53 protein-coding genes, 4 tRNA genes and 2 riboswitches are annotated in these 56,521 nt (G+C 57.4%); of the genes, 35 read left to right on the forward strand and 22 right to left on the reverse strand.

What is annotated here, in order from left to right:
* Positions 1-95 precede the first annotated feature (95 nt).
* A tRNA-Asn gene (locus Q0753_RS13125) sits at positions 96-171 on the reverse strand.
* 986 nt (positions 172-1,157) lie between these two features.
* Here Q0753_RS13125 and phbB point away from each other — a divergent pair.
* The 5 genes from phbB (at position 1,158) to glnS (ending at position 7,318) form a co-directional block, all read left to right on the forward strand.
* A complete protein-coding gene (gene phbB / locus Q0753_RS13130) occupies positions 1,158-1,904 on the forward strand; it encodes an acetoacetyl-CoA reductase (protein WP_298721848.1) in 747 nt (248 codons plus the stop codon).
* A gap of 44 nt (positions 1,905-1,948) precedes the next feature.
* A complete protein-coding gene (locus tag Q0753_RS13135; RefSeq protein ID WP_298721851.1) occupies positions 1,949-3,160 on the forward strand; it encodes an acetyl-CoA C-acetyltransferase in 1,212 nt (403 codons plus the stop codon).
* Positions 3,161-3,199: 39 nt separating this feature from the next.
* A complete protein-coding gene (locus Q0753_RS13140) occupies positions 3,200-3,535 on the forward strand; it encodes a phasin family protein (protein ID WP_298721854.1) in 336 nt (111 codons plus the stop codon).
* Between the two features lie 112 nt (positions 3,536-3,647).
* Positions 3,648-5,432 (forward strand): class I poly(R)-hydroxyalkanoic acid synthase, encoded by a 1,785-nt coding sequence (gene phaC, locus Q0753_RS13145; protein WP_298721857.1) that lies wholly within the window; start codon positions 3,648-3,650, stop codon positions 5,430-5,432.
* A 224-nt stretch (positions 5,433-5,656) separates the two neighbouring features.
* Positions 5,657-7,318, forward strand: coding sequence for a glutamine--tRNA ligase (gene glnS, locus Q0753_RS13150; RefSeq protein ID WP_298721860.1), 1,662 nt, complete (start codon positions 5,657-5,659; stop codon positions 7,316-7,318).
* 68 nt (positions 7,319-7,386) lie between these two features.
* Here the strand turns inward: glnS and fur are convergent, their stop codons facing one another.
* Positions 7,387-7,824, reverse strand: coding sequence for a ferric iron uptake transcriptional regulator (gene fur / locus Q0753_RS13155; protein WP_298721863.1), 438 nt, complete (start codon positions 7,822-7,824; stop codon positions 7,387-7,389).
* A 173-nt stretch (positions 7,825-7,997) separates the two neighbouring features.
* On the opposite strand from fur, the gene Q0753_RS13160 reads away from it, so the two are divergent.
* On the forward strand, positions 7,998-8,465 hold the full coding sequence (locus Q0753_RS13160) for a DUF4442 domain-containing protein (RefSeq protein WP_298721866.1): 468 nt from the start codon (positions 7,998-8,000) through the stop codon (positions 8,463-8,465).
* A 130-nt stretch (positions 8,466-8,595) separates the two neighbouring features.
* Positions 8,596-8,838 carry an LPP leucine zipper domain-containing protein gene (locus tag Q0753_RS13165; RefSeq protein WP_104485520.1) on the forward strand — a complete coding sequence of 81 codons (243 nt, stop codon included), beginning with the start codon at positions 8,596-8,598 and terminating at the stop codon, positions 8,836-8,838.
* Between the two features lie 66 nt (positions 8,839-8,904).
* Here Q0753_RS13165 and Q0753_RS13170 read toward each other — a convergent pair whose 3' ends face one another.
* The 5 genes from Q0753_RS13170 to Q0753_RS13190 all read right to left on the reverse strand — a co-directional run bounded on the left by Q0753_RS13170 (position 8,905) and on the right by Q0753_RS13190 (position 11,824).
* Positions 8,905-9,810, reverse strand: coding sequence for a L,D-transpeptidase family protein (locus Q0753_RS13170; RefSeq protein WP_298721874.1), 906 nt, complete (start codon positions 9,808-9,810; stop codon positions 8,905-8,907).
* Positions 9,811-9,916: 106 nt separating this feature from the next.
* A complete protein-coding gene (gene fldA, locus Q0753_RS13175) occupies positions 9,917-10,444 on the reverse strand; it encodes a flavodoxin FldA (protein ID WP_298721876.1) in 528 nt (175 codons plus the stop codon).
* Between the two features lie 46 nt (positions 10,445-10,490).
* Positions 10,491-10,775, reverse strand: coding sequence for a LexA regulated protein (ybfE, locus tag Q0753_RS13180; RefSeq protein ID WP_298721880.1), 285 nt, complete (start codon positions 10,773-10,775; stop codon positions 10,491-10,493).
* A 3-nt stretch (positions 10,776-10,778) separates the two neighbouring features.
* Positions 10,779-11,000 carry a DUF2788 domain-containing protein gene (locus Q0753_RS13185; protein ID WP_298721883.1) on the reverse strand — a complete coding sequence of 74 codons (222 nt, stop codon included), beginning with the start codon at positions 10,998-11,000 and terminating at the stop codon, positions 10,779-10,781.
* Positions 11,001-11,056: 56 nt separating this feature from the next.
* On the reverse strand, positions 11,057-11,824 hold the full coding sequence (locus Q0753_RS13190) for an alpha/beta fold hydrolase (protein ID WP_298721886.1): 768 nt from the start codon (positions 11,822-11,824) through the stop codon (positions 11,057-11,059).
* Between the two features lie 133 nt (positions 11,825-11,957).
* Here Q0753_RS13190 and seqA point away from each other — a divergent pair, with 133 nt between their 5' ends.
* The 4 genes from seqA to Q0753_RS13210 all read left to right on the forward strand — a co-directional run bounded on the left by seqA (position 11,958) and on the right by Q0753_RS13210 (position 16,524).
* Positions 11,958-12,464: a replication initiation negative regulator SeqA gene (seqA, locus tag Q0753_RS13195; protein WP_298722061.1), complete on the forward strand. Its 507-nt coding sequence runs from the start codon at positions 11,958-11,960 to the stop codon at positions 12,462-12,464.
* Positions 12,465-12,486: 22 nt separating this feature from the next.
* Positions 12,487-14,130 carry a phosphoglucomutase (alpha-D-glucose-1,6-bisphosphate-dependent) gene (pgm, locus tag Q0753_RS13200; protein WP_298721889.1) on the forward strand — a complete coding sequence of 548 codons (1,644 nt, stop codon included), beginning with the start codon at positions 12,487-12,489 and terminating at the stop codon, positions 14,128-14,130.
* Between the two features lie 304 nt (positions 14,131-14,434).
* Positions 14,435-15,460 carry a succinylglutamate desuccinylase gene (gene astE, locus Q0753_RS13205; protein ID WP_298721892.1) on the forward strand — a complete coding sequence of 342 codons (1,026 nt, stop codon included), beginning with the start codon at positions 14,435-14,437 and terminating at the stop codon, positions 15,458-15,460.
* Between the two features lie 200 nt (positions 15,461-15,660).
* Positions 15,661-16,524, forward strand: a complete 864-nt coding sequence (locus tag Q0753_RS13210) for a hypothetical protein (protein ID WP_298721894.1) — start codon at positions 15,661-15,663, stop codon at positions 16,522-16,524.
* An 85-nt stretch (positions 16,525-16,609) separates the two neighbouring features.
* On the opposite strand, the gene Q0753_RS13215 is transcribed toward Q0753_RS13210, so the two are convergent.
* Positions 16,610-17,164, reverse strand: a complete 555-nt coding sequence (locus tag Q0753_RS13215) for an HPP family protein (protein ID WP_298721896.1) — start codon at positions 17,162-17,164, stop codon at positions 16,610-16,612.
* A 125-nt stretch (positions 17,165-17,289) separates the two neighbouring features.
* Between Q0753_RS13215 and Q0753_RS13220 the strand changes: the two genes are divergently transcribed.
* A complete protein-coding gene (locus tag Q0753_RS13220; protein ID WP_298721899.1) occupies positions 17,290-17,499 on the forward strand; it encodes a hypothetical protein in 210 nt (69 codons plus the stop codon).
* A gap of 51 nt (positions 17,500-17,550) precedes the next feature.
* Positions 17,551-17,641: transfer RNA gene (locus Q0753_RS13225), tRNA-Ser, on the forward strand.
* A gap of 123 nt (positions 17,642-17,764) precedes the next feature.
* Here the strand turns inward: Q0753_RS13225 and Q0753_RS13230 are convergent.
* From Q0753_RS13230 to Q0753_RS13240, 3 genes are all read right to left on the reverse strand, one after another.
* The gene (locus Q0753_RS13230; protein WP_298721904.1) at positions 17,765-18,901 is read right to left on the reverse strand and encodes a MalY/PatB family protein; all 1,137 of its coding nucleotides are present in this window, start codon (positions 18,899-18,901) and stop codon (positions 17,765-17,767) included.
* A 60-nt stretch (positions 18,902-18,961) separates the two neighbouring features.
* Positions 18,962-19,906, reverse strand: coding sequence for a LysR family transcriptional regulator (locus tag Q0753_RS13235; RefSeq protein ID WP_298721907.1), 945 nt, complete (start codon positions 19,904-19,906; stop codon positions 18,962-18,964).
* 102 nt (positions 19,907-20,008) lie between these two features.
* Entirely contained in the window at positions 20,009-20,776 is a 768-nt protein-coding gene (locus Q0753_RS13240) for a YciK family oxidoreductase (protein WP_298721910.1), read from the reverse strand.
* 188 nt (positions 20,777-20,964) lie between these two features.
* Here Q0753_RS13240 and sohB point away from each other — a divergent pair, with 188 nt between their 5' ends.
* Positions 20,965-21,987, forward strand: a complete 1,023-nt coding sequence (sohB, locus tag Q0753_RS13245) for a protease SohB (protein WP_298721913.1) — start codon at positions 20,965-20,967, stop codon at positions 21,985-21,987.
* 106 nt (positions 21,988-22,093) lie between these two features.
* Here sohB and astB read toward each other — a convergent pair whose 3' ends face one another.
* Positions 22,094-23,431 (reverse strand): N-succinylarginine dihydrolase, encoded by a 1,338-nt coding sequence (gene astB / locus Q0753_RS13250; RefSeq protein ID WP_298721916.1) that lies wholly within the window; start codon positions 23,429-23,431, stop codon positions 22,094-22,096.
* 336 nt (positions 23,432-23,767) lie between these two features.
* Here astB and topA point away from each other — a divergent pair, with 336 nt between their 5' ends.
* Positions 23,768-26,398: a type I DNA topoisomerase gene (gene topA / locus Q0753_RS13255; RefSeq protein ID WP_298721918.1), complete on the forward strand. Its 2,631-nt coding sequence runs from the start codon at positions 23,768-23,770 to the stop codon at positions 26,396-26,398.
* Between the two features lie 144 nt (positions 26,399-26,542).
* Entirely contained in the window at positions 26,543-26,707 is a 165-nt protein-coding gene (locus tag Q0753_RS13260) for a hypothetical protein (protein ID WP_204794860.1), read from the forward strand.
* Between the two features lie 21 nt (positions 26,708-26,728).
* On the opposite strand, the gene Q0753_RS13265 is transcribed toward Q0753_RS13260, so the two are convergent.
* From Q0753_RS13265 to ggt, 3 genes are all read right to left on the reverse strand, one after another.
* On the reverse strand, positions 26,729-27,082 hold the full coding sequence (locus Q0753_RS13265; protein ID WP_298721924.1) for an MGMT family protein: 354 nt from the start codon (positions 27,080-27,082) through the stop codon (positions 26,729-26,731).
* A gap of 4 nt (positions 27,083-27,086) precedes the next feature.
* On the reverse strand, positions 27,087-28,640 hold the full coding sequence (locus Q0753_RS13270) for a PAS domain-containing methyl-accepting chemotaxis protein (protein WP_298721927.1): 1,554 nt from the start codon (positions 28,638-28,640) through the stop codon (positions 27,087-27,089).
* A gap of 168 nt (positions 28,641-28,808) precedes the next feature.
* Positions 28,809-30,575, reverse strand: a complete 1,767-nt coding sequence (gene ggt, locus Q0753_RS13275) for a gamma-glutamyltransferase (RefSeq protein WP_298721929.1) — start codon at positions 30,573-30,575, stop codon at positions 28,809-28,811.
* 346 nt (positions 30,576-30,921) lie between these two features.
* Here ggt and Q0753_RS13280 point away from each other — a divergent pair.
* Both Q0753_RS13280 and Q0753_RS13285 read left to right on the forward strand, forming a co-directional pair.
* A tRNA-Gly gene (locus Q0753_RS13280) sits at positions 30,922-30,997 on the forward strand.
* Positions 30,998-31,008: 11 nt separating this feature from the next.
* Positions 31,009-31,082 (forward strand) — tRNA-Cys (locus Q0753_RS13285).
* A gap of 8 nt (positions 31,083-31,090) precedes the next feature.
* Here the strand turns inward: Q0753_RS13285 and Q0753_RS13290 are convergent.
* Complete coding sequence (locus tag Q0753_RS13290) at positions 31,091-31,918, reverse strand: DUF1853 family protein (RefSeq protein WP_298721932.1); 828 nt, start codon at positions 31,916-31,918, stop codon at positions 31,091-31,093.
* A gap of 64 nt (positions 31,919-31,982) precedes the next feature.
* Here Q0753_RS13290 and Q0753_RS13295 point away from each other — a divergent pair, with 64 nt between their 5' ends.
* From Q0753_RS13295 to Q0753_RS13340, 10 genes are all read left to right on the forward strand, one after another.
* Positions 31,983-32,741 carry a Nif3-like dinuclear metal center hexameric protein gene (locus Q0753_RS13295; RefSeq protein ID WP_298721935.1) on the forward strand — a complete coding sequence of 253 codons (759 nt, stop codon included), beginning with the start codon at positions 31,983-31,985 and terminating at the stop codon, positions 32,739-32,741.
* A 664-nt stretch (positions 32,742-33,405) separates the two neighbouring features.
* Positions 33,406-34,779: a sigma-54 dependent transcriptional regulator gene (locus Q0753_RS13300; protein ID WP_298721938.1), complete on the forward strand. Its 1,374-nt coding sequence runs from the start codon at positions 33,406-33,408 to the stop codon at positions 34,777-34,779.
* Positions 34,779-35,153 carry an Hpt domain-containing protein gene (locus Q0753_RS13305; protein WP_298721941.1) on the forward strand — a complete coding sequence of 125 codons (375 nt, stop codon included), beginning with the start codon at positions 34,779-34,781 and terminating at the stop codon, positions 35,151-35,153. Before Q0753_RS13300 ends, Q0753_RS13305 begins: the two co-directional genes overlap by 1 nt.
* Before the next feature lie 381 nt (positions 35,154-35,534).
* A riboswitch (molybdenum cofactor riboswitch) is annotated at positions 35,535-35,676 on the forward strand.
* Positions 35,665-36,645 carry a GTP 3',8-cyclase MoaA gene (moaA, locus tag Q0753_RS13310; RefSeq protein WP_298721944.1) on the forward strand — a complete coding sequence of 327 codons (981 nt, stop codon included), beginning with the start codon at positions 35,665-35,667 and terminating at the stop codon, positions 36,643-36,645. Its footprint overlaps the riboswitch before it by 12 nt.
* A 129-nt stretch (positions 36,646-36,774) precedes the next feature.
* Positions 36,775-37,290 carry a molybdenum cofactor biosynthesis protein B gene (gene moaB, locus Q0753_RS13315; RefSeq protein WP_298721947.1) on the forward strand — a complete coding sequence of 172 codons (516 nt, stop codon included), beginning with the start codon at positions 36,775-36,777 and terminating at the stop codon, positions 37,288-37,290.
* On the forward strand, positions 37,287-37,760 hold the full coding sequence (gene moaC / locus Q0753_RS13320; RefSeq protein WP_298721950.1) for a cyclic pyranopterin monophosphate synthase MoaC: 474 nt from the start codon (positions 37,287-37,289) through the stop codon (positions 37,758-37,760). Before moaB ends, moaC begins: the two co-directional genes overlap by 4 nt.
* Positions 37,757-38,005 carry a molybdopterin synthase sulfur carrier subunit gene (gene moaD / locus Q0753_RS13325; RefSeq protein WP_298721953.1) on the forward strand — a complete coding sequence of 83 codons (249 nt, stop codon included), beginning with the start codon at positions 37,757-37,759 and terminating at the stop codon, positions 38,003-38,005. The genes moaC and moaD overlap by 4 nt, the downstream gene beginning before the upstream one ends.
* 1 nt (position 38,006) lies before the next feature.
* Positions 38,007-38,453 carry a molybdopterin synthase catalytic subunit MoaE gene (gene moaE / locus Q0753_RS13330; RefSeq protein WP_298721956.1) on the forward strand — a complete coding sequence of 149 codons (447 nt, stop codon included), beginning with the start codon at positions 38,007-38,009 and terminating at the stop codon, positions 38,451-38,453.
* Positions 38,454-38,860: 407 nt separating this feature from the next.
* Positions 38,861-39,667, forward strand: a complete 807-nt coding sequence (locus tag Q0753_RS13335) for a MetQ/NlpA family ABC transporter substrate-binding protein (RefSeq protein WP_298721958.1) — start codon at positions 38,861-38,863, stop codon at positions 39,665-39,667.
* 15 nt (positions 39,668-39,682) lie between these two features.
* A complete protein-coding gene (locus Q0753_RS13340; RefSeq protein ID WP_298721961.1) occupies positions 39,683-40,525 on the forward strand; it encodes an alpha/beta fold hydrolase in 843 nt (280 codons plus the stop codon).
* Between the two features lie 137 nt (positions 40,526-40,662).
* On the opposite strand, the gene Q0753_RS13345 is transcribed toward Q0753_RS13340, so the two are convergent.
* The 4 genes from Q0753_RS13345 to Q0753_RS13360 all read right to left on the reverse strand — a co-directional run bounded on the left by Q0753_RS13345 (position 40,663) and on the right by Q0753_RS13360 (position 44,747).
* Complete coding sequence (locus tag Q0753_RS13345; protein WP_298721964.1) at positions 40,663-40,929, reverse strand: PilZ domain-containing protein; 267 nt, start codon at positions 40,927-40,929, stop codon at positions 40,663-40,665.
* A gap of 204 nt (positions 40,930-41,133) precedes the next feature.
* Positions 41,134-41,391 (reverse strand): DUF1289 domain-containing protein, encoded by a 258-nt coding sequence (locus tag Q0753_RS13350; RefSeq protein WP_298721967.1) that lies wholly within the window; start codon positions 41,389-41,391, stop codon positions 41,134-41,136.
* Between the two features lie 495 nt (positions 41,392-41,886).
* Positions 41,887-43,161 (reverse strand): FAD-binding oxidoreductase, encoded by a 1,275-nt coding sequence (locus tag Q0753_RS13355; protein ID WP_298721970.1) that lies wholly within the window; start codon positions 43,159-43,161, stop codon positions 41,887-41,889.
* 227 nt (positions 43,162-43,388) lie between these two features.
* Entirely contained in the window at positions 43,389-44,747 is a 1,359-nt protein-coding gene (locus Q0753_RS13360; RefSeq protein WP_298721973.1) for a glutamine synthetase family protein, read from the reverse strand.
* A gap of 242 nt (positions 44,748-44,989) precedes the next feature.
* Between Q0753_RS13360 and Q0753_RS13365 the strand changes: the two genes are divergently transcribed.
* From Q0753_RS13365 to Q0753_RS13390, 6 genes are all read left to right on the forward strand, one after another.
* Positions 44,990-46,318, forward strand: a complete 1,329-nt coding sequence (locus tag Q0753_RS13365; RefSeq protein ID WP_298722064.1) for a glutamine synthetase family protein — start codon at positions 44,990-44,992, stop codon at positions 46,316-46,318.
* Positions 46,319-46,447: 129 nt separating this feature from the next.
* Positions 46,448-47,809 carry an aspartate aminotransferase family protein gene (locus tag Q0753_RS13370; RefSeq protein ID WP_298721976.1) on the forward strand — a complete coding sequence of 454 codons (1,362 nt, stop codon included), beginning with the start codon at positions 46,448-46,450 and terminating at the stop codon, positions 47,807-47,809.
* 56 nt (positions 47,810-47,865) lie between these two features.
* The gene (locus tag Q0753_RS13375) at positions 47,866-48,408 is read left to right on the forward strand and encodes a cupin domain-containing protein (protein WP_298721979.1); all 543 of its coding nucleotides are present in this window, start codon (positions 47,866-47,868) and stop codon (positions 48,406-48,408) included.
* 146 nt (positions 48,409-48,554) lie between these two features.
* Positions 48,555-49,676: an alanine dehydrogenase gene (gene ald, locus Q0753_RS13380; protein ID WP_298721982.1), complete on the forward strand. Its 1,122-nt coding sequence runs from the start codon at positions 48,555-48,557 to the stop codon at positions 49,674-49,676.
* A gap of 33 nt (positions 49,677-49,709) precedes the next feature.
* The gene (locus Q0753_RS13385) at positions 49,710-50,120 is read left to right on the forward strand and encodes a YkvA family protein (protein WP_298721985.1); all 411 of its coding nucleotides are present in this window, start codon (positions 49,710-49,712) and stop codon (positions 50,118-50,120) included.
* A complete protein-coding gene (locus Q0753_RS13390; protein WP_298721988.1) occupies positions 50,113-51,396 on the forward strand; it encodes an MgtC/SapB family protein in 1,284 nt (427 codons plus the stop codon). The genes Q0753_RS13385 and Q0753_RS13390 overlap by 8 nt, the downstream gene beginning before the upstream one ends.
* A gap of 203 nt (positions 51,397-51,599) precedes the next feature.
* Here the strand turns inward: Q0753_RS13390 and lysC are convergent, their stop codons facing one another.
* Positions 51,600-52,937, reverse strand: coding sequence for a lysine-sensitive aspartokinase 3 (lysC, locus tag Q0753_RS13395; RefSeq protein ID WP_298721993.1), 1,338 nt, complete (start codon positions 52,935-52,937; stop codon positions 51,600-51,602).
* 63 nt (positions 52,938-53,000) lie between these two features.
* Positions 53,001-53,171: riboswitch (Lysine riboswitch) on the reverse strand.
* A 79-nt stretch (positions 53,172-53,250) separates the two neighbouring features.
* On the reverse strand, positions 53,251-54,579 hold the full coding sequence (argA, locus tag Q0753_RS13400; RefSeq protein ID WP_298721996.1) for an amino-acid N-acetyltransferase: 1,329 nt from the start codon (positions 54,577-54,579) through the stop codon (positions 53,251-53,253).
* 343 nt (positions 54,580-54,922) lie between these two features.
* Between argA and nhaD the strand changes: the two genes are divergently transcribed.
* Positions 54,923-56,368: a sodium:proton antiporter NhaD gene (nhaD, locus tag Q0753_RS13405; RefSeq protein ID WP_298721999.1), complete on the forward strand. Its 1,446-nt coding sequence runs from the start codon at positions 54,923-54,925 to the stop codon at positions 56,366-56,368.
* Positions 56,369-56,521: the final 153 nt, after the last annotated feature.

Here is a 56,521-nt window from a genome sequence, read left to right on the forward strand (position 1 = left end):
CTGCTGGACTCGAACCAGCGACATACGGATTAACAGTCCGGCGTTCTACCAACTGAACTAAGGGGGAACAACTTTTTAACGCTTTAACCTGAAATTGGCTCCCCCTGCTGGACTCGAACCAGCGACATACGGATTAACAGTCCGGCGTTCTACCAACTGAACTAAGGGGGAAGAGGCATTGCTTGAATGCGAGGCGCATGTTAAAGGCTGCTCTGGTAGCTGTCAACACTCAAAAACACTTTGCCAGTGAAATCAGTTTGTTTGCTGCAAGAGTGCGCAAAAATGGGCTAAATCTGCACCGTTGAACGTATAAAAGGCGGTTTTTGCGTTATTTGGCGGCTAGCTGCCTTTATCGTCACCCTCGCGAAGGCGGAGGCCAGAGCCTTTGCAGGCGATCTGCAGTCTGATGGTTCTGCGCCACACGTCATGGATTCCCGCCTTCGCGGGAATGACGAGAAAAGAGGTGCGGGAATGACGACAGAACCACACAAGTTATACGGGGTTACTTAGCAGGTCATCAAGTTGCTGTGCAGATATGGTCGTGATGAGCCGGACGTTCCAAAGCACCACGCCGGGTTATCACAACAGAACGGTTTTCACGTCCGCGTCGGTTGCTAATGAAGAATGAGATTGATTGGCGAACCCAAGTCAATAATCTGCGTGGTCGAGTCGGCAAACAGATTTTGAGTAATTGCACTATTCTAATGTCAGGCAATGTTGCTGTTACAACACCAGCGATGGATACGTCTCAGACGGTGCAGGAAAGAGAAATATTTATTTTAGTTATCCGTGAAACAGTGGCTCTCGCCATGTATATATCATGGTGATATAAAGGTATATACATACTAATGATGCAATTTGACGCCAAGTCTGAGTAGCTTTTTTGTCTTTCCTTTAGTTCTTTGTGGTTTTTTATATCGGCTTTGCATCGACTTTCAGTATCTAAGTTTTTTTGACGATTCAATAAAAAATAGTATCAAGTTAATTTATTTGTCACAGAAACAGGCTTATAGTAGATGCGTGATTAAGGTGCAGACTTGACTATAAAGTCTATTTTTAGAGTGCATTTGTTCAATTAGAATGAACGCCGCGCCTTCGATTTTTAAGTACCAGTATGATGCTGGTCTTTAATAGCAGAGAAACAAAGGAGTGCTTTGATGTCGGATAAGAAAATTGTACTGGTTACCGGCGCCGCTGGCGGAATTGGTACAGAAGTGTGTCGCCTGTTTTTGAATAATGGATTCAAAGTGGTGGCGACACACCGTCCGGGTAAAGAAGAGCAGGCCAATCAATGGCTGCAGGAAGAAAAGCTGAACGGTAACGATATTCAATTGCTGGCGCTCGATGTCAGCGACCACAAGGCAGTCAGCGAAGTGCTGGCCGAAACCCTCCGTGATCTGGGACGCCTGGATGTACTGGTTAATAACGCCGGTATTACCCGTGATTCCACCTTCAAGAAGATGTCATGGGATCAGTGGCAGCAGGTGATGGAAACCAACCTTAATAGCCTGTTCAGCGTAACACAGCCCATCTTTAATTTGATGTGCGAGCAGGGCAACGGTCGCATTATTAATATTTCTTCGGTCAACGGACTGAAAGGCCAGTATGGCCAGGTAAACTATTCTGCCGCCAAAGCGGGCATGATTGGTTTTACCAAGGCGCTGGCTGCAGAAGGTGCCCGTTTCGGCGTTTGCGTCAATGCGGTCGCTCCCGGTTATACCGCCACGCCGATGGTTACGGCTATTCGTGAAGACGTACTGGACTCCATTAAAGCCACTATTCCCATGAAACGACTGGCAACCACAGAAGAAGTGGCCGGTGCGGTATTGTATCTGGCCGGTGAACACGGTGGTTACGTAACGGGTGAAACGCTGTCGGTCAACGGCGGCCTTTACATGCAATAACAGTAAGTCCCAACAATTTGTCATTTATAGTGAGAATTTAATTTATGTCTGAATCTGTATACATTGTTGCGGCAAAACGCACACCTATTGGTAGTTTCTGTGGTGCACTGAAAACGATTCCTGCGGCCGAGCTGGCCGGTATTGCCATTAAAGGCGCGCTGGCCCAGGCCGGACTGGCGGCCGAGCATGTTAATGAAGTCATCGTCGGCAACGTGATCAGTGCCGGCCAAGGCATGGGAATTGGTCGCCAGGCCGCCCTTGCCGGCGGTATTCCGGTTGGTGTTCCTGCCTATAGCCTGAACATGGTGTGTGGCAGTGGCATGAAGACATTGATGGACGCCTGCGCCCATATCAAGGCGGGTGATGCCGAGGTAGTGGTGGCCGCCGGTTGTGAAAACATGTCGCAAATTCCTTTCGTGGCGAAAGGCGATCTGCGCAATGGTCACAAAATGGGTGACATGGCCCTGAGTGATTTGCTGATTAACGACGGTCTCACCGACGTATTCAATAAATACCACATGGGCGTCACCGCCGAAAATGTGGTTGCGCAGGAAAATATCAGCCGCGAAGAGCAGGATGCGCTGGCCGTTGCCAGCCAGGCGAAAGCGGTTGCTGCCATTGAAGCGGGTCACTTCAAGGCCGAAATCGTGCCGGTAGAAGTGAAAGGCCGCAAAGAAACCGTGACTGTCGATACCGACGAGTATCCCAAGGCCGGTACCACCACCGAGACCCTGGCGCGTTTGCGGCCCGCGTTCAAGCGTGATGGTGGCTCCGTCACTGCCGGTAATGCTTCCGGTATCAACGATGGCGGCAGCGCCATTATTGTGGCCAGCAAGGCGGCGGTAGAGAAATATGGTCTGACGCCGTTGGCGGAAGTGGTCAGCTATGGTCAGGGTGGCGTTAACCCCGAAATCATGGGCCTGGGCCCGGTGCCGGCCATTGAGCAGGCACTGACGCGTGCCGGTCTTACCTTGGCACAAATGGAACGCCTGGAGCTGAACGAGGCTTTTGCCGGTCAGGCGCTGGGTGTGGTCAGACAACTGTCTGGCCAGCATGACGTGGCCGAGCAGGCGCTGCTGGAAAAAACCAACCCCAATGGGGGAGCCATTGCCCTGGGTCATCCGCTGGGTGCCTCCGGAAACCGTATTCTGGTGACCTTGCTCTATGAACTGCAGCGCAGCAACAGCGAGCTTGGTCTGGCATCACTGTGTGTCGGTGGTGGTATGGGTACCGCCGTGGTGCTGAAGCGCGTCTAACGGACGCCGTTACTGGCCTCTTTTATTAAGGAACACACTATGTACACGAATATTTTCCAGAACTTGAACGAGCAGACCGAAAAGACCTTTGGCCCTGTGCTGAAATTCAATCAGCTGGTCGCCAATAACTTTACCGCCCTGACCAATTTGCAGCTTGACGCTGCACGTCAGTATGCCGATATTGGTCTGGCTCAGCTTCAGTCCGGTAGTCAGGTCAAAGATGTACAGACTCTGTTGAGCAGCGGCTCCAAGCAGCTGGAAACCATGACTCGCATCAGTCAGCAGATGATGGAAGACGGCAAAAAGCTGGCCGAGCTGACCCAGGAATTCAAATCGGGTCTGGAAGCACTGGCGGCAGACGCACAGAAAAAATAATGTCTGTTAAGGGTTATCCCTTCAGCTGATACATATTGCAGGGAAGGGGCTTGACGGCTCCTTCCCGTTGTCGTTGCTGTTGGGTAGGTGCAATCTCTATCAGGGAAAGGCAATGCAACAAAATACGTTTAGCGGTAATGATCCCATCGGTCAGTTTTTTAACTGGAATGAAACCATGTGGTCAGAAATGCAAAAAGCCAAACTGGGTGATAATCCGGTCAGTCAGGCATTATCCCAGGTCAATTCCGATGATTTACAGGTTTTTTACCAGGCGGTGTCAACCAATCCCATGCGGCTGCTCGATATGCAGATGCAATGGTGGCAAGGTCAGCTGGCTATCTGTCAAAACAGCATGATTAGAAGCATGGATAACAGCACCGAAAGTCTGGTGGCCGATCCGCCCGGAGATCGACGCTTCAAGCATCAGTCCTGGAAAGATGATCCTCACTTCGATTTTATGCGCCAGTCCTACCTGCACTTTGCCAAGTCACTGACCGAGATGCTGGATGTGGTAGAAGGCGTGCCGGAGCCGGTTCGCCAGCGGCTGAGCTTTACCTTTCGTCAGACCATCAATGCGCTTGCACCAACCAACTTCATCTGGAGTAATCCGGAGCTGTTACAGCGCACCCTGGAAGAAAAAGGCGCCAACCTGGTCAAGGGCATAGAGTTGTTTCAGGAAGACATGGCCGCCAGTGCCGATCTGCTGAAAATCCGCATGACTCGCCAGGGCGCCTTTACTCTGGGACAGGATCTGGCCACCACGCCAGGTGAGGTGGTATTCAGAAACGATATTTTCGAATTGATCCAGTACGGTGCCAGTACCGATACCGTGCATCAGACCCCTTTGCTAATTATCCCGCCGTTTATCAACAAGTTTTATATTCTGGATCTGAAAGAACAGAATTCGCTGGTTGGCTGGCTACGTGATCAGGGACACACCGTCTTCATCATGTCCTGGCGCAACCCGGGCAAAGAACAGGCCAGCATCGGTTTTGCGGATCTGATCCATTCCGGCACCATGGAAGCGATTCGTGTCATCGAGCAAATCACCGCCGAGAAAGAAGTCAACGCCATTGGGTATTGTATCGGTGGTACCTTGCTGGCCTCTACCATGGCCCTGTATGCGGCCCGCCGCATGAAGCCACGCGTGAAGAGTGCCACTTTTCTGACCACCTTGCTGGACTTTACCCAGCCCGGTGAAGTCGGGGTCTTCATCAACGATCCGGTGATCAGCGCCATCGAACAGATGAGTGAGACCCAGGGCTTCTTCGATGGTCGGCAGATGGCGGTCACTTTCAGTCTGTTGCGGGAAAACAGCCTGTACTGGAACTACTACATCGATAATTATCTCAAGGGACAAGAACCTTCGGATTTCGATATCCTGTACTGGAACAGCGACAGCACCAACCTGAGCGCCGCCTGTGCCCGCTTTTTACTGCGCGAGCTGTATCTCAATAATCGTCTGAGCCAGCCGGGCGAGGTCAAGGTGGGTAACTTTGGTATCGATCTGGGCAAGGTCAAGACGCCGAGTTACTTCCTGTCGACCAAGGAAGATCATATCGCCCTGTGGGACTCGACCTTCAAGGGCTCAGGCTTGCTTGGCGGGGATACCACGCTGGTACTGGGAGAGTCCGGCCATGTGGCCGGGGTAGTCAATCCGCCGAGTAAAAACAAGTACGGCTATTGGCTGACGGATGCGCCGTTCGATACGCCGGAGCAGTGGCTGGCGTCGGCCAGGCGCGAGGCAGGCTCCTGGTGGACCCACTGGCAACAATGGGTCACACCCCATCTGGGTGATTCGTCGGTGCCGGCTCGTGCGGTTGGCTCCGAGGAATGCCCGGGCCTGATGCCGGCCCCGGGCCGCTATGTACAGCAGACGCTACCGGTTGAAGACTAAGCGGATATCGCGCCTGTAGCGGTGTGATGAAACATTACTTCAATAATGCAGTGAAGGGATGGGCGCAAGCCCATCCCTTTTTACATTCAACTGGCGGTCATTCCACCAGCATCCGGTTTTTTGGTTGGCAAAACCGGTTATTCCCGCTCTGGCTATTGAGCAGCGGGCGGAGATCATGGATCATGGACGTTTGATTATGTCATTCCCACGTTCGAGGTGCATGAATGAGTCAGGCGGACCATCGTCCCAGCAATTTTATTCGTCAAATCATTGATGAAGACTTAGCCAGCGGCAAACATCAGTCGGTGCAGACCCGCTTTCCACCCGAGCCGAATGGATATCTGCATATTGGCCATGCCAAATCCATCTGTCTGAATTTCGGTATCGCACAGGACTATCACGGCCAGTGTAATCTGCGCTTCGATGATACCAACCCGGAAAAAGAGAGTGTCGAATACGTCGAGTCGATCCAGCGCGATGTACAGTGGTTAGGCTTTGACTGGAGTGGCGATATTCGTTATTCCTCCAACTATTTCGACCAGCTGTATGGCTATGCCGTCGAGTTGATCGAGAAAGGGCTGGCCTATGTCGACGAGTTGACCCCCGAGCAGATTCGTGAGTATCGCGGTACCCTGACCTCACCGGGCCGCAGCAGCCCTTACCGGGAGCGGTCGGTTGAGGAAAACCTGAGCCTGTTTACCCGCATGCGCAACGGTGACTTTGCGGAAGGCACCGCCTGTCTGCGGGCTAAAATCGACATGGCATCGCCTTTTATGGTGCTGCGTGATCCCGTGTTGTACCGGGTGCGTTTTGCCCACCATCACCAGACCGGTGACAAGTGGTGCATCTACCCCATGTATGACTTTACCCACTGTATTTCGGACGCCATCGAAGGCATCAGCCATTCGCTGTGTACTCTGGAGTTCCAGGATAACCGTCGCCTGTACGACTGGGTGCTGGACAACATCAGTATCGAGTGTCATCCGCGGCAGTACGAGTTCTCTCGACTCAACCTGGAATACACAGTGATGTCGAAGCGCAAGCTCAATCAGCTGGTGACCGACGGACATGTGGAAGGCTGGGATGATCCGCGTATGCCGACCATCTCCGGTTTGCGTCGCCGCGGTTATACCCCGGCGTCCATTCGCGAGTTTTGCCTGCGGATCGGTGTTACCAAGCAGGACAACACCGTAGAAATGGGCATGCTGGAAGCCTGTATTCGGGACGATCTGAACGAGAATGCACCACGGGCCATGGCGGTCTTGCGTCCGGTGCGGCTGGTGATCGAGAACCTGGCCGAGGAGCACGAAGAAACGCTGAATGCTCCCAATCACCCCAACAAGCCGGAAATGGGGCTGCGCGAGCTGCCTTTTACCCGCGACATCTTCATTGATGAAGCGGACTTCCGTGAAGAGGCCAACAAGAAATACAAGCGGCTGGTACTGGGCAAGGAAGTACGGTTGCGCAACGCCTATGTGATCAAGGCCGAGCGGGTAGAAAAAGATGCCGATGGCAACATCACCACCATTTTCTGCAGCTACGATCCCGACACCCTGGGCAAGGACCCGGCCGATGGCCGCAAGGTCAAGGGCGTGATCCACTGGGTATCTGCCCGGCACGGGGTGCCGGCCGAGGTGCGTCTGTATGACCGGTTATTCAATGTGCCCAACCCGGGTGCCGCCGAGTCGTTTGAAGCGGCGTTGAATCCGGGGTCGTTGCAGGTGCTGAGCGGCGCCGTGGTTGAGCCGTCATTGTGCAAGGCCGAGCCTGAACATGCGTTTCAGTTCGAGCGTGAAGGCTACTTCTGCCGGGACAGCAAGGCAGAAGGCATGGTGTTCAACCTGACGGTGGCACTGCGCGATTCATGGGGCAAGGAAGAGGGCTGAATACCCTTATTCAAGCCATAAAAAAAGCCGCAGTCGACTGCGGCTTTTTTAATGCTGATGGTTGACGATCAATGGTGTTCGTCATTATGGCTGCACTCATCGTTCAGGCAGTGCCCATACAGATACAGGCTATGATTGGTCAGCTTGATATTATATTGGGCGGCAATATCACGCTGGCGCTGCTCTATGGTTTCGTCGTGGAACTCGATGACCTTGCCACAGTCGAGGCATACCAGATGATCATGATGTTCCTGAGTGGCTAGTTCAAATACCGATTTTCCGCCTTCAAAATGGTGGCGAGCGACAATACCGGCGTCATCGAACTGATTTAGCACGCGATAAACCGTGGCCAGGCCAATCTCTTCACCCTGATCAATCAGTAGCTTGTAAAGATCCTCCGCACTAACGTGCTGGGTTTCGGGTTGCTGCAGCAACTCAAGAATCTTGACGCGGGGGAGCGTGACTTTGAGGCCTGCTTTCTTCAGCGCTTGATTGTTGTCAGCCATAAGAATAATGTTTCGCATTTCGTTTGGTTATTGCTTTCATTGTGCTTGTTCCCGACGCTAAAGGCAACCGCAATCTGGCTTTGTCACAGATCCACAAGCTCGGGCGAGAGGCCTGCCCATTGCTGCTTATCTTTGTTAATATCAGGTACAGTTACACTGGTCTGATGAGATAAATGAAGCTGATATTTTCCCGCCCTCGGTTACTGAAGACACTCTTGAATTGCTGGCCGCCTTTTTGGGGAGCCGGTATCCGTATCGAACAGCTCAGTCATGATTACAGCTACTGCCGGGTGGGGCTGGTACTGCGCTGGTGGAATAAAAATGCCAATGGTACCCAGTATGGTGGCAGCCTGTTTTCGATGACGGATCCGCTCTACTCGATGTTGCTGATGGCGTTGTTGGGGCCGGATTATCTGGTGTGGGACCGGGCCGGCAGCGTGACGTTTCTCAAGCCGGGCAGGGGGCGAGTTTATGCGGATATTCATTTGAGTCGAGAGCGGCTGGATGAGATACTGCGGGCGACGGAGGGCGGAGAAAAATATTTTCCTCGTTTTCGCATCAACATCGTGGACGAGCAGGGAAATCTGGTCGCCGAAGTCGAGCGCACGCTCTACGTGCGCAAAAAACAAACAAATAAATGATATATCAGGGTGTTAAGCAAAATTTCCTACTGTCATGATTTATAAAATAATTTGCGATAAGCAGGGAACTTCGTCCATACTTAGCTTGCCTAAGTGGTCTTTTGACTCCCATACAAACAAGGAGCAAGTAATGCGTAATAAAATGATGTTGGTTGGTGGTGTTGTAGGTACTCTGCTGCTGGCAGGTTGTAGCTCTACTGATGCTCTGGAAACCAAAATGGACAGCCTGGCCCAGGACGTACAAGCCGTTCAGCAAGGCCAGCAAATGAACTCTGCCAAGATCGATCGTCTGGCTGCCGACGTTGCCGAAGCCCGCGCTTCTGCCGACCGCGCCAACTCTCGTCTGGATCAGATGGGCCGTTACACCAAGTAATTTGGTACGACGGAAAAAAGCCTGGCTCATGCCAGGCTTTTTTATGTCTGCTATCCGGAGGTGGGCTTACGGTAATTGCCCCACCAGCTGCGGCATGCCTTGCTGGCTCTGGATGACCTGTTCAATCAGTTGACGGTCGGCGCCCTGCTCCAGCAGTGGCGCGAGCTGGGTCATATCCAGGGGGCGTTCATCTGCCAGGCCTTCGGGGGTCAGGGGCTCGTGGGCCTCAACAAAGGTCTGACCGTATTGATCGGTACTGACCTTGAGTGCCTGATTGACGATTTGCACCTGAGTACCGCTATCAACCTGGGCAAACAGCCATTCCACATGCTCGGGGTACATGCGAATACAGCCGGCGCTGGCACGCAGACCCACATCCAGCGGGTCATTGGTACCGTGGATCAGGTACTCGCCACGGCCATAAGCCAGACGCATGGCATATTCACCCAATGGATTATCGGGTCCGGCAGGAACCACGGCCGGCAATGGCAGGCCTTTTGCCTCATACTCGCGCCGGGTGGTGGCGGTGGGCGTCCAGGTCGGATTCTTGCGCATCTGGCTGATACGGGTAATCATCTCGGGGGTGGCCCGACCGACCCGGCCGATACCGATGGGAAACACATAGACTTCACCACCCTGCTCCGGGTAATAGTACAGTCTCAGCTCGGCGAGATTGATGACGATACCTGTCGTTTCCGCCCGGGGTAGCAACAGTTGATTGGGAATCACCACCTGTTGCCCCGGTTTCAGCAAAAACAGGTCCTGATCCGGGTTGGCCGCCAGCATCAATATCGGGCTGACGCCGTAATAGCGTGCCAGGCTGGCCAGGGTGTCACCGTCCTGAGCGGTGTGCAGCAGTATCTGCCCCACCGGTTGGCCTCGATCCTCCGGCAGGGGGAGTGGGTTGATGTTGGCCCGGGCCAGTGCCGCGGGCAGCAAGAGTATCAACAGTAAAACACCTAATCTTTTCATCTGTGTTCTCGTGGGAATGTTGGAGTGATTGAATGACCATCATCGTATCATGGGCACAAAAAAGGGACGCGCCCATCGCGTCCCTTAGTAGACCTTAAAGCGCGGCTTACGCTTCCAGCTCTTTTAAGCACATTTCTTCATATACCTGTTTACACCAGTCTTTAACCCGGCTTTGCGTCAGCTCGGGTTGACGATCCTCATCGATCCCCAGACCGATGAAATGAGCATCATCTACCAGGGCGCGTGAGGCTTCAAAGTCGTAGCCTTCGGTCGGCCAGTGACCCACAATAATGGCACCCTTGGGTTCTATGATTTCACGCAGGGTGCCCATGGCATCGAGGAAGTATTCGGCGTAGTCTTCCTGATCGCCACAGCCGAACAGTGCGACCAGCTTGTCGTTGAAGTCGATGTTCTCCAGCTCGGGGAAAAAGTCGTCCCAGTCAGCCTGAGATTCGCCGTAGTACCAGGTAGGGATACCCAGTAGCAGCAAGTCGAAACCGGCGATGTCCTCTTTGGTGCTCTTGGCAATGTCATGCACCTCTATCAGATGCTTGCCCAGCTCTTTCTGGATCATCTTGGCCACGGCTTCGGTGTTGCCGGTGTCACTTCCAAAAAACAGACCTACACTTGCCATAATAATGCTGTACCTGTCGAAAATGTGGGTGGTCAGGCCGCCCGGCCTAATTGCCATCCTGCTGCTCAAGTTGTTGCAACAGCAAAGCCTGGATCAATTCGGCCCGGCTGAGCTGCTGCTCGGCGGCCAGTAAGTTCAATCTACTCAACAATTGTTCGTCTACTTTCAGCTCTATGCGACGAAGACCACGTTCGCGATCACGCTTGAGCTGATTGCGCTTGTTGAGTTTGAGTTGGGCTTCCCGGGGCAGGGGATTGGTCTTGGGCCTGCCGCGCCGGCGTTCGTCGGCGAACAAATCCAGCGTGGTTCTGTCAGTATCTTGCTTGGCCATGAATTAACCGACACCGCCTCCTTCCCAGACGGCCTCGATAATGCCCTTGGCCACAAAGCCGGCACAGCCCAGAAACAGCACTGCCCAGACGATGTAACGGCCAAATTTGGGCACATTGCCTCGTTTGAGTACATCCTGAATAGCCAGTCCGATCAACAGAAATATCGCCACGAAAAACAGCTTGAGACCGAGGGTTTCCAGTAGCTCGATTTGTTCCAATGACATCTTGTTGTCCGACCCTGTAAATTGAGCGCCACTATATCATAAAGGATTTGAGCCTGTTAACTGGCCTCGGCCAGGAAATCCAGCACCAGGCGATTGAACAGCTGGGGCTTTTCCGCATGCAGCCAGTGGCCGGCCCCCGGGATCACCTTGGCCCGGGCCCGGGGGAACTGCTGCACGACCTGTGACTGGTGTTCGGGTAGCAGATAGTCGGACTCGCTGCCCTTGATAAACAGCACCGGCCCCGAATAAGGCTGCTCGACCCCGGGCCAGTCCATGATATTGCGATAATGGCTGAACAACACCGGCACGTTGAAGCGCCAGGGGGCGGTGCTGTTCGGGACAAAGGATTTCAACAAAAACTGACGAACCCCGGCGATCTGCACATGCCGGCTCAACACCTCGTCGGCGGTTTTTCGGTCACGGCAACCGGCCTCGGTCACGGCCTGCAACCCCTTGAATACCTCGTCATGGCGGGCCTGGGTATAGGTCACCGGCGCCATGTCGGCCACCACCAGTCCGCCAATGGTGTCCGGGGCCAGCCCGGCGGCCATCATGGCAATTTTGCCACCCATGGAATGCCCGACGAGAATGGGACGCTCGAGTTGCAGTTGCTCGCTCAGGTGCAGAATGTCTTCGGCCATGTCGCGATAATTCATGTGCTCGCTACGCGGTGACAAACCGTGATTGCGGACATCCACGGCGATCACGTCGAAATGCTCGGACAGTGACTTGCTGAGTCCGTTCAGGTTATCCAGGCTGCCGAACAGACCGTGGATGACGATCACCGGTCGACCTTGCCCCTGGCGGCGAAAATTCAGTTGCATGTGTATTTCCAGACGAGGAATCGAGGGCAATATTGTTGCCTGCCAATGCGGGCGGTGCAACCTGCTTGGGCCTGTGGTCCGCTCCATGTATAATCAGGCTCCGTCATTGGGAGTGGACATGCCAGAAAACATGATGAAAACCATAGAGGTAGATGAAGATCTTTATCGTTATATTGCCAGCAACACCCGGCATATCGGTGAAAGTGCCTCGGATATTCTACGGCGCCTGCTGAAACTGGAACCGATAGCGGCGACCGATGAGCCGTTACCGGCTACGCCGCCGACACCCGCAGCCCAGCCGGGGCGTGGGGTGGTACAGATGCTTGAGGGAGGCGAGCTGGCGGAACAGGAATCCGCTATCGATCGTTTCATGCATATTCTGTCGGTGCTGTACCGCGAAAATCCGTCGGCCTTCTCGCAGGCCAGCGACATCAAGGGCCGCAAGCGCATTTATTTTGCCGACGACGAAGCGGCGCTGCTTGCCTGCGGTAATACCACCAAGCCGAAAGCGATTGAAGGCAGCCCTTACTGGGTGATTACCAACACCAATACCGGTCGAAAGCGCAATATCGTGGCGCAGCTGATGGCGGCCATGGGCTATCCGCACGGGTTGATCGAACGGGTGTGTCAAAGCATCTGATAAATTATTAAGGACGTATTTGATGAGTACAGACCCGAGAGCCGGAATGCCGGCCAATGCCGCCGATCTGGTGAATGTGCCGCGGCTGATGGCAGCGTATTACCAGCTACGGCCCGACGTGACCAAGGTTGGGCAAAAGGTGGCGTTCGGCACCTCCGGACATCGGGGCTGCGCCCTGGATATCGGCTTTAACGAGCGGCATATTCATGCCATCTGCCAGGCCATCGCCGAATATCGCCGGCAACAGGGACTGACCGGTCCACTGTTTCTGGGCATGGACACCCATGCGTTGTCGGAAGCGGCCTGGGGATCGGCACTTGAAGTACTGACGGCCAATGGGATAGAGGTCAGAATTCAGCCGGAGCGAGGCTATACGCCGACGCCGGTAATATCTCATGCCATTCTTAATCACAACAAAGCCCATCCCGATACGCTGGCGGACGGCATCGTGATCACGCCTTCGCATAATCCTCCTCGCGATGGGGGCATCAAATACAATGGTGCCGACGGTGGGCCAGCGTCAAGCGAAGCCACCGGCTGGATTCAGGACAGAGCCAACGCGCTGATTGCCGCCGATGATAACGGTATTCTTACCCAGCCTCTGACAACGGCATTGACTCAGGCGGTGCCCTTCGATTACATCAATCATTATGTTGCGGAGCTGGGCGAAGTTGTCAACATGGCCGCCATTCGTGACGCCGGCATTCGCATCGGTATCGATCCCCTGGGCGGGGCCGGCCTGGCCTATTGGGCTCCTATCGCCGAACGCTATGGTCTGGATATCACGGTAGTGAATCCCTGTCAGGAGCCGACCTTTTCCTTCATGACGCTGGATCATGACGGCAAGATCCGCATGGACTGCTCCAGTCCTTACTCCATGGCCAACCTGCTGGCGATGAAGAATGACTTCGATATCGCCTGTGGCAATGATCCCGATTACGATCGTCATGGCATCGTCGACGCCGACGGCCTGATGAACCCCAATCATTATCTGGCCGTGTGTATTCATTATTTGTTCACCCACAGAGCCGACTGGTCGGCAGACCTGGCGGTCGGCAAGACCCTGGTGTCCTCTTCCATGATCGATCGGGTGGCAGACAAATTGGGACGCCGCTTGATGGAGGTACCGGTCGGATTCAAGTGGTACGTCAAGGAGCTGATGGACGGTCAACTGGGCTTTGTCGGGGAAGAAAGCGCCGGGGCGTCTTTTTTACGGATGAACGGCGAAGTATGGAGTACCGATAAAGACGGCTTTATTCCTTCTCTGCTGGCGGCGGAAATACTCGCCGTCACCGGGCTGACACCGCACCGGTATTATGCGCAGCTGACGGCCGAGCTGGGCCAGCCGGTGTATCGCCGTGTCGATGCGCCCGCCACCCCGGCCCAGAAACAGGTGCTGGCGCAACTGGATGCCGAGGCTATTGATGCCGATACCCTGGCCGGAGACCCCATTATCGCGCGCTTGACCCGGGCGCCGGGGAACGGGGCCGCGATTGGCGGACTCAAGGTGGTGACCGAGCAGGGCTGGTTTGCGGCGCGCCCCAGCGGCACCGAGCAGGTCTACAAGATTTATGCGGAAAGTTTTCGGGGTGATACCCACCTCGAGACGCTGATCCGGGAAGCACAACAGCTGGTTGGCGCCACCTTCGCCAAGGCCGGCGTTTAACCGAAAGCAGGGGCAGCCATGCTGCCCCTTTGACTCACCTCGATGTTCTACTCCCCCGCTGTTTTCTTTATTTATTTTTCAGATTCACCAGCATTCGTGCACGCTGCATAATCATACGGTCAGATGACTGATAACCGCATGAATTATCATGATTTATGCCAGTTAACTCATCCGGAGCCGCTAACGGCCTCATTCGCTTCCACGTTGCTCGCATATAGACTGCGTCATCGCTAGACTTTAGTACTGCAATCGTGTCTTATCACCCTCGGATATTTTGATTTTATCGGTATTATTGGAGGTAAATGTGAACGGAAGCCGGCTCGATGATTTTTTAGCGCTCAGCAGGGCGCATCCCTGGGAGCTTGCTCCCTTCAGCGAGTCCTTGCCCGACGGTGGTCAGGTTCAGGTATGGGATACCGGGGTCTTGTGCATTGAGCCGGCCATGCCGGGCAATCGGGATCTGGTGCTGTCTTGCGGCATACACGGCAATGAAACCGCGCCTATCGAGCTGTGCGAACGGCTGCTGAATGCCATATTGAGTGGCCGTTTAACCTGTCGGCAACGACTGCTGTTTATTTTCGGTAACCCGGCGGCGATGAATCTGGGCGTGCGTGAAGTGGAAGAAAACCTCAATCGATTGTTTTCCGGCGCCCATGCCCGGGGCGAGCGACGCAATCACGAGCGCACACGGGCGGCCCGGCTGGAGCAGTATGTTAGCCGTTTCTTTCGGGCCCGGGAGGGTGCCGAGCGACTGCATTACGATCTGCATACCGCCATTCGGCCCTCGGCATACGAAAAGTTCGCCATCTATCCCTTCACGCACGGTGCACCCTATAGTCGCCGGCAGCTGGCTTTTTTGAGCAGCGCCGGGGTCGATACCATACTGCTGGCCCATGGCCCGACCACCACCTTCAGCTACTTCAGCGCCCATGGCTTCGGCGCCCATGCCTTTACCGTGGAGCTGGGCAAGGTGATGCCCTTTGGTCAGAACGACGCCCGCCGTTTTGCCGCCATGGAGCAAAATCTGGAACAACTGATAGGTGATCCCGACTGGCAGCCGCCTGCGTTTGACCTTGACCAGATTCGTGTATTCAGGGTATGTCAGGAGATTATCAAGCAGAGTGAACAATTCTGTTTTCATTTTTCCGATGGGGTGGCCAACTTCAGCGCCTTTCCCGCCGGAACCCGGCTGGCCGAAGATGGCGAGCAACAGTGGTTTGCCCGCGAGCCGGAAGAGGCGGTGGTGTTTCCCAATGCCGGGGTCACCGAGGGGCAGCGCGCCGCGCTGATGGTGGCAGCGACCACGCTGACGGCCGACATGCTGGTATGACCCCGAAAGCACTGTATACAATGAATTGGATCACAGTAGTATGATTTTTTGTTTATTTTTGTGAACAAAATGTAGATTTACGGTGTCGGTCTGTGTAATTATTTTTGTGTCTAGAATAAAGCCGAATACATACCACTGACGCCGTTTAAATGAATAAAAATCAGGACGTCATACTTCAAGAATGTGAGGGAATCACGAATATGAAGCAACTCAGCAAGCGCATCTTTACCGTCTCCGCCCTGGCTCTGGCCGTTTCTGCCGCTCCTCAGGTAAGCGCCGCCACCTGGTCCGACACCTACATCGGTTATCGTTATGGCTCTAACTTCACCGAACCAAGCAATCCCAAGGATGTGGAAAAACACATTCTGCAGCTGACCCACGCCAGCGGTTATGCCTACGGCCAGAACTTCTTCAACCTGGATCTGCTGCAGTCTGACGATATGGATCCAGCCAATGGTAGTGCTCGTGGCGAAGGTGACGGCGCATTGGAAGCCTATCTGACCTACCGTCACCAGCTGCATCTGGGCAAGGTGCTGGACAAGGATCTGAGCTTCGGTCCGGTGAAGGAAGTGGCCCTGAGTGCCGGCTTCGATCTCAATACCAAGAACACCCAATTTGCACCGCGTAAGCAATTGCTGCTGGTGGGTCCGACTCTGAAGTTTGATTTGCCCAAAGGTTTTGCTGATCTGACAGCTTTTTACGCTTACGAGCGAAACCACTGCGGGGCTCCCTTCTGCCAACAGAGCGATATCAGTTTTGATCCCTATTATGTGATTAACCTGGCCTGGGGTGTACCGTTTAACGCCGGTCCGGTACCGATGAAGTTCCAGGGCTTCGGTAACTACAATGGCGCAAAGGGTGAGGATTACAACTTTAATGAAACCAAACCCGAAGTGCTGGTACGTACCTCGCTGATGGTGGATGTGGGTCAACTGGCGTTCGACAAGAGCAACACCCTGTGGGCCGGTGTCGGCTACGAATACTGGGATAACAAGTTTGGTAACCACGGCAAGGATGGTGTCGACACTCGTGCGCCGACTTTCCAGATGGAATGGCACTTCTAAGCCTGTTCCCAGCCTCTGTGTTATCTGTCCTTGTAAAAAAGAGCGCCTCGGCGCTCTTTTTTTTTGCTGTGTTTTTACCCTCGAGTCATGAGGACTCGTTAGCCCGATTTTCGGCGGTGGTCGGTGTCGATGGCGCGGCTGTCGCCGGCTCGGCGGCCTTGGGCACCTTGGGACCGAAGGGATAGCGGCGATGGGTAAAGATATAGTGATACAGGCTGGCGAAACCGACCATGAACAGGCTGCCGAGCAGGGTGGGCACCATAAAGTCCATCGGAGGCAGATGAGCGCCGGACAGATAAATAAGAATCGGGTTGGCGCCCGCCGGCGGGTGCAGGGTGTCGGTTAAGACCATCAGGGTAATGCCGAGACCAAAGCTGGTGGCCAGCCCCAGCATGGGGTCGGGTATCAGCGCCATGCCGAGCACGGCGATACCGCTGGTCAGCAGGTGGCCCAGAATGACGTTTTTGGGGCGAGACAGCGGGGCGGAGGGTAGCAGCAGCAGCAGTACCAGGGTGGCACCCAGCGGGGCGCTCAGCACCATCAAATGGGCCCAGCTTTTGAGATAGCTCAGTAGAATCACCGCGACAAAGGCCGCCAGGCCGGCGAGGGTGGCGTCGCGCAGTCGGTGTTTAAAGTGCATAAAACCTCGATGAAAAAACGGGATAGCGTGCGAGAGTAGGTTAACGGATAAATTGTATTCAAAATGCATAAAAAATAAAAGGCACGGCTGCTACGCTAACGTTATAACTTAGTGCAGGAGGCGATATGAACGAGCATGAGTCATTACGCAAGGCGCTGTCCTGGTTGATGGAGCAATCTCAACGGGATCAAGAGACGATTGCCGAGGCAAGCCGGCATTTCGACCTGTCTCCGGTTGACGAAGAATTTCTGCATCACTATTTTGCCGAGCAACAGCGACGGCAGGCCGATTTATCACCAAAAAACACGCAAAATGATGATTTAGACAGCAGTTGAATCGCAAGCTGTTTACAGCGGTAATCGGGTTCAGTATGATTCATCTCGTTCGGAGGGGTGGCAGAGTGGTTGAATGCACCGGTCTTGAAAACCGGCATGGGTTTATAGCCCATCCAGGGTTCAAATCCCTGCTCCTCCGCCATATAGCAAAATAAAACGCCGCCTGGCTTATGCCAGGCGGCGTTTTTCGTTGTGCAATCCTCGGAAGGGGTATAAGTGACGGTCAATATGTCGGACCGGCGTTACCGGCCCGACGAGAGAGTACTCAGCGATTGTTGATGGCGGCAATCATGCGATGCAGGGCCTCGTCCAGCATGGCGCGGGAGCAACCGAAGTTGAGCCGGACAAAATCGCTGCCGCCGAACTGGCCGCCGGGTGACAGACCCACGCCGGCCTGTTCGAAAAAGCCGATGGCATCGTCCAGTTTCAGCGCACTGATATCAACCCAGGCCAGATAGGTGGCTTCCGGCGCCAGTACCTTGATGCCGGGCACCTGGTTCAGGCGTTCAACCAACAAGTCCCGGTTCTGGCGCAGATAGGTTATCTGGGCATCGAGCCAGTCGTCACCGTCCCGATAGGCGGCTTCGGCTGCCACAAAGCCGAGCAGGTTGACGTCGGCCATGATGCCACGAGCGGCGCGGGTAAAGCGGGTACGCAGCTCGGGGTTGGGCACGATGGCAAAAGAGCAGCACAGGCCGGCGATGTTGAAGGTCTTGCTGGGTGCCATCAGGATCACACTGCGGCTGGCGGCATCGTCGTCCAGGGCGGCGTAGGGGATATGAGGCTTGCCTTCATCCAGCAGCAGGTCGCAGTGAATCTCGTCCGAGCAGACAATCAGGTTATGACGCTTGGCAATGTCGTTGATGGCCAGCAACTCTTCACGGGTGTAAATAGTGCCACCCGGATTGTGCGGATTGCAGAACAGCAGCAGTTCGCTTTCCTTGGCTTGCTCTTCCAACTGCTCCAGATCCAGCAGCCAGCGACCGTCTTTTTCGACCATCTCCACATAGGCGGCCTTGCGGCCATGAAAGCCCGGCGCATGCAGAAACGGGTAATAAATCGGTTTGGGGGTGAGCACGGCACTGCCGGGTTCGCTGAAAGTCTGGCAGGCCAGGTTAAGAGCAGGAACAACACCGGGCATATACACCAGCCAGTCGGCTTCGATTTGCCAGCCGTAACGGTCGGCCATGCGTTGTATGATCAGTTCGGTCAGCTGCGGGCTGGGCCGACTGTAGCCGAAAATGCCGTGTTCCACTCGCTCACTCAATGCCTCGATCACGGCGGGCGGCGCCTTGAATTCGGTGTCCGCCACCCACATCGGCAAAATATCGGTGCCTTCGTATTTCAGCCACTTCAGGGCACGGGTAGGGCGGCGGTCTATCCACTGATCAAAATCAAACATCGGGGTTCCTTGTCAAATGCGAGGCCATCAGCATAAGGAAGCCGCTTCGGCCTGGCAAGATCAAGGTGCCGGTAGCGTTCCTTCACGATAGTTCGAGCTTGCCGTGTTTTCACCGATAGGGGTGGTTTCATGATCGCCGTAATGATGGCGGATCAGGCTCAGCAGCAGGCTGGCGGCCGGACCCGGTGGCATGGGGCGGGGCAGTATCAAATGGGTAAAACGCTTGCGCAGTGCCTGATTCGCCATGGGCAGGCGTTGCAGCAGACCGCTGTCGATCATCGGCGCCACCACTTCCAATGGCAACCAGGCAAAGCCGACCCCACGGCGCAGCAGCGACAGGGTGTCGTGCAGGTGGTTGATAATCCAGCGCTGTTCCGCCCGTTCCCAGCCTTCTTCCTGCTCGCTGCCATCGGCCAGAATCAGTTCCAGCTCGGAATCAAGCTCATGGGCGGTGACCTCATCGAATCGAGCCAGTGGATGTTCGGGGGCGCAGACCGGGATGTAAACGGTGGTAGCCAAGGGCAGGCTGGTCACCCCACTAAAGGCGCGACAGGCAAACACCAGGTCGGCGGCCTGTTTGTTCACCACCGCCTGGCAGCCCGAAGGCTGGGCTTCGACCAGGTGAATACGGCAACCGCGCGAGCGAGGGGAAAAGTCTGCCAACGCCTGATACAAGGGCTGACGGGGGAGGGATGCTTCTACCACTACGCGCAGAATGGGCTCCCAGCCGCTGGCCAGTACCCCGGCGAGCAGCTCCAGTTCTTCTATGCCCTGAGTCAGTTTGCGTGAGCGGCGCAGGAACACCTCTCCTTCCGGCGTCAGATACGCCTTGCGGCCTCGAACTTCCAGCAGGGGGACACCCAGCCCCTGCTGCAGCTTGGCCACGGCGTGGTTGAGCGACGACTGGCTTTTACAGAGCTGTTCCGCCGCCTGGGCATAGCCGCCGCAGTCGACGACCGCCTGAAAAATTCGCCATTGTTCTACCGTGCTCTTGGGACGATACATGAGTGGTGCCTCATCCTTTTGGCAATGGGGTCAAGCTGTTATGACCCCGGAGTTAATAAACCCGTACGCTTAGTTTTAGACGAAGTCCGGCGGCCTGTCAGCTTATTGGTCGGCGCGGGGGCGGACTTTGTCGGCCTGGGCATCCAGTGACTGGCCGTTGACCTCCCGGCTGTCATTACCCATCAGATACAGGTACAGCGGCATGAGATCCTTGGGCGTACGCAGGGTCGACGCGTCTTCGCCGGGGTAGGCCCGAGCCCGCATCTCGGTACGGGTGGCGCCCGGGTTGATGCAGTTGACGCGCACGCCGGTGTTGTCGAGCTCGTCCGCCAGTACTTCCATCATGCCTTCGGTGGCGAATTTGGATACCGCATAGCTGCCCCAGTAGGCCCGGCCCCGTTTACCCACGCCGGAGCTGGTATAAACGATGGCGGCGCCGGGGGTGGCCTTGAGTAGCGGCAACAGCGCCTGAGTCATCAGAAACTGGGACTTGAGGTTAACCTGCATCACGCTGTCCCACTCGTCTTCTCCGATCATCTCGAAGGGGCCAAGTGCGCCCAGTTGGCCGGCGTTGAACAGCACGCCGTCCAGGCGGCCGAATTGCTGTTTGATGGTTTCGGCCATGTCCAGGTAATGCTGTTTGGTCGCGCCCTGCAAATCCAGCGGAATAATCGCCGGCTCGGGGCTGCCCTGGGCCAGCAGTTCATCGTAGACCGCTTCCAGTTTTTTCACGGTTTTGCCCAGCAGAATGACGGTGGCACCATGAGCACCATAGCTCAGCGCCGCCTCGCGGCCAATGCCGCTGCCGGCACCGGTGACCAGAATCACCTTGTCGTTGAGTAAGTCGGGGGATGCATGATAATCGAGCATGTGCCTGTGTTCTCTCAGCAAAAATCAAAGTAGTCGGATCAAACCAGACTCTGGCCACGGATACCAGCCTCTGAGATCAAAAGTTGGCAGGAAAAGGGTAAATGAAAAGCACCGGCGGCAAAAAGCCCGTTGGTGTTCGCCGCGAGGGCTTTTACAATGGGGATCGATTTGGGTCTCAAGGAAATCTTATGCTGGAATTTTTATACGAATATGGCCTGTTCATGGCCAAGAGTGTGACCTGGGTGCTGGCCATCGGCGCCGTGGTGGCCTTGGTCGCCGGGACCGCCATGCGCCAAAAGCGGGGAGAGGATCGGCTGGAGGTCGAGGATCTCGGCGCCGGGTTGCGTCGCCAGCAGCAACGGCTGCAACTGGCCTCGGCGGCCAACGACAACGAGCGCAAGGCGCTCAAGCAGCAATTCAAACAGCAGGCCAAAGACGAGAAAAAAGCCGAAGAGACGGGTAAACGACTCTATGTGCTCGACTTCAAGGGCAGCATGGATGCCCATGAAGTGAGCGGCCTCAGCCGGGAAATCACCGGTCTGCTGCAGTTGGCTCGCGAAGGGGACGAGGTGCTGCTGAACCTGGAGTCCGGCGGTGGCGTGGTGCATGGCTACGGCCTCGGGGCCGCCGAGCTGGCGCGACTCAAGGCCAAGGGACTGCATCTTACGGTGGCGGTCGACAAGGTAGCCGCCAGTGGCGGTTACATGATGGCCTGTGTGGCCGAGCGTATTATCGCCGCGCCCTTCGCCATCGTCGGCTCCATCGGGGTGGTGGCACAGTTGCCCAACTTCAATAAATTCCTCAAGAGCAAAGACATCGACGTCGAGCTGCATACCGCCGGCCAATACAAACGCACCCTGACCCTGTTTGGCGAGAACGACGACGAAGGTCGCGCCAAGTTCCGCGAAGAGCTGGAGGTGATTCACCGTCGGTTCAAGGACTTTATCGCCGAGAATCGGCCGGCTTTGGCGCTGGACGAGGTGGCGACCGGTGAGCACTGGCTGGCGACCGATGCCCGGGAACTGGGGCTGGTGGACGAGCTGATGACCAGCAGCGATTACCTGTTGGCAGCGAGTGCCGACAAGCGGGTGATCCGGCTGCACTACCAACCGAAACAGACGATCAAGGATAAGCTGGGCAAGGCGGTGGAAGCGGGCGTCAGCCGGGGCTTGATGAAGCTCGTGGAAGCGGGACAACGCCCCTTCGGCTGATCAAGTTCGGGGAATAGGGGATAGGGAATAGGGACTGGGGAATAGGGAATGGGGAGTTGGGATCAGGTTTGCCGGTCTTCCCCAATCCCCAATCCCTGGTTTTTAACTACCGCTGGAAGGGGTAGACGGAGCCCAGCTGCAGTATCTGGGTCAGCTCGTCCAGGGCCGAACGAGACTCCAGCAACAGCGCCGGATCACGCAGATCGTTCAGGCTCAGGCTGTCGCGGTAATGGCGGTCTACCCATTGATTCAGTCGGCCGAACAGCGCCTCGTTCATCAGGCAGGCGGGGTTGGTGGCCGCATGCTCGGCGGCGGTCATCGCCACCCGCAGTCGCAGGCAGGCCGGACCACCGCCGTTACGCATGCTTTGCTTCACGTCCATGAAGTGGACTTCCCGAATGGGGGTGTTCAGGGTCAGCAGCTTGTCCAGATAGGCCTTGACGCTGGGGGTGTCGGCGCATTCCGACGGCGCGATAATCGCCATGTGGCCGGGGCGCAGCGTCACTATCTGGGTATTGAACAGGTAGCTTTTCACCGCGTCAAGTACCGGCACCTCGGCGGTGGGGACTTCGATGAAGTGCAGCTCGGTTTCGGGCAGCTTGCGGCGGATATCGTCCAGTGCGGCATGGGTGTCGAGAAAGGCCTGCTGATGGTAAAACAGCACATTCTGGTTGCCGACCGCAATCACGTCGTTATGGAATACGCCCTGATCGATCACCTCCGGATTCTGGGCAATGAAAATGGCGGTGTCGTCATTCAGACCGTGCAGGCGGGCCACGGCACGAGAGGCTTCCAGGGTCTGGCGAGCCGGATAGCGGCGCGGCGCCGGCCGGCTTTGATCGAAGGCGCTGCGGCCATACACGAACAGCTCGACGCCGGCCTGGCCGTAGTCGGCACACAGGCGGGTGTGGTTGGCGGCGCCCTCGTCACCGAAATACTCGTTGGCGGGCAGGGCGGCGTGGTGGCAAAAATAACGATCGTCGGCAAAAACCCGGCCCAGAATTCGGCCGGTCACTTCGTGTTCGATGGAGCGATGAAACTTGTTGGTCAGGTTGGCCGGGGTAAAGTGAATACGGCCATCCAGCGTATCGGCGCCGGGTGAAACGGTGGCGGCGTTGGCAGTCCACATGCTGGACGCGGAACAACAGGCGGCCAGCAGCACCGGATCTTCGCGAAAGGCTTTTTCCAGCACCTGGGCGTCGCTGCCGGTAAAACCCAGTCGGCGCAGGGTTTGAATATCGGGGCGCTCCTGGGGGGCCAGTACCCCCTGTACCAGACCCAGATCGCTTAGCGCTTTCATTTTCTGCAGGCCCTGCTTGGCGGCCTGTTTGGGACTGGAGGCATCCTGCGCATTGCTTTGAGAGGCTACATTGCCGTAAGAAAGGCCGGCGTAGTTATGGGTAGGGCCAACCAGACCGTCGAAGTTAGCTTCAAACTGTACCATTATATTGTCCTTTTAAATGGTTAAAATAGCCGAGATAATTCTGAGTTGCGCCATTATATGTGGATTTTTCAAGGAGATGTAACCCGAATTTAACAACAGATTATGCTTTAATCATAACAATGCATAAAAAGCGGTCGAACAGGCAACTTAAGCAAAAAAGCGGTTGATTCCTGCAGGTATGAAGGTGTTAATAAGTAAATATAAATTCACTCAACTTTTTTTCGGCCCTGGCCTGGTAAGTTTGCTTTTTGCGGCTTTTTCACTTATACAGCCGTCATTACCTTGCCGCCGTACCCCTGAGTTGGGGGCCAGACCTTAAGGACCTATACGCGCTTTATGAGCAAATCCCTCGTTATCGTGGAATCGCCCGCCAAGGCAAAAACCATCAACAAATATCTGGGTAAAGACTTCATCGTCAAATCCAGTGTCGGTCATGTGCGGGATTTGCCCACCGCCGGCTCCTCTGCCGCCAAAAAAACCGGAGGTAAAAAAGCCGACACCAAGCAGCTCAGCCCCGAAGAAAAAGCCCGGCTCAAGCAGCAGAAAGAGCAAAAGGCGCTGATCGCCCGTATGGGCGTCGATCCCAATAACGGCTGGCAGGCGAATTATCAGGTACTGCCCGGTAAAGAGAAGGTGGTCACCGAATTGCAGGCGCTGGCCGAGAAAGCCGACACCATCTATCTCGCAACGGATTTGGACCGCGAAGGGGAGGCGATTGCCTGGCACCTTAAAGAGCTGATCGGCGGTGACGATGAGCGCTTCAAGCGGGTGGTCTTCAACGAAATCACCAAAACGGCCATTCAGGATGCGTTCAGCCGTCCGTCCGATCTTAACCAGAACCGGGTGAATGCCCAGCAGGCGCGCCGCTTTCTGGACCGGGTCGTGGGCTATATGGTCTCGCCCCTGTTGTGGAAAAAAGTGGCCCGCGGCCTGTCTGCCGGTCGAGTACAATCGGTGGCAGTACGTCTGCTGGTAGAAAAAGAACGTGAAATCAAGGCGTTCGTACCGGAAGAATACTGGGATATTCAGGCCGATCTGAGCAACAAGGAAAAGCTGGCGCTGTCGATGGCGGTGGCCAAGTATCAGGGCAAGGAATTCCGCCCGGTCAACGAAGCCCAGACCATGGCGGCGGTGGATGCGCTCAAGGCGAGTCGCTTCGAGGTGGTGTCGCGTGACGACAAGCCCACCCAGAGCAAGCCGCCGGCGCCCTTTATCACCTCAACCCTGCAGCAGGCGGCCAGTACCCGGCTGAGTTTTGGCGTAAAACGCACCATGATGCTGGCCCAGCGTCTGTATGAAGCGGGTTACATCACCTATATGCGAACCGACTCCACCAACCTGAGTCAGGAAGCGGTGGCCGGTGTACGTGACTATATTCAGGAGCAGTACGGCCCGGGTTATCTGCCTGAAAATCCCAATGTATACAGCGCCAAGGCCAATGCCCAGGAAGCGCACGAGGCGATTCGTCCCTCCGATGTAGCCCTGTCCGCCGACAAGCTCGATGGCATGGAAGCGGATGCCAAGCGATTGTACGATCTTATCTGGCGCCAGTTTGTGGCCTGTCAGATGGTGCCGGCGCTGTACGACAGCAGCACCATTACCGTGCGTGCCGGTGACTACGATCTCAAGGCCCGCGGTCGCATTCTGCGCTTTGCCGGCTGGACCAAGGTACAGGCCGCCGCTCAGGGCCGCAAAGGCGAAGACACTGTCTTGCCGGCGGTGCAGGCGGGCGAGGTACTGACCCTCGAACAGCTCGATCCCAAGCAGCACTTTACCAAGCCACCGGCGCGTTTCACCGAAGCGGCGCTGGTGCGCGAACTGGAAAAACGCGGCATCGGCCGACCTTCCACCTATGCATCCATCATTTCCACCATTCAGGATCGGGGTTACGTCAAGGTCGAAAGCCGACGCTTCTATGCGGAAAAAATGGGTGAGATCGTGGCCGATCGGTTGCAGGAAAGCTTTGCCGAGCTGATGAATTACGACTTTACCGCCCAGATGGAAAGCAAGCTGGATGAAATCGCCGGCGGCAGTCTAAACTGGACTCAGGTGCTGGACGCCTTTTACGCCGAATTCAGCGAAGATCTGGGCAAGGCGGAGCAGCCGGCGGAAGAGGGCGGTATGCGTGCCAATGAAATGGTGCTGACCGACATCGACTGCCCCACCTGTGGCCGCAAGATGGGCATTCGAACCGCCAGTACCGGGGTGTTTCTGGGCTGCTCCGGCTATGCCCTGCCGCCCAAGGAGCGTTGCAAGCAGACCATTAACCTGATTCCGGGTGACGAGTTTGTGCTGGCCAACGACGAAGAGGCGGAGACCGATGCCCTGCGTGCCAAACATCGTTGTGGCAAGTGCGGCACCGCCATGGACGCCTATCTGATCGATGACAAGCGAAAACTGCACGTGTGCGGCCAGAACCCGGACTGTGACGGTTACGAACTGGAAGAAGGTCAGTTCAAGCTGAAGGGCTATGAAGGGCCGGTGATCGACTGTGATCGTTGCGGTGCCGAGATGCAGCTGAAAACCGGCCGCTTCGGCAAGTACATGGCCTGCACCAACGAGGAATGCAAGAACACCCGCAAGATCCTCAAGAATGGCGAGGTGGCGCCGCCCAAGGAAGATCCGGTGCACCTGCCCGAGTTGCCCTGTACCCAGTCCGACGCCTATTTCGTACTGCGAGACGGTGCGGCGGGCATCTTCATGGCGGCCAGTAACTTTCCCAAATCGCGGGAAACCCGGGCGCCACTGGTGGAAGAGCTGGTGCAGTTCAAGGACAGACTGCCCCCCAAGTTCCTGTATCTGGCCGAGGCGCCGACGCAGGATCCGGAAGGTAACAAGGCGGTGGTGCGCTTCAGCCGTAAAAACAAGGAACAATATGTGATGACCGAGGTCAATAAGAAAGCGACCGGTTGGACGGCACACTATGTTGACGGTAAATGGCAGCAGAGCCAGAAAGGCAAGAAATAAGCGTTAAGCCATCACCGCGAACCGGGCCGGCAGACAAGGGCGGCCCTGATGGGGGCGGATTATTACCCTATAACGACTGAGTGAACCGTGATGAAACAGGGACGTTAAATTCAATGCAGGCATGCCTGCTAACGGAGACTGAATATGGATATTCATGACATCAGACCGGGAATGATCTGTCACACCTCGGACGGTTCCGGTTATGTGCTGGAAGTCGACATCAACAATCAGCTGGTGCTGTTGCAGCGCGAAGACGAGACGATTCCCTTTCAGGTTCATGTCAGTGAGCTGCAGGAAGAAAGAAACTGAGTTTATTTCAAGACCATTAACTTACTGATCCATCAACATCAGAATAGCGGCCAGATCCGGCCGCCATCTGTATTGCGCCATCGACACCCTGTCCCCTTTCAGTAATATCCCCTCTGCCTGTAACCGTTGCCGTTGCTCATGCCAGCCATCACTGCCTTTGGGCAGACTGATGCGGCCGTTTGCGGCCAGCACCCGGTGCCAGGGCAGCATAGCGGTATCTTCGGTACGCAGAATACGCCCGACCAGCCGCGCTCTTCCCGGCAGGCCGGCCAGATCCGCCAGTTGCCCGTAACTGACCACCTGCCCCGGGGGAACCAGGGCAAGCAGGGTCAGCACCTTGTGGCTGTGAGCGGGACGGTTACTACTGCGAGGCACAGTCTCAGGAAAAAGTCCGGGTCAGATCGTTGAGTCCCTGAGAGCGGTCCAGCAGCTGTTTGCTGGCGTCTTCCACATGAGCGATTTTGTGCAAATTGGTCGAGGACGTTTCGGAAATTTGATGGACATTGTGGCTGATCTCTTCTGCCACCAGCTGTTGTTGTTCGGCGGAGGTGGAAATTTGTATGGTAATGCCGACGATGTTGTCAATTTCGGTGACGACTCGTGCCAGGCTGGCACTGCCGGTTGCGGCCGCATTCACGCATTCCTGACTGTGTTCCATGTTGGTGTCCATCATGGAGCGCCACCGGGCCAGGGTTTGCTGGATTTGATTGATGCTGGTCTGAATCTGTTCGGTCGCGCCGTGGGTACGGGTAGACAGGGCGCGTACTTCTTCTGCCACTACCGCAAAACCGCGACCATGCTCGCCGGCGCGGGCGGCTTCGATAGCGGCATTCAGCGCCAGCAGGTTGGTCTGGTCGGCAATACCCTGAATTTCACTCATCAGGGTACCGATACGCTCCGACTCCTGGGTCAGAGCAAAGGTCGCCTCGGCGGCTTGTTCCGCCTCCCGAGCCAGATCGATAATTTTCTGTTTGGTCTGCTCCAGTTGCCCCTGGGTCAGGTGGCACTGGTGCTGGGCTTCTTCTGCATTGGCGGCCGCCAGCTGGGTATTGCGGGTGATTTCATTGGCGGTGGCCGACATTTCATCGATGGCGGCGGCGATTTGATGGGTATCGCTGTCCTGCTGGCTCAGATCGGTGCGAGCGCCGGTCATGGCCTGCATCATGGAACTGGCCAGCCCTTTCAGCGAGTCGGTGGCGTCATCAACCCGCCCGAGTATGGTACGGGTACGGGCCTGCCACATTTTCAGATGGTAGTCGGCGATGGAGTGGGGCTCATCGCCGGAATAGACCAGTCGGGAAATACTGTCGTATTCGCGGCCCAGTCCCTGCAAGTAATGCTGGGTGCCAAACAGTGATTTGCGATAGCTTAGCGCAAGCCAGGCGACCGGCAGCAGGCTCCAGATCAGCTGGCTGCTACCGCCATAGGCAAAGGAGCCGGCCAGCAGTGCCGCCAGGCCGCCGGCCGGTAACCAGGGCGTGATCCGTTTCAGTGAGAGGCGAACGCCGCCGTTATTCTGTTCCTGCTTCAGTAATTGACGATAGGCCTGCGCGGCCCGGTCACGGGTGCGATCGTCGAGCTGGGTACGCACCGACTGATAACCGATTATTTTTCCCTGCTGGTAGATAGGGGTGACATAGGCATCAACCCAGTAATAACGGCCGTCCTTACAACGGTTTTTTACCGCACCGCGCCAGGCCTGGCCAGCCTTGGCATGTTCCCACAAGTCCTGAAAGGCGGCCTTGGGCATGTCCGGGTGACGCACAATATTATGGTTTTTGCCAATAAGCTCTTCTGGCTGATAGCCGGCGACACGACAGAATACCTCGTTGGCATAGGTAATAACGCCGCGCAGATCCGTGGTAGAAACCAGTTGTTCCTGGCTGCTGTAGGTGACTTCCTCGTCAATAACGTGCTGGTTGCTTGTGTTCATCGGTATCCGGTTTTTGTTATCGGGTGGCGGTGACTCGTGCCGTGGCTATCGGCTTTCCGGGCTCAAACTTGAGCCGAGTCTGTCAGAACTGCCAATATACGAGGGTTCGCGATAAAATTCATGCGCTACCTCTCTATTATCCAAGGTCTTTTGGCGGTCTACGGCATTTCAGTCCGCAGCCAGCGCCAGGCCTTCTCGCCGGGGGTCGGCAGCGGCACTGAGGTGATCTTTGTGCAACATGATGCCATGCAGGCCTGAATTGAGCTCGGTCAGTCGGGTGTCAAAGCCCAGCTGGGCCATGGCCGCTTGTAGTGGCAGGTTTCGTCCCGCCGGCTCCATTTCCAATACGCCGCCACGATGCAGCACATGAGGTTGATGCACTGCTTCCTGCAGGGTCATGCCCCAGTCGAGCACATTGATCAGGCTGTGCAGCACATAACCGATGATACCGCTGCCACCGGGGGAGCCAATAACCAGCAGCGGCTGGTTCTGATGCAGTACTATGGTGGGCGCCATGGAGGAACGCGGGCGCTTGCCCGGCTGCAGTCGGTTGGCCACCGGTATGCCATTTCGGCTCGGACTGAAGGAAAAGTCGGTCAACTCGTTATTGAGTAAAAAACCCTGCACCATCAGGCGAGAGCCGAAGCCGTTTTCGATGGTGGAAGTCATCGACAGGGCATTACCCTTGGCATCGACAATGCTGATATGGGTGGTAGACGGGAACTCGGGAGAGCGGTCGGGCGCACGACGGCCGAGTGCGGGCACCGGAATGCCGGGGCTCACCTGCGGCAGGGCGACGGCGCCGCTGGTGACCAGTTTGGCCCGACCGGCCAGATAGTCAGGATCGAGCAGTTCGGCCACCGGCACCGAGACAAAGTCGCTGTCGGCGGCATAAAGGTTACGATCGGCAAAGGCCAGGCGCGAGGCATCGGCAATCCACCGCCAGCTGACGGGGGCATTGGGGCCGGTGGTGGTCAGATCGACATGAGACAGGATGCCGAGAATCTGCCCCAGGGCCAGGGCGCCGGAGCTGGGCGGCCCCATACCGCAAATCCGGTATTGACGATAAGGGGCACAGAGCGGTGCGCGCTCCTTGACCCGGTAATCGGCCAGATCGGTCAGGCTTAAATGGCCGGCGGGGCTGGCCTGACGTACCTTGTTGACCATGGCGGTGGCGAGCTGGCCCCGATAAAACGCCGAGGGACCTTCAATGCTGATCCGGCTTAGCGCTGCGGCCAGCAGAGAATTGGTTCTGGTGCTGCCGGCCTGTAGTGGCCGGCCCTTATCATCGAAGAAGTAATGACGACTTTCGGCGTCTCGCGACAGATATTCCTGATCCTGTGCTATCAGTCGCGCCAGGCGTGGTGATACGGTAAAGCCGTTTAATGCCAGCTCGATGGCGGGTTTGAACAGCTCGCGCCAGGTCAGGGTGCCAAAGCGTTGGTGTGCCTGCCACATCAGCATGACGGTGCCGGGAGTACCGACCGATTGCCCGCCGACCACGGCGTCGAAGAAGGCCTGCGGCTGGCCTTCGTCATCGAGAAACAGATCCTCCGGCGCTGTCATGGGGGCGGTTTCCCGCCCGTCCAGTGTGGTCAACCTGGCCTGTTGCTGTTGCCAGTACACCAGAAAGGCACCGCCGCCGATACCTGAAGACTGAGGCTCGACCAGCGTCAGTACTGCCTGGGCCGCGATCATGGCATCGACCGCACTGCCGCCTTGTTGCAACATCTGTTGTGCCGCCCGGCTGGCATAGGGGTTGGCCGTCACCACCATGGCTTTTTGGGCGGTGACCAGCGGCTTGTTGTGCCAGCCGGTAGCGGCTTCCGGCGCCGGCGTATCGACCGGTGTGGGCATGGGCATAGTGGTGACAGTGTCGGCCCAGGCATGGGAAAGGGGAGCCAGCAGAATAACCGATAGTAACAACAGACGCATGGAATAGACTCCGTACAACAGGGTGTCTGCAAGCTTAGCCAGTTCTGATGGCGTGGCCAAGGGAGCAGTTTGTTAAAAAACACACAAGGTGCTGAAAATTAAAGCTAATAAACCAAGGGGCATAAAAAAGTCTTGTATTGTTCAACCGCCTGCCTATAATGCGCAGCCATCGGACGGCAGCAACTGCCACTCGATACATCAGTAATTAAAGAAGTTTAAGCGGGAATAGCTCGGTTGGTAGAACACAACCTTGCTGAAGTTGAAAGAGGGTCGCTCGCGGCACCTTGCACGGCTTCACAGGATTACCGCAGTAAAACCCAGTGTAATTGCAAGTTAAGAAATTTAAGCGGGAATAGCTCAGCTGGTAGAGCACAACCTTGCCAAGGTTGGGGTCGCGAGTTCGAATCTCGTTTCCCGCTCCAAATTCTGCAAAGGCGCGTTAGCAAAGCGGTTATGCAGCGGATTGCAAATCCGTTCAGTCCGGTTCGACTCCGGAACGCGCCTCCATCATCTTCCTATGTCTCGTTCTTCTCCTTCTTTTCTTTCTTCTCGTTAATCCATTCAGAATCTACCTTGATATACCAGTTTCCTTCTTTGTTCTGAAAATTCTGCCTTCTGTCCTGATATTCGCTGCGTCGTCCACCGGTCAGCCAGCCCAGTTTTTGCTGCGGCTCAAAAGATGCGTCCGGATATTCGACTCCCCACTGTCCTCGTTCGCCCTGATCGGACAAAAACTGCTGGCAGGAGGGCGGATAATAGAGTCGTCCCTTCATGATCATCCGGGTGCATTGTGGCATCAGCTGCTGCTGCTGCAGGCGTTCACGGATCTGCGGATGTTGACTGAGTCTGAGCTGATGATTGAGCATGTACTCGACCTTGTGTCGTAACTTGTCGCGTGTATTTATGCCGCAGGCTTGCTCGTAGGCTTCATCTGGATTGCTTATCAGGTAGAATTTGACCGCCAGCTCCCAGTGTTCGATGCGCTGTGACTGTTGATCCCACACGATAAAATCGAAGGCGCCCAGGGTGGTGCCCTCGATCACCTGCTGCCAGTTGTGGGCCAGCAGTTGAAAGCGGGAATGGTCGAGCAGAAAAAAGTGCCAAAGTGCTTCGAAATACAGTCCCAGGCGGCGATGAGGGCGGCAATGGGCGTGCAGTACTCCCGGGGCGGCATCCAGTTCATACAGCCGCGGTTGGTACTCGGTGAGCAATTGTCGATACCAGCCATGATCGGGTGTCTGCGGCGAGCTTTGCAGCAGGTTGGGGCTGGCCAGGGCCCAGGCCAGATCCCGCACCACAGGATCGGACAGCCGCGTTAATAAAAGGCGCAGTGAATCGCTCATCTAAGGGAACCTTTTGTTTTGCTTTTTGTTTTACAATGGACCGAAATCACGCCATGGAGTCAGCATGAACAATCTGGAACTCGAACGGCTGCTGAACAGGCAGCTCAATGTAGCAGCCATCAAGGATTATTGTCCGAATGGCCTGCAAGTGGAAGGCAAAACCGAGGTGAAGCAGCTGGTGACCGGCGTTACCGCCAGTCAGGCGCTGATAGATCATGCCGTCGAGGTGGGCGCAGATGCCCTGCTGGTACATCATGGTTACTTCTGGAAAGGAGAAGATGAGCGGGTGCGGGGTATCAAGCGCAAGCGACTCAAGGCCCTGCTGAGTCATGACATCAATCTTTATGCTTATCACCTGCCGCTGGACATCGCCCCCGAGCTTGGCAATAACGCCCAATTGGCCGCCTTGCTGGGGATTGGCATCGACGGGCCACTGGAGCCGGACAATGCGCTGTCGGTATCGATGCGGGGGACGCTTGATACCCCGCTCGGTGGCGCCGACTTGTGTGCTCGGCTGCAACAGCAACTGGGCCGGTCGGTGTTGCATGTTGGTGAGCAGGGACCGGCGCTTATTCGCCGGGTGGGCTGGTGTACCGGCGGCGGTCAGGGTTATATCGATCTGGCGGCCGACCAGGGCATGGATGCCTTCATCACGGGTGAAGTGTCGGAGCAAACCGTGCATGTGGCGCGAGAGCGGGGTATACACTTTTTTGCGGCCGGGCATCATGCGACCGAACGCTATGGTATCAAGGCGCTGGGTGAATGGCTGGCACGCGAGCAGGGGCTAGAGGTCAGTTTCAAGGATCTCGACAATCCGGCTTAATACCAATCTAAGTAAAAATATGATCTATTTTAGAACTGGACACGAGAGGCAACAGAGTCACCTCCCGCGACACGCCATAAACCCATCCATGGGGGCTCGGGAAATGCCATCCTTGGCATTTCACGGTCGCGGGAGCCGATCTCTGTTTCCTCTCCTTAAACACCGGGTTGTCTGCAGGGCGCTCCCACAGGAGACGCCGCAGCAGAGGGGCGGATGAAGGGTTCTACTCCAGCGACCATCACATGACAGGACGTCATGTGCTGAGCGTCGCAGGGATGCGGTTCAGCGTGTCGGTGGAGTGACTCTTCGTTCGACCCTTACAGGGCATCTAAATAGACCAGTTAGTTTTCCAGATTGGTATAAGTCCATTTTGCCGGAATTGTAAAAGCCAGGCATAAAAAAAGACCAGGGTACATGAATACCCTGGTTTCGCAGCAGCCACACAGGCTTAAAACGGTTGTCGTTACTAACGCTGGCAATGAGAAACAATGAAGTGGCAGTCAATACAATAGCCACGAAATGAGTTACAAATGAGTCGCAAGCAGTGTTGATCTGATGTTAACATGAAGTTAATTCACTGCAAGTGTTTTTTTGTAGACAATATTTTCGTAGAAAATTTTTCGCAGAGAAGATGAACCAGACGGTTAAGGGTGAGAGATAAAAGATGGTAGATGAGAGACTGAGTGTCTTGTTGGTAGAGGATACGGCATCGCTGGCGGCGCTGTATCAGGCCTATTTGCAGGATGAGCCACTGTCGCTGACGGTGGTCAGCAATGGTCAGCAGGCGCTGGAACATATTCGGCGACAACCACCAGATATTCTGTTGCTTGACTTGATCTTGCCCGACATGCCCGGCATGGAGATCCTGAAGTGGCTACACCGGGAGCAGCCGAATGTGACCACCATAGTGATGACGGCCCATGGCTCGGTGGACGTGGCGGTGGATGCCATGCGCCTGGGAGCGCATGATTTCATCAATAAACCGGTGGAAGCCGAGCGCCTCAAGGTGACCCTGCATAACACCATGAAGTTCCGCCATCTCAACCAGTTGGTGGACCGCTATCGCCACGAAATCGAGCGAGAGCCCTTTCAGGGCTTTATCGGCGCCAGCCTGCCGATGCAGAAGGTGTTTCGCCTGATTGAGAATGCCGCGCCCAGTACCGCCACGGTGTTTGTGACCGGTGAAAGTGGTACCGGTAAGGAAGTGTGCGCCGAAGCGCTGCATCAGCTCAGTGGCCGCCGCGAAGGGCCCTTTATCGCCCTGAACTGTGCCGCCATTCCCAAGGATTTGATGGAAAGCGAGTTGTTCGGCCATATCAAGGGCGCTTTTACCGGCGCCCTGCAGGATCGGGACGGCGCCGTGATCCGAGCCGATGGCGGTACCCTGTTCATGGATGAAATCTGTGAAATGGATCTGGAGCTGCAGAGCAAGCTGCTGCGCTTTTTGCAGACCGGTCAGATACAACCGGTGGGCAGCTCCCAGCAGATAAAGGTTGATGTGCGCATCGTCTGCGCCACCAACCGGGATCCTCTGGTCGAGGTGGAGCAAGGGCGTTTTCGGGAAGATTTGTATTATCGCCTGCATGTGATCCCCATTCATCTGCCGCCGCTGCGGGAGCGGGGAGGTGATGTGATCAGCATCGCCAACGCCCTGGTGCGTCAGGCGTCGCGAGAAGAAAACAAGTCGTTCGTCGGCCTGTCCGAGGCCACCAAAGACCGACTGCAGGGCTACCACTGGCCGGGTAACGTGCGTCAACTGCAAAACGTGATTCGTAATGCGGTGGTGCTGCATCAGGGTGAGTGGATAGAGCAGGACATGCTGCCGGCGCCGCTGGATACCCCGCAGACGGCCAATTCAACGGCACAGCCGGTGACCGATGCCATGCCTGCGCCCATAGTGCCTTTGTCGGTGATCGAGCGCCAGGCGATAGAAAGGGCCATCAGTCATTGCCAGGGCAATGTTTCCCGGGCCGCGGCCATGCTGGAAGTCAGCCCTTCCACCATTTATCGTAAACTGCAGAGTTGGGATAATAACTGATGGCTGACTGGCAACGTCTGCAGGCACGACTTCCCTTGCTTGATCAACATCAGTTGCAACGGATGGAACAAGAGCTGGGAGCCGAGGTGCTGACTCGGTTGCTGCGGCTCTTTGTCGAAGATAGCAGACAGCAGGGGGAGGCCCTGCAAGGGGCCTTTGCCGAGCGGGATCATGCCTTGATGGCCCGCTGCTGCCATAGCCTGAAATCGGCCTGTGGCAGTTACGGCGCCCTGCGCTGTCAGTACCTGAGCGAAAAGCTGGAACAATCCTGTCATGAGCAGGATGAGGAACAGGTGGAAAGCCGGATGCGGGCATGGCAGCAAGCGCTGGCAGAAACCCTGCAGCAACTTGAAACCCGGCAGCACGCCGAATAACAGGCAAAAAAAATGGCCAACCCAAAGGGTTGGCCGAACTTCAGCTAGAGCTGAAGAGAGCACGGGATAAAAACAACTGCATACATATATGAAATAATCGTGCCAACTTTTCAAATGCAGTCATGACGGGGTTTTTCATCTTTTCGGTCAAAATATAAACTGGTCATATTGCAATAAATATTCTTTTTGCAATGGCAATATTCTCAATATGATAATCTCACGCCTCACGCCTCACGCCTCACGCCTCACGCCTCACGCCTCACGCCTCACGCCTCACGCCTCACACTGAAGCTGTGAACTCATCCAGAGAATTGGGCACGCATCCATATTTTCCTTGATCTGAAGCTATGCTTTTACCTAAGGTGGGAGTATATAATCGAAATATGTCAAAAACTCCGAGTCGGGTACACCTACGTTGGCCAAGGTCAATAGGGTGGCCAGACCGTTCAGCCAATGGCTGTCAGGGTTGGGAGAGAAATGTCCCTGCCTCCCGTATTTGGAAAGGTGTTTTATGTTTGAACTACAGGATGCGTTTGCGCGCAAGTTCCAGTATCTGCGGCTGTCGGTGACCGACGTCTGCAACTTCAAGTGCAATTACTGTCTGCCGGACGGCTATCGCCCCGATGGTCGCAAGACATTCCTCACCCTGGATGAAATCCGTCGTCTGACCCGGGCTTTCGCCGCCATGGGCACCAGCAAGGTGCGCATTACCGGCGGAGAGCCCTCGCTGCGCAAGGATTTTACCGACATCATCGAAACCGTGGCGGCAACGCCCGGCATTCAAAAGGTGGCCATGACCACCAATGGCTATCGCATGGCCAAGCACGCCGCTGACTGGCGTCGTGCCGGCCTGACGGCCATCAACGTCAGCGTCGACAGCCTGGACCCGCGCATGTTTCACCAGATCACCGGCCAGAATCGCTTTCATGAAGTGATGGCAGGCATCGATGCCGCCTTTGACGCCGGTTTCGAGCAAATCAAGGTCAATGCGGTGCTGATGCGGGGTCTCAACGACGGTGATCTCGACCGCTTTCTGGCCTGGATCAAGCACAACCCCATTCAGCTGCGCTTTATCGAGCTGATGCAGACCGGCGAAATGGACGAGCTGTTCAACCGGCACCATGTGCGTGGTCAGCTTATCAAGCAACAGTTGCTGCAGCAGGGCTGGCAGCAGAAGCTGCGCGCCCATAACGACGGCCCGGCCGAGGTCTTCTGGCATCCGGATTATATGGGTGAAATCGGCCTGATCATGCCCTATGCCAAGGACTTCTGTGCCAGTTGCAACCGGCTACGGGTGTCGTCGCTGGGCAAACTGCACCTGTGCCTGTTTGGTGACTATGGTGTGGACTTGCGCGATCTGCTGGCCGAGGATAATCAGCATGCCGCCCTGCAGCGGCGACTGCGCGATGCCCTGGCCGATAAAAAAGCCACCCACTTTCTGCACGAAGGCCATACCGGCATGACGCCCAACCTCGCCTCCATCGGCGGCTAAACCAGAACAGGGCCCCAAAAAAGGGTCCCTGCCGGTTTGGTTTTTGAGAGGGCGTTCGTTGATCCCATGTATCCCTGTGCGAAAATATTGTTATCTACACGCTTTGCATCAACATCCCGAGAGGATTCTATGAGCCATGCCAATACTGCCTTTGTGCCGCTGAACATAGCGGTACTGACTGTTTCCGATACCCGTAACGAAGACACCGACAGCTCGGGCCGTTATCTGGTCGAGGCGCTGACCGGGGCCGGCCACCGGCTGGCAGAAAAAGTCATTCTCAAGGACGATAAATACGATATTCGCGCCCTGGTTGCCCGCTGGATCGCCGGCACCGAGGTGCAGGTAGTGATCATTACCGGCGGCACCGGCTTTACCGGCCGCGATACCACCCCCGAGGCGGTCATGCCACTGCTCGACACCCAGATTGACGGCTTCGGCGAGCTGTTCCGCCACATTACCTATCAGGAACTGGGTACCTCTACGGTACAGAGCCGTGCCCTCGGTGGCCTGGCCAATCGCACCGCCGTGTTCTGCCTGCCGGGCTCTACCGGTGCCTGCCGTACCGGCTGGAGCGGCATTCTGGCCGAGCAGCTCGATGCCAGTCACAAGCCTTGCAACTTCGTGCAGCATCTGGTGAGCGCATGAGCGAGCTGACCCACATCAATGCCTCGGGCGAGGCCAACATGGTCGATGTCAGCGACAAGGCGGTGACGGTACGCGAAGCCCGGGCCGAGGCCTGGGTGCTGATGGCCGACGAGACCCTGCAACTGATCCTGAGTGGCCGGCACCACAAAGGGGATGTGTTCGCCACCGCCCGCATCGCCGGCATCATGGCCGCCAAGAAAACCGCCGATCTGATCCCGCTGTGCCATCCGCTGGCGCTGTCGAAGGTGGAAGTGCAACTGACCGCCGACGCCGAGCGGGGCGGGGTGCAGATCAGCAGTTACTGCAAATTATCCGGCCAGACCGGGGTGGAAATGGAAGCGCTCACCGCCGCCTCGGTGGCGGCGCTGACCATCTATGATATGTGCAAGGCGGTGCAGAAAGACATGCGCATCGAAGGCGTTCGCCTGCTGGAAAAACGCGGCGGCAAATCGGGGGATTTCACGGCATGACCATCAAGGTGGTATTTTTCGCTCAGGTACGCGAACTGGTCGGGCAGGATGAACTGAACCTGACGGAGGACTACGCCAACGTGGAGTCGCTGCGCCAGGCATTGGTGACCCGGGGCGACAAGTGGGCGCTGGCGCTGGCCAACGACAAGTTGCTGGCGGCGGTCAATCACACCATAGTGCCGCTCGACACCCCGGTGAAGTCGGGGGATGAAGTGGCCTTCTTCCCACCGGTTACCGGAGGTTGAGATGATTCGGGTACAAACTGCCGACTTCAGCCTGGGCGACGAATACGCCGCGCTCAGCCAGTCACATCAGACCGGTGCCGTGGTCACCTTTATCGGCAAGGTGCGGGAGATGAACCAGGGCGCGGCGGTCAGCGGCATGACTCTGGAACACTATCCGGGTATGACCGAGCACGCGCTGCAACAGATAGTGGATCAGGCCCACATCCGCTGGCCGTTGCTGGAATGCCGGGTGATCCACAGAGTCGGGCCGCTGGCGCTGGGCGATCAAATCGTGTTTGTCGGGGTGGCCAGCCAGCACAGAGAGGCGGCATTCGAGGCCTGTCATTTCATCATGGACTACCTCAAGACCCGGGCGCCGTTCTGGAAGAAAGAACAAACCGACGATGGCGAACGCTGGGTTGAAGCGAAAGACAGCGACACCCAGGCGGCGGAAAAATGGCACGAGTGATCTGACGTATATTCGTTCCATCCGCTGTCGGACAAAGGGCCCGCTCTGCCGACACGCTACGGGGAATGACACTCATTGTTTCAGCCTGCTGCGAACATTCACTGGATGTTCGGTCAGTCAGAAACGATTCGTCCCGGCGAGACAAGCTCGCCCCATGTAAGCTCGGAAATGCCATCTGACCGCCAGGGATGGCGGGAATGCCGAAACGGCAGGAGCATTTTTCGGCCGTGGCATCTGATGGTCGGTGGAGCAGATCCCTTTGTCCTCCAGATGCAGCAGAGCCGCCTGTTGGCACTGACCTTTCCTTTTCTTCTTGGCGTCAAACGGCCTCCTTGCTAGTATAGCCATCTAAATGTCCAAACGTTCAAAAGCCTGTTGGCTGTTGCTGCCGTTCTCAAGGAGTTGTCATGCGTCGTACCCTGCTCAAGTTGCCCCTGCTGGCCCTGGCCTTCGGTACTTTTCCGGTACTGGCCGTCGATGCGGATAAAAAAGAAATCGTCATCGGCACCACGGTGGGCGACTTCGCCAACATGGTCACCGAGTCGATCAAACCCCAGCTGGAAGCCCAGGGTTACCGGGTCAAGTTGGTCGAGTTTACCGATTACGTGATGCCCAACCTGGCGCTGGCGGAAGGGGCGCTGGACGTCAACTGCTTTCAGCACCAGCCCTATCTCGAGACCTTCAGTAAAGACCGGGGTCTGGAGCTGAGTCCGGTGACCCAGGTACCTACGGGTCCCATGGGGCTGTATTCCGGCAAGCAGGGTGCGCTTGACGAGGTGAAAAAGGGCAGTACCGTTGCCATTCCCAACGATCCCACCAATCAGGCCCGGGCCCTGCTGATGCTGGCGGATCTTGGCTGGATCACCCTGCGCGACGATATCGATCCGTTGCGGGCCAGCGAATTCGATGTGGCCGACAATCCCAAGGGTATCAAGCTGATCCCGCTGGAAGCGGCGCAACTGCCGCGTTCCCGGCAGGACGTGGACTTCGCGGTGATCAACGGTAACTACGCCGCTTCCAGCGGCATCGCCTTCGGCGAAGGCCTGTTCCTCGAGCGCAGCTACGACTTCATCAACTGGGTGGTGGTGCGCAGCGAAGACAAGGACAAGGACTTCGTACAGGATGTGGTCGACGCCTACAACGCCGAGGCCTTCAAGGACTATGCGGTGAAGCGTTTCGAGGGTTACAAATACCCCGAGAGCTGGGGCCGCTAAGCCTTGAAAAACCAGATGCATCGTTCATGGCAGTTTGAGGTTCAGGGTCGTCGGCTGGCGGTAATGGAGTGGGGCGACCCGCAAGGGGTGCCGGTGGTGGCGTTGCACGGCTGGCTCGACAATGCCGCCAGCTTTATCCTGCTGGCTCGATATTTACCACAGCTACGGCTGATTGCCCTCGATCTGGCCGGGCACGGCCTGTCCGATCACCGCGCCGCTGGCCAGCCCTATTACATCTGGGACAACGTGGCCGATGTGCTGGCCTTGCTCGATGAACTGAAATTGAAACGGGTGGCGCTGCTGGGACATTCGATGGGGGCAAGCATTGCGACGCTGCTGGCGGGCAGTTTTCCCGAGCGGGTCAGCCGCTTGTTTCTGCTCGATGGCCTGGCCCCGCGCCATTACCGTGCTGACAGTCTGCCCGAGCAAATGGCGGCAGCCCTGCGAAAAGGCAACCGCATACGCCGCCGGGGTTGGCGCCCTTATGAACAATTTGAACAGGCGGTACAGGCCCGCATGGGCGGCCGCTACCCGGTCAGCCGCGAGGCTGCAACCTGGCTGCTGGAGCGGAGCCTGGAGCAAAGATCCGATGGCTGGTACTGGCGCCACGATATTGCCCTGTCGCAGCCTTCGGTCGTGCGTCTGTGCGAGCAGCAAATCGCCGCCTTTCTCACGCGTCTGACCATGCCGGTGCTGCTGATGATGGCGGAGCGGGGCGACGAGCTGGACGGCGTTGAGCCATTGACTGAACTCGTACGGGATCTTGAGCTGAAAGTACTCGACGGCGGCCACCATATGCATCTGGAAGCAAAAGCGGCGGCACAGATTGCCGATTGGATCGGTGAGCGACTGACCTAAAGCAGCGAGTTAGCGGCATCGCCCCGATCCTAAGCAGAGCTGCATCACAGGTGTGGTTCTGCCGACATTTCCGCCTTCGCGAGGGTGACGATAAAGGCAAACCAGCCCCAGAATCCACATCAGTTACGCGGCATTACCTAGACGATAAACTCCAGGGCAATGCCATCTCTCTCTACCCGTACCACTTTCATCATGAGTGGTGGCAGGGTCTGATCCCAGTCCGGGTCCAGGACTTTAGCTTCAAACAACATGCCGGGTGAAAAATCCGAAGAAGTGGCGACTTCTACCAGGACACCGCTTTCGGACATGTTTCTGATATTACCTTTGATGGGCCCAAAGTGTTCGTTACTCAGGCATATACTGCAGTTCGTTTTACGGCGCGGGTGATAGCGGCGGTCTTCCATTGCCTGTTCCCCCAATGTCTGTGTTTAATGCGGTTCCATCGGCATGAAAAGAGCCTGACGGGTCCTTCAGGTCTCAAGTATAGGCAGGTCTTGAAGCATCGAGGGCAATATCTGTAAAGACACAGATATTCATGCTGTGGAAAAAGGCAGTCATCATCTGTGTCTGGAGGAAGAGGCTGCCGTGTGGATCGGCGAACGGCTGGCTTAAAGCAGCGAATCCTGAGGCGGAGTGTCTTGCTGGACCAGTTCCAGTTCCAGCTGTTTCTTGCGGGCGGCGGCCAGCACCCGGCGCTTGCGATCCTGGCACAGGCGAATAACCTCGCGCTTTTGTCCCGAGCTGAACTGCAGCCAGTTGAAGCGTTCGTCCCGGCTACGAAAGCAGCCCTTGCAGTAGCCTCTGTTATTGACCTGACAGACGCCGATACAGGGACTGGGTACCTCGAAAAACTCCAGTTGCTCCATTTGTTTCCTCCCCATGCTCCCTAAATGGAGCATATTTCACCGCCTTCGGCAAGCGGCTCTTCGCATAAAGAGGCAACAGAGCCGGCTCCCTCGACACGCCACTGATAAATGACACTCACCGTTGCAGCCTACTGCGAACATTCACTGAATGTTCGGTCAGGCTGCAACCGTTCGTCACGGCGAGGCAAGCTCGCCCCCTGAGGGCTCGGAAATGCCATCTGACCGCCATGGAGGGCGGGAATGCCGGAACGGCAGGAGCATTTTCCGGCCTTGGCATTTCACGGTCGTGGGAGTCGTTCTCTGTTGCCTCTTCTGGACTCCGAGTCACCTGTAGACGGCGCCAACAGGCCACGCCGAAACATCAAGGAGGACAAAGGGATCTGCTCCGGCGACCGTCACATGACAGGGATGTCATGTGCTGAGCGTCACAGGGATGTGCCTGAAGCGAGTCGGTGGAGCGGGCCCTTTGTTCGACGTTTGTACAGAAATGCAAGCCTACAGCCAGTCCCTCATCCGGTACCAGGCCATGGCCAGCACCAGCGCCGGTGTGCGTAATAAGCGGCCACCGGGAAACTCGTGGTGCGGAATCTTGCCGAACAGGTCGAAGCGCTCGGTCGAGCCTGCGATAGCATCGGCCATCAGGCTGCCGGCCATGCCGGTGAGGGCGATGCCGTGGCCGGAAAAACCCTGGGCAAAATAGACGTTGCCGTTCAGGCGGCCGAAGTGCGGTGCCCGGTTCATGGTGATGCCCACATAGCCGCCCCAGGTGTATTGCTGTTTCACGTCCTTGAGCTGGGGGAACACCTGGCGCAGTCGCTGGCCCATGGCGCCGGCCAGATTCAGCGGATCCAGCCGCGAATAGCTGACCCGGCCGCCGAACAGCAGCCGGGTGTCGGCACTCAGGCGAAAGTAGTCGAGCACGAAGTTGATGTCCGCCACCGCCATGTTGTTTTTGATAAGCGCTTTAGCTCGCTCGGCACCGAGTGGTTCGGTGGCGGTGATATAGGTACCCACCGGCATGATCTTGCGCTCTATGTCCGGGGCTATGCCTTCCAGATAGGCGTTGCCGCACAGCAACAGATGACGACAGCGCACCCGGCCCCGGGCGGTGTGGGCCACGGGCGTGGCGCCTTGTTCGATGCGGGTGACGGCCGTCTGCTCGTAAAACTGTGCGCCGGCCTTCTGGGCCGCCTGCACCAGCCCCAGGGTGTAGTTGAGCGGATGTACATGGCCGCTGTCGGGATCATAGAGACCGCCGAGATAAGACTCGGTGGCCAGCTCTGCCTGTACCTGATCCTTGCTCCACAGTTGCAGGCTGTCGTAGCCGAAGTGACGACGCAGATCATCGGCCCAGCCTTCCAGCTCGGTCATGTGGCGGGGTTTGACCGCCGCATGCAGGTGGCCGTCGGCCAGAGCGCAGTCGATGCCATGAGTCCTGATGCGCTGGCGCATCTGGGTCATGGCTTCCAGCGAGATGTTCCACAGGGCCCGGCTGGCGTCCTGGCCGACCATGCTGGTGAGTCTGGACTGATCGCAGGCGTAGCCGAAAATCATCTGGCCACCGCTGCGCCCGGAGGCGCCCCAGCCGACCTTATGGGCTTCCAGCACCGCCACCTTGTAGCCCTTTTCTGCCAGCGACAGCGCCGCCGAGGCGCCGGTGATGCCTGCACCGACGATGCACACGTCCACATCCAGGTCTTGCTCCAGGGGCGGGTAACTCAGGGGCAGATTGAGGGAGGCGGCATAGTAGGAATCGGCGTGCGACTGCATAGGAGCTCCATTAGTCATTCTGTTGTTTTGCTTTAATATTCTGGGTCTGCCCACCAAAGGGGCCACTCCGCCGACACGCTGTGAATACCTCCATGTACGCTCTCCGTTTCATCTGACCACCATGGATGGTGGGAATGCCGGAACGGCAGGAGCACTTTTCGGCCCTGAAACGGAAGGTCGGCGGAGCAGACCCCTTTGGTCGTCTGTCTGATGTGGACGCTATCTTGTTACACCAAGTGTTGATACCACTGGTATTCCAGCGGGGTCACGTGCTGGTCGAATTCGGCCAGCTCGAAGCGCTTGTTGATAAGGTAGGCGCGATGAAACTCCTTGCCCAGGTACTGGGACAGCCGGTGCGACTGGGCGAAGCGGTCCAGCGCATCCTGCCAGCGATAGGGTAATAGTGGCAAGTCCAGCTTGTTGGCATCGCCCTGAATGGGGGCGGGGGCCTGCAGTTGCTCGCTGATGCCGTGATCCACCGCCGCCAGAATGGCCGCCACCACCAGATAGGGGTTGGCATCGGCCCCGGCCACCCGGTGCTCCAGCCGGGTATTGGCCTTGTCGCCCGACGGCACGCGCAGTGCCACGGTGCGGTTGTCGAAGCCCCAGCTGGCGTGCAGCGGCACAAACATATGCGGTTGCAGCCGGCGGTAGGAGTTGGCGTTGGGGGCAAACAGCGCCATGCATTCGGGCAGCATGCTGCAGTTGCCGGCAATGGCCTGGCGCAACAGCTCGTGATCCTCGGCGAACACGTTGTTGCCTGCTTCGTCGAGCAGACTGACGTGAATATGCATGCCGGAGCCGGCCTGGCCATTATAGGGTTTGGCCATGAAGGTGGCGTACATGCCTTCCTTGTTGGCCACCGCCTTGATGGCGCGCTTGAGCAGCACCGCCTGATCGCAGGCGTCCACCGCGTTGTTCTGGTGGGTCAGGTTTATTTCGAACTGGCCCGGGGCATATTCGGCCACGGCGTTGTCGGCGGGAATTTGCTGCAGTTTGCACACTTCCGACACCCGCACCAGAAAGTCTTCCCAACTGTCGAGATCGTCGAGCGAATAGACCTGGGTGTCGTGCATGCGTTCATCGGTGCCCGGCAGAATCGGCGGCTGGGGCAGGCCATCGACACCTTCTTTCTGATCCACCAGATAGAACTCCAGCTCCACCGCCACACAGGGGCGCAGGCCCTTGTCCAGCAGCCGTTGTATCACCTTCTGCAAGACATGGCGCGGATCGGCGAAAAAGGGGCTGCCGTCTGTATCTTCCATGGTCATCAGGATCTGGGCGGACGGGGTCTTGTGCCAGGGCACCGGCACCAGGGTATGGGGCAGCAGCCGGCACAGGCGGTCGCTGTCACCCTGAGCCAGCCCCAGACCGGTTTCTTCCACCGTCTGGCCGGTGATGTCGAGGGCAAACACAGACGCGGGCAGGCAGATGCCATCGCGCAGGGCTGTTTCCATGGCGCTGCTTTGAATGCGCTTGCCTCTGAGTACCCCGTTGAGATCGCACAGCATCAGATCGATGGACTGATAATCGGCCCAGGGGCTGTCGGGCGCCGAGTGATGGTGTTTGCGAGGGTCCTTGATCATGTCGTCATCCTTAACGTGCGCTTGCCATCTGGTCAGTTAATCATGCAAGCAGGTGTTTAATATATGGGTATTTTGGTGAATCTTGATTTCGGTCCCGTTCCGGCTCATTGTGATAATGAATCATTTGTCTGGTCATAATTTCTATGTATAGCATGAGCTTAGCCAAAGATAGTCTATGCTTTCCCTTATTTCCCACACCACGGGTATGAATAATGAGTGTTCAAGATCCTGAAAAGCGCGACATGGAATGGTTACGGCTGTGGATGCAGCAGCACGCCATTACCGAGGTGGAGTGCCTGTTGCCGGACTTTACCGGCAACGCCCGGGGCAAGATACTGCCCGCCAGCAAATTCCTCAAGGAAGGGGGCATGCGGCTGCCGGAGAATATCTTTCTGCAGACCGTCAATGGCGACTGGCCGGACGATGACAATATCGACTGGACCGAACGCGACATGGAACTGCACGCCGACATCAATACCCCCCGGCTGGTGCCCTGGGCCAGCGAGCCGACGGCCCAGGTGATTCACGACTGCTTCGACGCCGACGGCAATCCGGTCGATATGGCGCCGCGTAGCGTGTTGCGCCGGGTGCTCAACCTCTATGAGGCCCGGGGCTGGCGCCCGGTGGTGGCGCCGGAGCTGGAGTTCTTTCTGGTCAAGAAAAACGAGGACTGGGACTATCCGCTGGAGCCGCCCATTGGTCGTAACGGCCGGCCCGAGACGGCCCGCCAGTCGTTCAGCATCGATGCGGTCAACGAATTCGATCCCATCTTCGAGGACATGTACGACTTCTGCGAAGCCCAGGGGCTGGAAGTGGACACCCTGATCCACGAGTCGGGCGCGGCACAGATGGAGGTCAACTTCATTCACGGCGATGCGCTGGATCTGGCGGATCAGGTGTTTCTGTTCAAGCGCACCATGCGCGAAGCGGCCATGCGCCATGACGTCTACGCCACCTTCATGGCCAAGCCGATGAAGAACGAGCCGGGCAGCGCCATGCATATCCATCAGAGCCTGATCGATGCGAACGGCAACAATCTGTTTGCCAATGCCGACGGCAGCCACAGCGAGCTGTTTCTGCACTTTATCGGCGGCATGCAGCACTACATTCCCAGCGCGGTGGCGCTGTTTGCGCCCAACGTCAACTCCTACCGGCGCTTGGCGTTTGGCGACTCGGCGCCGCGTAACATGGCCTGGGGCGAAGATAACCGCACCGTGGGCCTGCGGGTGCCGCGTTCGGTGCCGGCCGATCGGCGGATTGAAAACCGCTTCGCCGGAGCCGATGCGAACCCCTACCTGGCGCTGGCCGCCAGTCTGGCCTGTGGTTATCTGGGCATGATGAACAAGATAGCACCCACAGAGCAGATACAGGGCAGCGCCTATAACATGCCCTTCGGCGTGGCCCGCAGTCTGGAAGAAGCGCTGCTGGAACTGGAGCAATGCGATGAATTGTGTCAACTGCTGGGGCCCCGCTTCGTCAACGCCTTTATTTCGGTCAAGCGCAAGGAATACGAGGCCTTCTTCACCGTGATCAGCGCCTGGGAACGGGAGTTTCTGTTGCTGAACGTGTGACAGACACCGGCGTGAAACCATCGGCAACCAGCCGGGCAGGCCGAAGCCGTCCCTGAAACTGGCCGTAGGGTCGAATTTATTCGACCGATAAATCTCAATGGAATGGGTATAACGCACAGGGAGTCAAGCATGGCAAAGCTACCGAAGAGTCCGTTGCAACAGCTGGATGCGGCCCATCATCTGCATCCCTTTACCGACAGTCAGGCGCTGCATCACAAAGGCGCCCGGGTGATTGAGCGGGGCGAGGGCGTGTATCTGTGGGATGCCGACGGTAACCGTATTCTCGACGCCATGGCCGGACTCTGGTGCGTCAACCTGGGCTATGGCCGGGAAGAGCTGGTGCAGGCCGCCGAGCAGCAGCTGCGCCGACTGCCTTATTACAACCTGTTCTTTCAGACCACCCACCCCAGGGCCACCGAGCTGGCGGCTACCCTCGCCACCCTGTTACCCGGCGACATGGAGCATGTCTTTTTTACCGGCTCCGGCTCCGAGTGCAACGATACCGTGGTGCGCATGGTGCGTCACTACTGGGCCGAACAGGGGAGGCCCGAGCGCAACACCATCATCAGCCGCCATAACGCCTATCACGGCTCCACCCTGGCCGGCGCCTCGCTCGGCGGCATGAAGCCCATGCATGCTCAGGGCGGCTTGCCGCTACCGGGCATAGTGCATATCGACCAGCCTTATTATTTCGGCGAAGGCGGGGGCCAGAGCCCACACCAGTTTGGTCTGCAGCGGGCCCGTCAGCTCGAGCAGAAAATTCTGGAGTTGGGGCCGGACAAGGTGGCGGCCTTTATCGGCGAGCCCATTCAGGGTGCCGGTGGCGTTATTATTCCGCCCGACTCTTACTGGCCGGAAATTCAACGCATCTGCCGGCAGTACGACATTTTGCTGGTGATGGACGAGGTGATCTGCGGCTTTGGCCGCACCGGTCACTGGTTTGCCAGCGAACACTACGGCCTGCAGCCGGATCTGCTGTGCATGGCCAAGGGCATCACCTCCGGTTATATCCCGCTGGGGGCGGTGGCGGTGGGATCTCGGGTGGCCGCCGGACTGATAAAAGGCGGCGAGTTCTTTCACGGCTTCACCTATTCCGGCCATCCGGTGGCCTGTGCGGTGGCGCTGGCCAATATCGCGGTGATGCAACAAGAACGGCTGGTGGCGCGGGTGCACGACGACATAGGCCCCTATCTGCAACGGGAGTGGGCCAGCCTTAGTAGTCACCCGTTGGTGGGCGAAACCCGTGGGCTGGGGCTGTTGGCGGCGCTGGAACTGGTGGCCGACAAAAGCGACAACCGGCGCTTTGACGAGGATGTCGGGGCCGGAGTCATCTGCCGCGAACACTGTTTCGAGCTTGGCCTGGTGATGCGGGCGGTGGGCGACACCATGATTATTTCGCCGCCGCTGGTGATCGGCAGGGCTGAAGTCGACGAGTTGATAACCAGGGCGCGTCAGGCGCTGGATCTGACTTACCAAACACTGATGAACTGACAAGGATGGAGAGACGCAGCTGGTCCGCAGCGCTGGCATCCGAAGGAGAAGACATCATGGAGCTTGCCGAACGACTGAAATGGCTGCGGGGCCGTCATGGCCTGACCCAGCGTGAGCTGGCCCGTCGGGCCGGGGTGAACAACAGCCTGATCTCGCAAATCGAGCAGGCGGCGGTCAACCCCTCGGTGGCCACGCTCAAGCGCATACTGGACGGCTTTCCCATCACCATGGGCGCCTTTTTCAGCCTGGAACAGGAACCGGTTCGACAGTGCTTTTTTCGCCAGCAAGACCTGTTGCCCATGCAGAGCGGTGAGGTGCAGATGTGGCTGCTGGGCCCGCTGCACCGGGGCCACAAACTGGCGCTGCAACGGGAGCGGTATCCGCCGGGGGCCGACACCGGTCCCGACATGCTGAGTAACGAGGCGGAGGAAGCCGGTCTGGTTCTGAGTGGCGAAATCGAGGTCACGGTGGGGGAGCAGTGCTGCGTATTGCAGGCCGGTGACGGTTATTATTTCGACACCCGCCAGCCCCATCGATTTCGCAATATCGGCAAGGAACCGTGCGAGCTCGTCTCGGCGGCGACCCCACCTACTTTCTAGCGGTATCGGTACCGTCCTGTAGCTTGCAAATAATTGAATGTGAAAACGCAAACGCGCAAGATGAAGGTAACCAACGATTTATTGACGCCGTCTCGCCACCTGGCGCCGGGATGGCATCATCGACAACATTGAGTACAGAGGTGGATATGGATATCGGGGTACCACGGGAAATCAAGAATAACGAATATCGGGTCGGCATGACCCCCGGCGGGGTCAAGGAGCTGGTGCGAGATGGCCATAGCGTGCTGGTGCAGTGTGGGGCCGGCAGCGCCATCGGCCTGTGCGATGAAGATTATGCCGCCGCCGGCGCCGAGCTGGTGTCGGAGGCGAGCGAGGTGTTTGCGCGGGCGGAGATGGTGGTCAAGGTCAAGGAGCCTCAGCCTGAGGAATACCAACAGCTGAGACCCGGGCAGTTGCTGTTTACCTACCTGCATCTGGCGCCGGATCTGGCCCAGACACAGGGGTTGCTGAAGTCCGGTTGTACCGCCATCGCCTACGAGACCGTCACCGATGCCCGGGGCGGCCTGCCGTTGCTGGCGCCGATGAGTGAGGTGGCCGGCCGCATGGCGATACAGGCCGGTGCCCACTGTCTGGAAAAAGCCCAGGGCGGGCGAGGCGTGCTGCTGGGTGGCGTGCCGGGCGTGGCCCCGGGCCGGGTACTGGTGCTGGGCGGCGGTGTAGTGGGCATCAACGCCGCCCGCATGGCGCTCGGGCTGGGCGCCGATGTAACCATACTCGACAAGTCACTGGCGCGCTTGAAAGAGCTGGACGGCCTTTACGGCCCCGGGCTGAAAACCCTGTATTCCACCGCCGATAACATCGAGTTTGAATTGTCTCGCAGCGATCTGGTGATCGGCGCCGTGCTGATCCCGGGGGCGGCGGCGCCACGGTTGGTAACCCGCGACATGCTCAAGCTGTTGCCTCAGGGCGCCGTGCTGGTGGATGTGGCCATCGATCAGGGCGGCTGTTTCGAAACCAGCCGTGCCACCACCCATCAGCAGCCGACCTTCGAGGTAGATGGCATCGTCCATTATTGTGTGGCCAACATGCCGGGCGCGGTAGCGCGTACCTCGACTTTTGCCCTGACCAACGCCACCTTGCCCTTTATTCAGGCGCTGGCCAACCAGGGCTGGCGGCAGGCGCTGCAGCAGGACGAGCATCTGGCTCGTGGCCTCAACGTGCACCAGAATCAGGTGGTCTGCCAGGCGGTGGCCGAGGCTCATGGCCTGAGTCATACCCCGCTTGATCAGGTGTTGACCACCAACTGAGCAGGCGGCCTGCCCACGTAAGGAGAGTTGACGATGGCGTTGAGTAGAGAGCAGGAAGCGCGCGCCCGGGCGCGATTTACCGATGATATGGACGAGGTCGGCGATGCCGAGCTGCATCAGGCGGCCCGTGAGGGCGAACGCAAGCTGGACCGGCTCGCCGAAACACCGCCGGCCGCGCTGCTTGACTGGTGGCAAGAGCTGAAACTGATGGTGAGTCTGCTCAACGACTACCGCAAGGGTGACTACCGGGCCGTGCCCTGGAAGGTGATGGCCGCCTTGACCGGGGCCGTCATCTATTTTGTGTCACCGCTGGATGTGGTGCCGGACTTTCTGCCGCTGGCCGGTTATCTGGATGATGCGCTGGTGATCAAGCTGGCACTGGATCTGGCTCGCGCCGATCTGGCCCGATACGCTGCTTGGAAAGCGCAACAGCCTGGTGAATGAACTGAACACCGAATTTCTGTCTGGCCACGCCACCTTGATTCGGCTGGGCCTGGCCTTGTTGCTGGGCACCCTTATCGGCATTCAGCGCGGCTGGCAAAGCCGGGACAGTCAGACCGGGCAACGGGTGGCGGGCATACGCACCCACGCGCTGGTCGGTCTGTTTGGCGGCCTGGTGGCCTTGCTCGGTACTCATGTTGGTCAGTGGTTGATTGGCGTCGGCCTGCTGGGAATGATGGCATTGACGCTGGTGGCCTACCGGGCGCGCAGCCGGGATCTGGCCGACTACAGCATCACCGGCAGCATGGGGCTGGTGCTCACCTTCTGCTTCGGGGCCCTGGCGCTGCTCGATGACCCGGCCATTGCCGCTACCGCGGCGGTGATCACCGCCTTTATTCTGGACAACAAGCGCGAAATTCACGGTCTGCTGCAAAAACTGCAAGAGCATGAACTGGATGCGGGACTCAAGCTGTTGCTGATTTCGGTGGTGATGCTGCCCTTGTTGCCCAACCGGGCCATGGGGCCGGGCGGCGCTATCAACCCTTTTGAAATCTGGTGGATGGTGGTGCTGATCGCCTCCATTTCTTTTCTCGGCTATTTTGCCATCCGGCTGGGAGGCACCGAAAGGGGTATCTTCTTTACCAGCCTGTTTGCCGGCCTCACTTCCTCCACGGCGCTGACCCTGCATTATGCCCGGCTGTCGCGCACCTCGCCGGTGCTGGCCCCGCTGCTGGCCGCCGGTATTCTGCTGGCCTGCGGCACCATGTTTCCCCGTATTCTGGTGTATTGCGCGCTGATCAACCCGGCGTTGCTGGCCACGCTGTGGCTGCCGGTGCTGGTGATGACCCTGTTGCTGTATGGTCCGGCGGCGATGATCTGGTATCGGCACCGGGGCAGTAAGCTGGTGGATCAGCCCAGCCTCGACATGAATCCACTCGATCTCAAGGCGGCGTTTTTCTTCGGGGGGCTGATTCTGGTGATCATGCTGCTCGGCGAATGGTTGAAAGCGCTGCTGGGGAACGCCGGTATCCTGTTGCTGGCGCTGGCCTCTGGGGTGACCGATGTGGATGCCATTACCCTGTCGCTGAGCCGAATGTCACTCACGGGTATCGATCATGGCACCGCGGTACTCGGCATCGTGCTGGCGGCCTCGGTTAACAACCTGGTGAAAACGGCGATGGCGCTGACCCTGGGCGACCGCGCCCTGGGGCGACGGGTTGCGCTGGCCATGGCGGCGTCGTTGCTGGGCGGTTTGCTGGTGGCCTGGGGAGTGAATTGAAAAGGCCCGGAAAACCGGGCCTTAGGGCTAACACCAGTCAGTTAAGCGTAAAACGGAATCAATTGACTTCCCACCGACACGCCGTAAACCCATCCCTGGGGGCTCTGCTACGCCATCCCTGGCGCAGAAGGTCGGTTTGAAAGCCAATCGATCCCGTTAACTGAACGGTGTTAGGCCTTAGGGTAGAGTGAAGCGAACGGCGGTTATGCCGGCAGCAGTTCCCGGTGCAGGTCGATAATCACCTGATCGGCGCTGTCTTCCTGTACCAGGAAGCACAGGTTGTGCGGGCTGGCACCATAGCAGATCATGCGAATGTTGACGTTTTCCAGCGCCTGAAACACGCGCGTGCCGGTGCCGTTGACTTCGCTCATGCGGTTGCCGATCAGCGCCACCAATGCCAGGCCCTGTTCGACCTTGAGGTGACAATGCTTGCCGAGTTCGGCCTGCACTTCCTCGGTCAGCAGCTCGGCGCCGGCGTCCAGGGTCAGTGACACGCTGATCTCGGAGGTGGTGATCAGGTCGACCGAAATCTTGTGCTTGGCCAGAATGCCGAACACCTCGGCCAGAAATCCGTGCACCTGAAACATGCTCTGGTTGGTCAGGGTCAGCAACACCTGATTGCGACGCAGGGCCAGGGCGCGGAACAGCGGCTGGCTGGGGGTGCTGTTGCGAATCCAGGTGCCACCCGCTTCCGGCGCCTTGCTGGAGCCGACAAACACCGGAATCTGCTTGCGTACCGCCGGTTGCAGGGTAGCCGGGTGCAGGACCTTGGCACCGAAGGTCGCCATTTCGGAGGCTTCGCTGAAGCTGATTTCGGGAATGGCGCGGGCGTCACTCACCAGGCGCGGATCCGTGGTGTAGATACCGGGCACATCGGTCCAGATTTGCACGGCGATGGCGTCCAGCGCCTCGGCCAGCAGGGCGGCGGAAAAATCGCTGCCGCCCCGACCCAGGGTGGTGGTGCGACCGTCCTGAGCGGCGCCGATAAAGCCCTGGGTCACCACCAGCTGGTTGTCGCACAGCGGTGTGAGTTCCTTTTCCACTTCGGCACGCAGGGTGGCCAGATCCGGGGCGGCCCGGCTGAAACGATCGTCGGTACGCATCACTTTGCGTACATCAAACCATACCGCCGGAGTGCCGCGGTGGCGCAACAGCTCGACAAACAGCTTAGTAGACATCAGCTCGCCCTGGGCCACGATTTCATCGTGCAGTGCCTTGGTCGGGCTGATGGCGGCGCTGTCGGCCAGCTCCTTGATATGAACCAGAATATCCTCGATATGGCGGGTCAGCATGTCGGGCTTGTCCAGGCTGTCGAGAATGCCTTGCTGAATATCGGTCAACTGTTGCAGCAGGGTGGCGCGAACCTCGGGCTGTTGTTCGCCCGAGGCCAGGGCCACCAGCAGGTTGGTGACGCCGGAACTGGCGCTCAGTACCGCCAGGCGGGTATCGGGATTCTGTTCAAGAATGGCGGCGCAACGGCTCATGGCCTCGGCATCGGCGACGCTGGTTCCACCAAATTTGGCAACGGTTAACTGACTCAAGTGCAGCTCCTTGATATATGTATATGATAAGTAACGGGGAAACGGCTGCAGAGACGGGAAAGGTCACTTAGAAGCACGCCACCCACAGGTGACAACCCGAAGGATTCAGCCTTCGTAGCCGAGGATGATACGCTGCCCCGCATCATCCTCTCGGCGTTATCTCCCCTGACCGGCGATCTGGGGAGTGGGAGCTCCTCCTGCCGGCTGCCTGAATAACGCGCCTCTTCTTGCCCGACATGCGGGCTGCCATATAAGTACTGACTCTGTCTGTCGCTGTCAATAATTAAGTGGCCAAAACCGGGCTATATCGATGTTATAGCAGATCTTTCATCATGATCTTGGAACGCCGCTGGAAGTTGTAGAGTGCCTGCTTGCCCATCGGCAGGGCGCTGACATCCACCGGCTCGAAGCCGCGCTCCCGAAACCAGTGAATGGAACGGGTGGTCAGAATAAACAGCCGGCTCATGCCGCGCTTCTTGGCCTGCTCTTCCACCTTCTGCAACAGCATATCGCCCCGGCTGCCCCGGCGATAATCGGGATGAATGGCGACACAGGCCATCTCGGCCATCGCCTCCTCCGGAAAAGGATAGAGGGCGGCACAGCCGATGATGGCACCGTCTTTCTCGATGATGGTGAACTGATCGACTTCCATTTCCAGTTGCTCCCGGGAGCGACGCACCAGAATACCTTCTTCTTCCAGCGGGCGGATCAAATCCAGGATACCGCCGATATCGTCGATACGGGCCTGGCGTGCCTGCTCGGCACTCAGACTGACCAGTTGGGTACCCAGACCGTCACGGGTGAACAGTTCCTGAATCAGGGCCCCGTCTTCCTTGTAGCTCACCAGGTGGCTGCGGGGCACCCCGGCGCGACAGCTGGAAATGGCGGCCCGCAGATAACGGGCGGTGCCGGACAGGGTGTCGCCATCGGACATAAGGCGCTGCAGATGCTCTTCGGCCTGTTCGGGAAACAGCTCCGGAATAGCCACACCTTCGTCGTCGAGCACGCCGCGCTGTGAGCAGAACCCGATCAGCTTGGTGGCCTTCAGTTCGATGGCCAGCCGTCGGGCCAGCTCTTCGGACGACAGATTGAAGCTTTCACCGGTCACCGAAAAGCCGATGGGAGAGATCAATACGGTGGCGCCGTTGGACAGCTGGTGATGAATGGTGTCGGTATGAATGCGGCGTACCCGGCCGGAATGCTGATAGTCCACGCCGTCATCGACCCCCAGCGGCTGGGCGGTCACAAAGTTGCCGGTCACCACATTGATGCGGGCATTCTGCATGGGCGTATTGATCAGCCCCATCGACAGTCGGGCCATGATGTCCATCTGCAAGCCGCCACAGACATTTTTGATGATGCGAAAACTGTGCTCGTCGGTCACCCGGGTGTGCTTGTGAAAAACATTTTCCAGACCGGCTTCTTCCAGCCCCTGATCGATTTGCGGCCGGGCACCAAAGACGATAACCAGCCGAATGCCGAGGCTGGTCAGCAGCGCGATATCGGTAATGATATTGGGGAAATTATCCTGATCGATGGCTTCGCCACCGAGCATGACCACGAAGGTGGAGCCCCGGTGCAGATTGACATAGGGGCTTGATTGACGAAATGCCTTGACCAGGGCGGCATCGGTATCGCGCACGGATTGTCCTTTGATGACGGAAGATAATATAAGTCCATGATCGTGAAAATTAATGCAAAAAACAAGATTAAATATTTACTTTTTGGCTGTCTATAGCGCATCGGCATGCGACGGGGAAGGGCCTTTTCGGGTCTGATTCGACACCCCCTTGTTGTGGCGGAGGCCAGGTTTCGCTGTGTTAATCCTGACGCATTTTGATATGAAAAATGCGAGCGAGCGCCAATAAAGCGGCCTGCCTTGCCGGGGGCTTTATGTTAACCTTTTTAGGGTTTTACCCGTTCGCGCGGGGAAAATCGGTAACTATAGCCACAATAAAGCTAAAACAACAAAAGCGAGAACAACAATGCAAAGGAAACTGTGCTTACTCACTCTGGGGGGGCTGGCAGCGCTGTTCAGTACCTCTGTGTTTGCGGCCGGAGGCCAGCTGGACTTAACCGGTACGTCTGTCGGCATCTTCGCCGTGGTTATCTTCGTGATTGCCTATCTGCTGGTGATGGGCGAAGAATATCTGCATCTGCGCAAGTCCAAGCCGGTGCTGATTGCCGCCGGTATCATCTGGGTTAGTATTGGCTGGACCTACATGGTCAACGGTATTCCCGGCGTCACCGAAGCCTCGTTTCGGCATAACCTGCTGGAGTATTCCGAACTGCTGTTATTCCTGCTGGTGGCGATGACCTACATCAATGCCATGGAAGAGCGCCGACTGTTTGATGCCCTGCGGGCCTGGATGATACGCAAGGGTTTCAGCTACAAGTCGCTGTTCTGGCTGACCGGCTTGCTGGCCTTCTTTATCTCTCCTATTGCCGATAACCTGACCACGGCGCTGCTGATGTGTGCCGTGGTGGTCAAGGTGGCGGAAGGGGACAAGCGTTTCATCAACCTGTGCTGTATCAATATCGTGATTGCCGCCAACGCCGGCGGTGCCTTCAGTCCCTTTGGCGATATCACCACCCTGATGGTGTGGCAGGCCGGTATCGTCAAGTTCAACGAATTCTTCATTCTGTTCATTCCCGCCCTGCTCAACTATCTGGTGCCGGCAGCGGTGATGCATTTCTTTATCGAGAACCGCAAACCCGCCGCCCTCTATGAAGAGGTGGAGGTGAAACGCGGTGCCATTCGTATCGTACTGTTGTTCCTGCTGACCATCGCCACCGCCGTGACCTGCCACAGCCTGCTGCACCTGCCGCCGGTACTGGGCATGATGACCGGCCTGGGTTACCTGCAGTTTTTCGGTTACTACCTGCGCCGCACCCTGCCGGGATCGCTGGCGCGCAAGCGGGTCATGGCCGAGAAGCGGGGCGATGAAGAAGCGCTCAAGCGGCTGGGTAGCGTGGTGCCTTTCGACGTTTTCAACCGGGTGGCGCGGGCCGAGTGGGACACGCTGCTGTTTTTCTACGGCGTGGTAATGTGTGTCGGCGGTCTGGGCTACATGGGCTATCTGGCGCTGGTGTCGGAGCTGCTCTATACCGGCTGGGATGCTGTGTATGCCAACGTCGCCCTCGGTGTGATTTCGGCGGTGGTGGATAACATTCCGGTGATGTTTGCGGTGTTGACCATGGAGCCTGAAATGTCGCACGGCAACTGGTTGTTGATCACCCTGACCGCCGGTGTGGGCGGCAGCCTGCTGTCTATCGGCTCGGCCGCCGGGGTGGCGCTGATGGGCCAGGCCCGCGGCATGTATACCTTTTTCGGTCACCTCAAGTGGGCACCGGTGATCTTCCTCGGTTACGTGGCGAGCATACTGGCGCACCTGTGGCTGAACGCCGACAGCTTCAACGTATTTGGCTGAGGAACAGCCGCCAGCGTCAAGCCATAAATTTAAAACCAATCGAATTTAAACAATCGATTGGTTTTATTGCTCTGTACGATCGGACAAAGGGCCCGCTTCGCCGACTCGCCTGCTGGCACCGTCTGCAGGCAACTCGGAAGAGAAGGAGGAGGT

It is taken from the genome of uncultured Oceanisphaera sp. (genome assembly GCF_947495715.1).
Lineage (GTDB): Bacteria > Pseudomonadota > Gammaproteobacteria > Enterobacterales > Aeromonadaceae > Oceanimonas > Oceanimonas sediminis.

Coding starts and splice junctions, on each gene's coding strand:
- phbB (WP_298721848.1), top strand. CDS start 1,158: ATGTCGGATAAGAAAATTGTACTGGTTACCGGCGCCGCTGGCGGAATT.
- Q0753_RS13135 (WP_298721851.1), top strand. CDS start 1,949: ATGTCTGAATCTGTATACATTGTTGCGGCAAAACGCACACCTATTGGT.
- Q0753_RS13140 (WP_298721854.1), top strand. CDS start 3,200: ATGTACACGAATATTTTCCAGAACTTGAACGAGCAGACCGAAAAGACC.
- phaC (WP_298721857.1), top strand. CDS start 3,648: ATGCAACAAAATACGTTTAGCGGTAATGATCCCATCGGTCAGTTTTTT.
- glnS (WP_298721860.1), top strand. CDS start 5,657: ATGAGTCAGGCGGACCATCGTCCCAGCAATTTTATTCGTCAAATCATT.
- fur (WP_298721863.1), bottom strand. CDS start 7,824: ATGGCTGACAACAATCAAGCGCTGAAGAAAGCAGGCCTCAAAGTCACG.
- Q0753_RS13160 (WP_298721866.1), top strand. CDS start 7,998: ATGAAGCTGATATTTTCCCGCCCTCGGTTACTGAAGACACTCTTGAAT.
- Q0753_RS13165 (WP_104485520.1), top strand. CDS start 8,596: ATGCGTAATAAAATGATGTTGGTTGGTGGTGTTGTAGGTACTCTGCTG.
- Q0753_RS13170 (WP_298721874.1), bottom strand. CDS start 9,810: ATGAAAAGATTAGGTGTTTTACTGTTGATACTCTTGCTGCCCGCGGCA.
- fldA (WP_298721876.1), bottom strand. CDS start 10,444: ATGGCAAGTGTAGGTCTGTTTTTTGGAAGTGACACCGGCAACACCGAA.
- ybfE (WP_298721880.1), bottom strand. CDS start 10,775: ATGGCCAAGCAAGATACTGACAGAACCACGCTGGATTTGTTCGCCGAC.
- Q0753_RS13185 (WP_298721883.1), bottom strand. CDS start 11,000: ATGTCATTGGAACAAATCGAGCTACTGGAAACCCTCGGTCTCAAGCTG.
- Q0753_RS13190 (WP_298721886.1), bottom strand. CDS start 11,824: ATGCAACTGAATTTTCGCCGCCAGGGGCAAGGTCGACCGGTGATCGTC.
- seqA (WP_298722061.1), top strand. CDS start 11,958: ATGAAAACCATAGAGGTAGATGAAGATCTTTATCGTTATATTGCCAGC.
- pgm (WP_298721889.1), top strand. CDS start 12,487: ATGAGTACAGACCCGAGAGCCGGAATGCCGGCCAATGCCGCCGATCTG.
- Q0753_RS13210 (WP_298721894.1), top strand. CDS start 15,661: ATGAAGCAACTCAGCAAGCGCATCTTTACCGTCTCCGCCCTGGCTCTG.
- Q0753_RS13215 (WP_298721896.1), bottom strand. CDS start 17,164: ATGCACTTTAAACACCGACTGCGCGACGCCACCCTCGCCGGCCTGGCG.
- Q0753_RS13220 (WP_298721899.1), top strand. CDS start 17,290: ATGAACGAGCATGAGTCATTACGCAAGGCGCTGTCCTGGTTGATGGAG.
- Q0753_RS13230 (WP_298721904.1), bottom strand. CDS start 18,901: ATGTTTGATTTTGATCAGTGGATAGACCGCCGCCCTACCCGTGCCCTG.
- Q0753_RS13235 (WP_298721907.1), bottom strand. CDS start 19,906: ATGTATCGTCCCAAGAGCACGGTAGAACAATGGCGAATTTTTCAGGCG.
- Q0753_RS13240 (WP_298721910.1), bottom strand. CDS start 20,776: ATGCTCGATTATCATGCATCCCCCGACTTACTCAACGACAAGGTGATT.
- sohB (WP_298721913.1), top strand. CDS start 20,965: ATGCTGGAATTTTTATACGAATATGGCCTGTTCATGGCCAAGAGTGTG.
- astB (WP_298721916.1), bottom strand. CDS start 23,431: ATGGTACAGTTTGAAGCTAACTTCGACGGTCTGGTTGGCCCTACCCAT.
- topA (WP_298721918.1), top strand. CDS start 23,768: ATGAGCAAATCCCTCGTTATCGTGGAATCGCCCGCCAAGGCAAAAACC.
- Q0753_RS13260 (WP_204794860.1), top strand. CDS start 26,543: ATGGATATTCATGACATCAGACCGGGAATGATCTGTCACACCTCGGAC.
- Q0753_RS13270 (WP_298721927.1), bottom strand. CDS start 28,640: ATGAACACAAGCAACCAGCACGTTATTGACGAGGAAGTCACCTACAGC.
- ggt (WP_298721929.1), bottom strand. CDS start 30,575: ATGCGTCTGTTGTTACTATCGGTTATTCTGCTGGCTCCCCTTTCCCAT.
- Q0753_RS13290 (WP_298721932.1), bottom strand. CDS start 31,918: ATGAGCGATTCACTGCGCCTTTTATTAACGCGGCTGTCCGATCCTGTG.
- Q0753_RS13295 (WP_298721935.1), top strand. CDS start 31,983: ATGAACAATCTGGAACTCGAACGGCTGCTGAACAGGCAGCTCAATGTA.
- Q0753_RS13300 (WP_298721938.1), top strand. CDS start 33,406: ATGGTAGATGAGAGACTGAGTGTCTTGTTGGTAGAGGATACGGCATCG.
- Q0753_RS13305 (WP_298721941.1), top strand. CDS start 34,779: ATGGCTGACTGGCAACGTCTGCAGGCACGACTTCCCTTGCTTGATCAA.
- moaA (WP_298721944.1), top strand. CDS start 35,665: ATGTTTGAACTACAGGATGCGTTTGCGCGCAAGTTCCAGTATCTGCGG.
- moaB (WP_298721947.1), top strand. CDS start 36,775: ATGAGCCATGCCAATACTGCCTTTGTGCCGCTGAACATAGCGGTACTG.
- moaC (WP_298721950.1), top strand. CDS start 37,287: ATGAGCGAGCTGACCCACATCAATGCCTCGGGCGAGGCCAACATGGTC.
- moaD (WP_298721953.1), top strand. CDS start 37,757: ATGACCATCAAGGTGGTATTTTTCGCTCAGGTACGCGAACTGGTCGGG.
- moaE (WP_298721956.1), top strand. CDS start 38,007: ATGATTCGGGTACAAACTGCCGACTTCAGCCTGGGCGACGAATACGCC.
- Q0753_RS13335 (WP_298721958.1), top strand. CDS start 38,861: ATGCGTCGTACCCTGCTCAAGTTGCCCCTGCTGGCCCTGGCCTTCGGT.
- Q0753_RS13340 (WP_298721961.1), top strand. CDS start 39,683: ATGCATCGTTCATGGCAGTTTGAGGTTCAGGGTCGTCGGCTGGCGGTA.
- Q0753_RS13345 (WP_298721964.1), bottom strand. CDS start 40,929: ATGGAAGACCGCCGCTATCACCCGCGCCGTAAAACGAACTGCAGTATA.
- Q0753_RS13350 (WP_298721967.1), bottom strand. CDS start 41,391: ATGGAGCAACTGGAGTTTTTCGAGGTACCCAGTCCCTGTATCGGCGTC.
- Q0753_RS13355 (WP_298721970.1), bottom strand. CDS start 43,161: ATGCAGTCGCACGCCGATTCCTACTATGCCGCCTCCCTCAATCTGCCC.
- Q0753_RS13360 (WP_298721973.1), bottom strand. CDS start 44,747: ATGATCAAGGACCCTCGCAAACACCATCACTCGGCGCCCGACAGCCCC.
- Q0753_RS13365 (WP_298722064.1), top strand. CDS start 44,990: ATGGAATGGTTACGGCTGTGGATGCAGCAGCACGCCATTACCGAGGTG.
- Q0753_RS13370 (WP_298721976.1), top strand. CDS start 46,448: ATGGCAAAGCTACCGAAGAGTCCGTTGCAACAGCTGGATGCGGCCCAT.
- Q0753_RS13375 (WP_298721979.1), top strand. CDS start 47,866: ATGGAGCTTGCCGAACGACTGAAATGGCTGCGGGGCCGTCATGGCCTG.
- ald (WP_298721982.1), top strand. CDS start 48,555: ATGGATATCGGGGTACCACGGGAAATCAAGAATAACGAATATCGGGTC.
- Q0753_RS13385 (WP_298721985.1), top strand. CDS start 49,710: ATGGCGTTGAGTAGAGAGCAGGAAGCGCGCGCCCGGGCGCGATTTACC.
- nhaD (WP_298721999.1), top strand. CDS start 54,923: ATGCAAAGGAAACTGTGCTTACTCACTCTGGGGGGGCTGGCAGCGCTG.